At 71.1% G+C, this 50688-nt stretch carries 41 protein-coding genes, 1 tRNA gene and 1 pseudogene; 22 read left to right on the top strand and 21 right to left on the bottom strand.

All coding sequences use genetic code 11. The features are described from left to right. Positions 1 to 982 (top strand): ATP-dependent helicase C-terminal domain-containing protein (locus ACFWBT_RS13870; RefSeq protein WP_385699360.1); only part of this gene is annotated, 982 nt, incomplete at its 5' end. On the opposite strand, the gene ACFWBT_RS13865 is transcribed toward ACFWBT_RS13870, so the two are convergent. The 3 genes from ACFWBT_RS13865 to ACFWBT_RS13855 all read right to left on the bottom strand — a co-directional run bounded on the left by ACFWBT_RS13865 (position 972) and on the right by ACFWBT_RS13855 (position 4037). Next, positions 972 to 1964, bottom strand: a complete 993-nt coding sequence (locus ACFWBT_RS13865) for a DUF3068 domain-containing protein (protein ID WP_385699357.1) — start codon at positions 1962 to 1964, stop codon at positions 972 to 974. The genes ACFWBT_RS13870 and ACFWBT_RS13865 overlap by 11 nt on opposite strands. A gap of 25 nt (positions 1965 to 1989) precedes the next feature. Further along, a complete protein-coding gene (locus ACFWBT_RS13860) occupies positions 1990 to 2124 on the bottom strand; it encodes an SPW_0924 family protein (protein WP_266757582.1) in 135 nt (44 codons plus the stop codon). 191 nt (positions 2125 to 2315) lie between these two features. Further along, positions 2316 to 4037 (bottom strand): lytic transglycosylase domain-containing protein, encoded by a 1722-nt coding sequence (locus ACFWBT_RS13855; protein WP_385699354.1) that lies wholly within the window; start codon positions 4035 to 4037, stop codon positions 2316 to 2318. 247 nt (positions 4038 to 4284) lie between these two features. Between ACFWBT_RS13855 and ACFWBT_RS13850 the strand changes: the two genes are divergently transcribed. Further along, positions 4285 to 5139, top strand: coding sequence for a DUF4184 family protein (locus tag ACFWBT_RS13850; RefSeq protein ID WP_385699351.1), 855 nt, complete (start codon positions 4285 to 4287; stop codon positions 5137 to 5139). Positions 5140 to 5158: 19 nt separating this feature from the next. Here the strand turns inward: ACFWBT_RS13850 and ACFWBT_RS13845 are convergent, their stop codons facing one another. Continuing rightward, positions 5159 to 5677, bottom strand: a complete 519-nt coding sequence (locus tag ACFWBT_RS13845) for a hypothetical protein (protein WP_385699348.1) — start codon at positions 5675 to 5677, stop codon at positions 5159 to 5161. A 228-nt stretch (positions 5678 to 5905) separates the two neighbouring features. Further along, entirely contained in the window at positions 5906 to 8632 is a 2727-nt protein-coding gene (gene polA / locus ACFWBT_RS13840; RefSeq protein WP_385699345.1) for a DNA polymerase I, read from the bottom strand. 169 nt (positions 8633 to 8801) lie between these two features. On the opposite strand from polA, the gene ACFWBT_RS13835 reads away from it, so the two are divergent. The 8 genes from ACFWBT_RS13835 to ACFWBT_RS13800 all read left to right on the top strand — a co-directional run bounded on the left by ACFWBT_RS13835 (position 8802) and on the right by ACFWBT_RS13800 (position 18958). Then, complete coding sequence (locus ACFWBT_RS13835; RefSeq protein WP_385699342.1) at positions 8802 to 11081, top strand: FdhF/YdeP family oxidoreductase; 2280 nt, start codon at positions 8802 to 8804, stop codon at positions 11079 to 11081. Positions 11082 to 11142: 61 nt separating this feature from the next. After that, positions 11143 to 11604: a PaaI family thioesterase gene (locus tag ACFWBT_RS13830; RefSeq protein ID WP_385699340.1), complete on the top strand. Its 462-nt coding sequence runs from the start codon at positions 11143 to 11145 to the stop codon at positions 11602 to 11604. 764 nt (positions 11605 to 12368) lie between these two features. Beyond that, a complete protein-coding gene (locus ACFWBT_RS13825) occupies positions 12369 to 12608 on the top strand; it encodes a hypothetical protein (protein ID WP_385699337.1) in 240 nt (79 codons plus the stop codon). A gap of 412 nt (positions 12609 to 13020) precedes the next feature. Continuing rightward, a complete protein-coding gene (locus ACFWBT_RS13820) occupies positions 13021 to 14226 on the top strand; it encodes a branched-chain amino acid ABC transporter substrate-binding protein (protein WP_385699366.1) in 1206 nt (401 codons plus the stop codon). A 193-nt stretch (positions 14227 to 14419) separates the two neighbouring features. After that, positions 14420 to 15352 carry a branched-chain amino acid ABC transporter permease gene (locus tag ACFWBT_RS13815; protein ID WP_266757596.1) on the top strand — a complete coding sequence of 311 codons (933 nt, stop codon included), beginning with the start codon at positions 14420 to 14422 and terminating at the stop codon, positions 15350 to 15352. Positions 15353 to 15357: 5 nt separating this feature from the next. Continuing rightward, positions 15358 to 17136, top strand: a complete 1779-nt coding sequence (locus tag ACFWBT_RS13810) for a branched-chain amino acid ABC transporter permease (RefSeq protein WP_385699363.1) — start codon at positions 15358 to 15360, stop codon at positions 17134 to 17136. Between the two features lie 5 nt (positions 17137 to 17141). Next, positions 17142 to 18245, top strand: a complete 1104-nt coding sequence (locus ACFWBT_RS13805) for an ABC transporter ATP-binding protein (RefSeq protein WP_385699335.1) — start codon at positions 17142 to 17144, stop codon at positions 18243 to 18245. Further along, positions 18242 to 18958: an ABC transporter ATP-binding protein gene (locus ACFWBT_RS13800; RefSeq protein WP_266757602.1), complete on the top strand. Its 717-nt coding sequence runs from the start codon at positions 18242 to 18244 to the stop codon at positions 18956 to 18958. Before ACFWBT_RS13805 ends, ACFWBT_RS13800 begins: the two co-directional genes overlap by 4 nt. A 134-nt stretch (positions 18959 to 19092) precedes the next feature. On the opposite strand, the gene ACFWBT_RS13795 is transcribed toward ACFWBT_RS13800, so the two are convergent. Next, positions 19093 to 19749 carry an ANTAR domain-containing response regulator gene (locus tag ACFWBT_RS13795; RefSeq protein WP_266757604.1) on the bottom strand — a complete coding sequence of 219 codons (657 nt, stop codon included), beginning with the start codon at positions 19747 to 19749 and terminating at the stop codon, positions 19093 to 19095. A 101-nt stretch (positions 19750 to 19850) separates the two neighbouring features. Between ACFWBT_RS13795 and ACFWBT_RS13790 the strand changes: the two genes are divergently transcribed. Together ACFWBT_RS13790 and ACFWBT_RS13785 are read left to right on the top strand one after the other, a co-directional pair. Next, positions 19851 to 19923, top strand: a tRNA-Leu gene (locus ACFWBT_RS13790). A 106-nt stretch (positions 19924 to 20029) separates the two neighbouring features. After that, positions 20030 to 20794, top strand: coding sequence for a transcriptional regulator (locus ACFWBT_RS13785; RefSeq protein ID WP_385699331.1), 765 nt, complete (start codon positions 20030 to 20032; stop codon positions 20792 to 20794). A 28-nt stretch (positions 20795 to 20822) separates the two neighbouring features. On the opposite strand, the gene pyk is transcribed toward ACFWBT_RS13785, so the two are convergent. Beyond that, complete coding sequence (gene pyk, locus ACFWBT_RS13780; RefSeq protein WP_385699329.1) at positions 20823 to 22259, bottom strand: pyruvate kinase; 1437 nt, start codon at positions 22257 to 22259, stop codon at positions 20823 to 20825. Positions 22260 to 22502: 243 nt separating this feature from the next. Continuing rightward, positions 22503 to 23273 (bottom strand): SIMPL domain-containing protein, encoded by a 771-nt coding sequence (locus tag ACFWBT_RS13775; protein WP_385699326.1) that lies wholly within the window; start codon positions 23271 to 23273, stop codon positions 22503 to 22505. A 138-nt stretch (positions 23274 to 23411) separates the two neighbouring features. On the opposite strand from ACFWBT_RS13775, the gene ACFWBT_RS13770 reads away from it, so the two are divergent. After that, entirely contained in the window at positions 23412 to 25217 is a 1806-nt protein-coding gene (locus ACFWBT_RS13770) for a bifunctional metallophosphatase/5'-nucleotidase (protein ID WP_385699323.1), read from the top strand. Between the two features lie 85 nt (positions 25218 to 25302). On the opposite strand, the gene ACFWBT_RS13765 is transcribed toward ACFWBT_RS13770, so the two are convergent. The 5 genes from ACFWBT_RS13765 to ACFWBT_RS13745 all read right to left on the bottom strand — a co-directional run bounded on the left by ACFWBT_RS13765 (position 25303) and on the right by ACFWBT_RS13745 (position 32504). Beyond that, complete coding sequence (locus ACFWBT_RS13765; RefSeq protein ID WP_385699320.1) at positions 25303 to 26748, bottom strand: lysine N(6)-hydroxylase/L-ornithine N(5)-oxygenase family protein; 1446 nt, start codon at positions 26746 to 26748, stop codon at positions 25303 to 25305. Further along, entirely contained in the window at positions 26745 to 28106 is a 1362-nt protein-coding gene (locus ACFWBT_RS13760; RefSeq protein ID WP_385699318.1) for a pyridoxal phosphate-dependent decarboxylase family protein, read from the bottom strand. Before ACFWBT_RS13760 ends, ACFWBT_RS13765 begins: the two co-directional genes overlap by 4 nt. A 325-nt stretch (positions 28107 to 28431) precedes the next feature. Continuing rightward, the gene (gene pepN / locus ACFWBT_RS13755) at positions 28432 to 30942 is read right to left on the bottom strand and encodes an aminopeptidase N (RefSeq protein WP_385699315.1); all 2511 of its coding nucleotides are present in this window, start codon (positions 30940 to 30942) and stop codon (positions 28432 to 28434) included. Positions 30943 to 31254: 312 nt separating this feature from the next. After that, a complete protein-coding gene (locus tag ACFWBT_RS13750; protein WP_385699312.1) occupies positions 31255 to 31608 on the bottom strand; it encodes a chorismate mutase in 354 nt (117 codons plus the stop codon). Between the two features lie 11 nt (positions 31609 to 31619). After that, positions 31620 to 32504, bottom strand: coding sequence for a helix-turn-helix domain-containing protein (locus tag ACFWBT_RS13745; protein ID WP_385699309.1), 885 nt, complete (start codon positions 32502 to 32504; stop codon positions 31620 to 31622). A 96-nt stretch (positions 32505 to 32600) separates the two neighbouring features. Between ACFWBT_RS13745 and ACFWBT_RS13740 the strand changes: the two genes are divergently transcribed. Then, complete coding sequence (locus tag ACFWBT_RS13740) at positions 32601 to 34442, top strand: beta-galactosidase family protein (protein ID WP_385699306.1); 1842 nt, start codon at positions 32601 to 32603, stop codon at positions 34440 to 34442. Between the two features lie 109 nt (positions 34443 to 34551). Here ACFWBT_RS13740 and ACFWBT_RS13735 read toward each other — a convergent pair whose 3' ends face one another. Together ACFWBT_RS13735 and ACFWBT_RS13730 are read right to left on the bottom strand one after the other, a co-directional pair. Then, positions 34552 to 35007: a GNAT family N-acetyltransferase gene (locus ACFWBT_RS13735; protein ID WP_385699303.1), complete on the bottom strand. Its 456-nt coding sequence runs from the start codon at positions 35005 to 35007 to the stop codon at positions 34552 to 34554. 263 nt (positions 35008 to 35270) lie between these two features. Further along, positions 35271 to 36053 (bottom strand): S1 family peptidase, encoded by a 783-nt coding sequence (locus tag ACFWBT_RS13730; RefSeq protein WP_385699301.1) that lies wholly within the window; start codon positions 36051 to 36053, stop codon positions 35271 to 35273. Between the two features lie 220 nt (positions 36054 to 36273). On the opposite strand from ACFWBT_RS13730, the gene ACFWBT_RS13725 reads away from it, so the two are divergent. Together ACFWBT_RS13725 and ACFWBT_RS13720 are read left to right on the top strand one after the other, a co-directional pair. Continuing rightward, the gene (locus ACFWBT_RS13725) at positions 36274 to 37167 is read left to right on the top strand and encodes a hypothetical protein (RefSeq protein WP_385699298.1); all 894 of its coding nucleotides are present in this window, start codon (positions 36274 to 36276) and stop codon (positions 37165 to 37167) included. Between the two features lie 116 nt (positions 37168 to 37283). Further along, positions 37284 to 38030: an ankyrin repeat domain-containing protein gene (locus tag ACFWBT_RS13720; protein ID WP_385699295.1), complete on the top strand. Its 747-nt coding sequence runs from the start codon at positions 37284 to 37286 to the stop codon at positions 38028 to 38030. Positions 38031 to 38330: 300 nt separating this feature from the next. On the opposite strand, the gene ACFWBT_RS13715 is transcribed toward ACFWBT_RS13720, so the two are convergent. Together ACFWBT_RS13715 and ACFWBT_RS13710 are read right to left on the bottom strand one after the other, a co-directional pair. Next, positions 38331 to 39245: an SDR family oxidoreductase gene (locus tag ACFWBT_RS13715; RefSeq protein WP_385699293.1), complete on the bottom strand. Its 915-nt coding sequence runs from the start codon at positions 39243 to 39245 to the stop codon at positions 38331 to 38333. Further along, on the bottom strand, positions 39242 to 40018 hold the full coding sequence (locus ACFWBT_RS13710) for an SDR family oxidoreductase (RefSeq protein ID WP_385699290.1): 777 nt from the start codon (positions 40016 to 40018) through the stop codon (positions 39242 to 39244). Before ACFWBT_RS13710 ends, ACFWBT_RS13715 begins: the two co-directional genes overlap by 4 nt. 100 nt (positions 40019 to 40118) lie before the next feature. On the opposite strand from ACFWBT_RS13710, the gene ACFWBT_RS13705 reads away from it, so the two are divergent. The 4 genes and pseudogenes from ACFWBT_RS13705 to ACFWBT_RS13690 all read left to right on the top strand — a co-directional run bounded on the left by ACFWBT_RS13705 (position 40119) and on the right by ACFWBT_RS13690 (position 43787). After that, positions 40119 to 40871: an enoyl-CoA hydratase family protein gene (locus tag ACFWBT_RS13705; RefSeq protein ID WP_385699288.1), complete on the top strand. Its 753-nt coding sequence runs from the start codon at positions 40119 to 40121 to the stop codon at positions 40869 to 40871. Further along, positions 40868 to 41734, top strand: coding sequence for a CoA transferase subunit A (locus tag ACFWBT_RS13700; RefSeq protein WP_266757638.1), 867 nt, complete (start codon positions 40868 to 40870; stop codon positions 41732 to 41734). The genes ACFWBT_RS13705 and ACFWBT_RS13700 overlap by 4 nt, the downstream gene beginning before the upstream one ends. Then, positions 41731 to 42453, top strand: a pseudogene (locus ACFWBT_RS13695) (CoA-transferase subunit beta); the annotation flags it as partial. The gene ACFWBT_RS13700 and the pseudogene ACFWBT_RS13695, both read left to right, overlap by 4 nt. A 281-nt stretch (positions 42454 to 42734) precedes the next feature. Next, positions 42735 to 43787 carry an NAD(P)H-dependent flavin oxidoreductase gene (locus ACFWBT_RS13690; RefSeq protein ID WP_385699285.1) on the top strand — a complete coding sequence of 351 codons (1053 nt, stop codon included), beginning with the start codon at positions 42735 to 42737 and terminating at the stop codon, positions 43785 to 43787. A 130-nt stretch (positions 43788 to 43917) separates the two neighbouring features. On the opposite strand, the gene ACFWBT_RS13685 is transcribed toward ACFWBT_RS13690, so the two are convergent. The 3 genes from ACFWBT_RS13685 to ACFWBT_RS13675 are packed head-to-tail and all read right to left on the bottom strand — an operon-like array spanning position 43918 to position 46531. Continuing rightward, positions 43918 to 45075, bottom strand: a complete 1158-nt coding sequence (locus tag ACFWBT_RS13685) for an acetyl-CoA C-acetyltransferase (protein WP_385699282.1) — start codon at positions 45073 to 45075, stop codon at positions 43918 to 43920. Between the two features lie 31 nt (positions 45076 to 45106). Beyond that, positions 45107 to 45724 carry a TetR/AcrR family transcriptional regulator gene (locus ACFWBT_RS13680; RefSeq protein ID WP_385699280.1) on the bottom strand — a complete coding sequence of 206 codons (618 nt, stop codon included), beginning with the start codon at positions 45722 to 45724 and terminating at the stop codon, positions 45107 to 45109. A 15-nt stretch (positions 45725 to 45739) separates the two neighbouring features. Beyond that, positions 45740 to 46531, bottom strand: a complete 792-nt coding sequence (locus ACFWBT_RS13675) for an SDR family oxidoreductase (RefSeq protein ID WP_385699277.1) — start codon at positions 46529 to 46531, stop codon at positions 45740 to 45742. 113 nt (positions 46532 to 46644) lie between these two features. On the opposite strand from ACFWBT_RS13675, the gene ACFWBT_RS13670 reads away from it, so the two are divergent. Next, positions 46645 to 47790 carry an acyl-CoA dehydrogenase family protein gene (locus ACFWBT_RS13670; protein ID WP_385699274.1) on the top strand — a complete coding sequence of 382 codons (1146 nt, stop codon included), beginning with the start codon at positions 46645 to 46647 and terminating at the stop codon, positions 47788 to 47790. Continuing rightward, positions 47790 to 48788, top strand: a complete 999-nt coding sequence (locus ACFWBT_RS13665) for an acyl-CoA dehydrogenase family protein (RefSeq protein WP_385699271.1) — start codon at positions 47790 to 47792, stop codon at positions 48786 to 48788. The genes ACFWBT_RS13670 and ACFWBT_RS13665 overlap by 1 nt, the downstream gene beginning before the upstream one ends. Here ACFWBT_RS13665 and ACFWBT_RS13660 read toward each other — a convergent pair. After that, complete coding sequence (locus tag ACFWBT_RS13660) at positions 48763 to 50388, bottom strand: cytochrome bc complex cytochrome b subunit (protein ID WP_385699267.1); 1626 nt, start codon at positions 50386 to 50388, stop codon at positions 48763 to 48765. The two genes, ACFWBT_RS13665 and ACFWBT_RS13660, sit on opposite strands and share 26 nt — an antisense overlap. Between the last annotated feature and the right edge of the window lie 300 nt (positions 50389 to 50688).

Below are 50688 nucleotides of genomic sequence, written 5' to 3'. Positions count from 1 at the left end.
GGAGCCCGGGGACGACCGGGTGGTCGGGCTGGTCGCCGCGCTGGCGTTCCCCGAGCGCCTCGCCCATGTGCAGGGCGGCTCCCACCTCATGGTCAACGGAACCCGCGCCGACGTCGGTGAGGGTTCCGTCCTGCGCGGTGCTCCCTGGCTCGCGGTGGCCGTCGCGGACCGTCCCGTCGGCAGGGGGCACGCGCGCGTGCGGCTCGCGGCCGTGATCGACGAGCGGACGGCACGGCGGGCCGCCGACGGTCTGTACTCCGAGGGCGACGAGGTCCACTGGGCCGAGGGCGATGTCGTCGCACGGCGGGTGGAGCGGCTGGGGGCGGTGGAGCTGGCCGTGCGGCCGTTGCGGAACGCGGACCCCGGGCTCGTACGGGAGGCGCTGCTCGAAGGGTTGCGGGAGGAGGGCTTCGGTCTGCTGCGGTGGTCGCCGGACGCCGAGGTGCTGCGGCAGCGGCTCGCGTTCCTGCGCCGGCGTCTCGGTGACCCGTGGCCGGACGTCTCGGGCGAGGCGCTGCACGCGCGCGTGGAGGAGTGGCTGGAGCCGGAGCTGAGCCGTGCCCGGCGGCGGGCGGACCTGGGGCGGATCGACGCCGGGCAGGCGCTGGCCCGGCTGCTGCCCTGGGCGACGGGGGAGGCGGCCCGGCTCGACGAGCTCGCGCCCGAGCGGATCGAGGTGCCGAGCGGGTCGAGGATCCGCGTCGACTACGCCGACCCCGGGCAGCCGGTGCTCGCCGTGAAGCTGCAGGAGATGTTCGGGCTGCACGCGTCGCCCGCCGTGGCCGGCGTGCCCGTTCTCGTGCATCTCCTCTCCCCCGCGGGCCGGCCCGCCGCGGTCACCGCCGATCTCGCGTCCTTCTGGAAGGACGGCTACAAGGGCGTGCGGGCCGAGCTGCGCGGCCGGTACCCCAAGCATCCGTGGCCCGAGGACCCGGCGACGGCCGAGCCGACGCGGTTCACGAACGCCCGGCTCAGGCGCTGACGGGCTCGGGGTCGGCCGCCGGAGCGGGTGCCGCGTCACCGGGCCTGCGGCTCCGGGCCTCCAGGTACAGCGAGAGGGACAGCAGGGCGGCGCCCAGGAGCAGGAAGCCCCAGGGGAGGTAGGAGGTCATCATCAGGACCAGGGTGCGGTTCGACTTGACCAGGTCGACGGTGTGCCTGATGTAGTCCTCCCGCATCTTCACGTGCCCGGCGAAGGCGGTGACCTTGTCCCGGTCGCCCAGGAGTGTGCCGCCGCGGAGTTCCTCCTTGTGGATCTCCTCGCCGTAGACGGGCGCTCCGGTGACCGGTTCGACCCAGAACCGGCGGACGGTGGTGTACCAGCGGGTGGTGCCGGTCTTGGCGACGGACTCCGGGGTGATCCCCTGGACGGGCATGACCTTGGGGAACTTCACCTTCGTCCAGGGGATGGTCTGCTCGAAGTAGTAGACCTCGACGCCCCGGAACGTCCGGGTGTCCTTGTAGTGGATGGGTGCGGAGGTGCGGGTCTGCGCGTCGAAGTACTCGTAGTCCCGTTTCTCCGTCCGGAAGGGCCATTTGAACTCGATGCCCTGGCGGGTGACGGGGTCGCCGTCGACGGACTCGCCGGTGGCGTGGACGGGGTCCTGGCTGTGCGCGTCGAAGATGTAGCGCTCGGGGAGCTTGGAGACCATCTTCCCGTCGGGGCCCTGGACGTAGGAGAGGGAGTCCCAGACGACGACGTCCCGGCCCGCGGTCCGCTCGATCCTCTCGGAGGCCTCCACATTGCCCTTGAGGGTCTGCACGACCGTGACCTTGGAGACCTTGTTGGCCCGCATGGTGCCGTAGTCGAGGAGGGTGGCGTCCTTCGCCTCCAGAACCATGTCCTGGTACTGGTTCGCCGGGATCTTGGCCAGGCGCGGGAAGGCGTACCAGCGCAGCAGCGGGGACAGCGCCGCGAAGAACACGGCGAGCGCGAGCAGGATCAGGCTTGCCTTGCGGCGCATCTCGACGGCCCTCCCGGTGCGTGCGTCAGGGGTGCTTGGGGACGGTGGTGAGCATCGGCTTCGGCGAGGTGTGGCCGGCCGGTGAGCCCATGGCCGTGATGGTCAGGACCAGCGCGAGCGCCACGGCGAGACCGGTCGCGGCGGCGATGAGGGCACGCATGCGGGCCTCCCGTGGGCCAGGAGCTGATACATCGTCAGGTCCGGCACCGTAGCAACGGCGGGCCGAGATGAGAACACGTCGCACACACAACGGACCGGGATCGGAACCGGGAACGGTGCGGGGCGCCCCTCCGGCGTGAGCGGAGGGGCGCCCCGGGGGCGCGCACTAGCCGCGCGGGTGGCGGCGCGGGGCTACGAAGCGGCGGCGGCCACCGTCAGTTCGACGGTCAGGGTCGCTCCGCCGGTGGTGGTGATGCGGAGCAGGAAGGTGCCGGTGGTGTCGTCGGCGTACAGCTTCGGCAGTTCGAGCAGGCCGTCGGCGTCGGTGGTCAGGGTGGTGAGGGTGCGTACGGTCCTGCCGTCCGCGTCCTTGAAGTAGGGGCCCTTGTCGTTCTCGGTGGCGTCGTCGGCGGACGTGACGAGGGTCGCGGTGGCGGCGACCTTGCCCGCGGCGGCGCCCTTGTAGGTGGCCTTCACCTCGACCTGGTCGGCGAACTCGCCGCCCGGCACGCAGGTCAGCGCGGTGTCGCCGGTGCGGGCCAGGGTGTCGGCCTGGCGCGCGGTGACGGTCGCGGCGTAGTCGAGGCCGGACATGACGCGGCCCACGACGGTGACGCGGACGGTGAAGTCACCGGTCTTCTCCCCGGCCACGAGCGCGGGCGCGGTGGCGGTGCCGAGCTTGTCGGTGACGACGGTGGCGACGCTCTCCCCGCCGGTGAAGGCCGCGTCCGTGTCGCCGATGATCGTGAACCGCACGCGGACCTTCGCGACGGCCTTGTCGGCGTCGTCCTCGGTGCGCACGACGACCTTGTGCGCGAACGTGTCGCCCGCCGTCGCCGTGAGCTGCCCGGTGTCCGCGTCCGCCAGGTGGTCCACCGTCTGGGTGGGCGTCGGCGGGGTGGTGGGCGGGCTCGTCGGGGGCGGTGTGGCGGGCGGGGTCGGGGTGGAGGGCGGCGACGGGTTCGCGGGCGGGGTCGGCTTCGGGGCGGGGCTCTTCGGACCGCCGCCGCCCGGCGTGTGGCCGGCCGGCGGGGAGGGCACCGGCGGCGTGGGGCCGGGGCTCGGTGTGGTCGTGCCGTCGCTGTTGTGCGAGGGCAGCGTGCCCGTGCCGTCCGGCACCTCGTGCGTGCCCTTGCGGTAGTACTGCAGCCACGACAGGACGGTGTGGAGGTAGGCCGTCGAGTTGTTGTAGCTGAGGATCGAGGCGTTCATCTGCGACTGGACCGACATGTCGTGGTCGAAGCGGCACAGGTAGTGCCCGGCGGCGAGCGCCGCGTCGTAGATGTTGTTGGGGTCCTTCTTGCCGTCGCCGTTGCCGTCGCGGCCCGCCCACTCCCACGTGGAGGGGATGAACTGCATCGGGCCCACCGCGCGGTCGTACGTGCTGTCGCCGTCGTACGCGCCGTTGTCGGTGTCCTTGATGCTGGCGAAGCCGTTGCCGTTGAGGACCGGGCCGAGGATCGGCGACAGGGTGGTGCCGGCCGCGTCGACGCGGCCGCCGCGGGCCTGGCCCGACTCGACCTTGCCGATGGCGGCGAGGAGCTGCCAGGGCAGGTTGCAGGTGGGCTTGGACTCGCGCAGCGACGCCTCGGCCTGCTTGTAGGCGTCCAGCACGGTCGCGGGGATGCCCGCCTCGGCGGAGCCCGCGGCGGCGGGAGTGCCCTCCCCCGTGGTCGGCGCGGGGTTCGGGCTCTCCAGCGGCGGAAGATCGGTGAAGTAGCGCGAGTTGCCGGTCGCGGTTCCGTCGCCCGCGTCGCTCACGTCCTGGCCCGTGTCGGCACCGGCCGACTGTCTGCCGTGGTCGTCGACGGTCGCTCCCGGGGCCTGGGAGGCGGACAGAGCCGCGACCGCGGCCGCGGCCACAGCGGTGGTTGCCGCGCCCTTGCGCAGCCTCCTGCCGAATTGCGCCGCCATTGAGTGAACCCCTCCCACGGACGACCGGCCCAGCCCGCCGTCTCTCAGATCCCAGTGCGCTTCCGCCACTTTCTCGGCCGTGCTCCCCGGCACGGCGACCCAGGCGACCCTACGACAACTTCCTTCGCGCGGGGACCCGTTCGCGCCCGGTATTCACCAGTTGGCCATGAGCCGTCGTCCCGCATACTGGCCGCCAGTGATCAACGGGCCGGACATACCCGGCCAACAGCAGCCGCAGGGAGACGACTTGCCCTTCACTCTCAGTCACGCGGCGGCCGTACTGCCCGCCGTACGCGGGGACGGAACCGGTCGTGGCCGGCTGATTCCCGCCGTTCTCGTGGCCGGTTCCTTCGCTCCCGACCTGACCTACTACGCGGCGAGCGTGCTGCCCGGGGCGATGGAGTTCGGCAGCTTCACCCACGCGTTCACCGGAGTGTTCACTGTCGACGTACTCATCGCGTGGGCGCTGGTGGGTGCCTGGTTGGTGCTGCGCGAACCGCTGGTGGCGCTGATGCCCGTCGCACGGCAGGGGCGCACGGCGCGGCTACTGCGCTGTGGGGCCACGCGCGAGCCGGTAGGCGCGCCGATGGTTCTGCGGTGGTATGTCTCCGCGGCGGTCGGCGCGCTGACGCATGTGGTGTGGGACGCGTTCACGCATCACGACCGGTGGGGGACGCGGCTCCTCCCCGTCCTCGGGCGGGACCTCGCGGGCTCGCCGCTCTACTGGTACGTCCAGTACGGCAGTTCGGCGGTGGCGGCCGCCGTGATCGTGACGTTCGTGGTGCTGGCGCTGCGCCGCACGCCGCACGGGCCGGCCGTGGGTGTGCCCGTACTGTCGGCGGCCGACCGATGGCTGGCCGGTGCGGTGATCGGGTGCTGTGCGCTGGTGGCGGCGGTACAGCGGGCGCTGCGCTGGTGGGCGTACTGGGGGTCCGTCGCGAAGCCGTGGGAGCTGATTCCGACGCTGTGTTTCGGCGGCGGCGCGGGCCTGGTCCTCGGCCTCGGCCTGTACGCCGCCGCCGTCAGGGTGTGGCGTCCCGCCCCCGCCCGTCCCGGCCCCGCGGCGTCCCGACCGGAGCCGAGCCGTCCTGCTCCCCGCTGACCCGGGGCTGCCGTTCGGATCAGGCCCCGGACGCGGAGCCGGGGCCCAGGAGCAGACCACGCCCACGGCTGAAGCCGCGGTGCACGGCCCGGGCGATGCGTTCGATCGCGCGGATCCCGTGCGCCGCCGCCGGGCGGGCCGCCGCCGGATGTGCCGTCGCCGAGTTGTCGTACGACAGGACGACAATGCGATAGGTGCGGGCGGGACCGGTGAAGGCGCCGGTCCCGTGCACGCGCCGGCCGTGCGCGGCCCGGGGCTGCCCACCGTCCTCGATGCGCGCCTTCGGGCCGCGCAGCATGCCGGAGGGCACACCCAGACGAGCCGACAGCGCCGCCCTCAGGTCGCGGGACGTCCGGGCGGTGCGGTCCGGTTCATGGGGGGAACGGCCGACCGCGGGCAGCTGGGCCGTGCCCGCTTCCGCGGCGACCGCGGGTACCGGCGCGAACAGCACCGGGACGACGGCCGCGGTCACCGTCACGGTCGCGACCACGACGGTCGTGGCCATGGCCGTACGGCGGTGGAGCCTGCGTATACCCATGCCCGCATCCTTACGGGCCCCTTCCGCGTCCGGCCCCTTTGCGAGGGCCACGCGAGTGACGGTTCGCTCCGGAACCACGGAAAGCGCGGAAGGCGCGTGGGAGCGCGGAAACCGCCCCGGGGCGAATCCTCCGCGGCCGTGGCCGTGCGGGCACGCGGGCCCGGCACCTCGCGGTGCCAGGGCCCGCGCCCGTAGTCCGAAGGCGGCGGTGAGCCGCCCCCGCGGACGCTAGTGCGCCGCGGACTCCCAGTCCGGGCCCGAACCGACGGAGACGTCCAGCGGCGCCCGGAGCTGGACGGCGGACGCCATCTCGCGGCGCAGCAGCTCCTCGGTCCTCTCCCGCTCGCCGGGGGCGATCTCCAGGACGATTTCGTCATGGACCTGGAGGAGCATGCGGGAGGTGAGCTTCGCCTCGCGCAGCGCCCGGTCCACATGGAGCATCGCGATCTTGACGATGTCGGCGGCCGTGCCCTGGATGGGCGCGTTGAGCGCCATGCGCTCGGCCGCCTCGCGGCGCTGCCGGTTGTCGCTGTTGAGATCCGGCAGATAGCGGCGGCGCCCGAAGAGCGTCGCGGTGTAGCCCGTCGCGCGGGCCTCGTCGACCACCCGACGCAGATAGTCCCGCACGCCGCCGAAGCGCTCGAAGTACGTGTCCATCAGCGCACGGGCCTCGCCCGCCTCGATGTTCAGCTGCTGGGAGAGACCGAAGGCCGACAGCCCGTAGGCGAGGCCGTACGACATCGCCTTGATCTTGCGGCGCATCTCGGCGTCGACCGCGGACCGCTCCACGGAGAACACCTGGGAGGCCACGGTGGTGTGCAGGTCCTCGCCGGAGGCGAACGCCTCCAACAGGCCCTCGTCCTCGGACAGATGGGCCATCACCCGCAGCTCGATCTGGCTGTAGTCCGCGGTCATGAGGGACTCGAAGCCCTCACCGACCACGAAGCCGCGGCGGATCGCGCGGCCCTCGTCCGTGCGGACCGGGATGTTCTGCAGGTTCGGATCGGTCGACGACAGACGCCCGGTCGCCGCGACCGTCTGGTTGTAGGTGGTGTGGATGCGGCCGTCCGCGGCGATCGACTTGATCAGGCCCTCGACGGTGACCCGCAGCTTGGCCTGCTCCCGGTGACGGAGCATGATCACGGGCAGTTCGTTCTCGGTCTGCGCCGCGAGCCAGGCCAGGGCGTCCGCGTCCGTCGTGTAGCCCGTCTTGGTCTTCTTGGTCTTCGGCAGGGCCAGCTCGCCGAAGAGGACTTCCTGGAGCTGCTTGGGCGAGCCGAGGTTGAACTCGTGGCCCGCGGCCGCGTGCGCCTCCTTCACGGCCTGCTGCACGGCCCCGGCGAACATCTGCTCCATGGCCTCCAGATGCGCCCTGTCCGCCGCGATGCCGTGCCGCTCCAGGCGGGCCAGCAGGCTGGACGTGGGCAGCTCCATGTCGCGCAGCAGGTCGGCCGCGCCGACCTCCTGGAGCTTCTCCCCGAACGCCTCGCCCAGGTCGAGGATCGTGCGGGCCTGCGTCATCAGCGCGTCGGCCTCGGCCTGCTCGTCCGTGCCGAAGGCGAGCTGGCCGTCGGCCGCGGCGGCGGGGCCGAGCTCCCGCCCCAGGTACTCCAGGGACAACGCGTCCAGCGCGAAGGAGCGGCGGCCCGGCTTGACCAGATAGGCGGCCAGCGCGGTGTCCATGGTCACGCCCTCGATGGTCCAGCCGTGCTCGGCGAAGACCCGCATCGCGCCCTTGGCGCTGTGCATGACCTTGTGCTTCCCGGGGTCGGCGAGCCACGTCGCGAACGCGTTTTCGTCGGACTCGTCCAGCTGGGACGGGTCGAACCAGACGGCCGCGCCCGCACCGGCCGCCAGGGCCACCTCGGCGACGGCACCCGTGCCCAGCGCCCACGAGTCGACCGTGGACATGCCCAGAACCGCCGTGCCGTGCTCGGCGAGCCACGGCTTCAGCTCGCCCGCGCCCAGCACCGCGCCGTCGATCTCGACGCCCTCGGCCACGGGCCGTGTCTCCTCGGCCTCCGCGGCCCCGGGGTCCACCGCGAGCAGCCGCTCGCGCAGCGAGGGGTTACGGATCTCCAGGGTGTCCAGGACCATCGCGAGAGCCGTACGGTCGTACGCGGCCCGCTCCAGGTCGGCGACCGTCCGGGGCAGCTCGACGTCCTTGACCATCTCGGTGAGACGGCGGTTGAGCTTCACCGCCTCCAGGTGGTCGCGCAGGTTCTGCCCGGCCTTGCCCTTGACCTCGTCGACCCGCTCGACCAGCTCCGCGAACGAACCGAACTGGTTGATCCACTTCGCGGCCGTCTTCTCGCCGACCCCGGGGATGCCCGGCAGGTTGTCCGACGGGTCGCCGCGCAGCGCCGCGAAGTCGGGGTACTGCGCCGGCGTCAGCCCGTACTTCTCGAAGACCTTCTCCGGAGTGAACCGGGTCAGCTCGGAGACACCCTTCGTCGGGTACAGCACCGTCGTGTGCTCGGAGACCAGCTGGAAGGAGTCGCGGTCGCCGGTGACGATCAGCACGTCGAAACCCTCGGCCTCGGCCTGGGTGGCGAGCGTCGCGATGATGTCGTCGGCCTCGAAGCCGTCCACCGCGAACCGCTGCGCGTGCATCGCGTCCAGCACCTCGCCGATCAGCTCGACCTGCCCCTTGAACTCGTCCGGGGTCTTCGACCTGTTCGCCTTGTACTCGGTGAACTCCTGGGAGCGCCAGGTCTTGCGCGAGACGTCGAACGCCACCGCGAAGTGCGTGGGCGACTCGTCGCGCAGCGTGTTCGCCAGCATCGACGCGAAACCATAGATGGCGTTCGTCGGCTGGCCCGTCGCGGTGGTGAAGTTCTCGGCGGGCAGCGCGAAGAACGCGCGGTAGGCCAGCGAGTGCCCATCCATGAGCATCAGCCGCGGACGGCCCGTACCTGCGGTTTTCTCGGTCTTCTTCGATGCTGTTTCTGCCACGCCCCCGATCCTGCCACGCCCCACTGACATCGAGAGCCCTCCCGGCCCGGCACGCTCCCGCCCGGCCCGCGCTCCCACGGCCCCCCACCTTCGCTGTCGGCCGCGCGTGCGAGGATCGAAGGGGTACGAGGAGACGCACACCGAGGTGCGCACGCGAAGGGGTTCAGCGATGGCCAGCAAGCCGCCGAAAAGCGATCCGGTCCAGGACGCGCCGCAGATCGCCGAACCCAAGCACGCCGCGGCCGGGCTGCCCGCCATCGGACACACCCTGCGCATCGCCCAGCAGCAGATGGGCGTGCGCCGCACCGCGCTCACCCTCCTGCGCGTCAACCAGAAGGACGGCTTCGACTGCCCGGGCTGCGCCTGGCCCGAGCCGGAGCACCGGCACGCGGCGGAGTTCTGCGAGAACGGCGCCAAGGCCGTCGCCGAGGAGGCCACCCTGCGCCGGGTGACCCCGGACTTCTTCGCCGCGCACCCCGTCTCCGACCTCGCCGGCCGCAGCGGCTACTGGCTCGGCCAGCAGGGACGCCTCACGCACCCCATGTACCTCCCCGAGGGCGCCGACCACTACGAGCCCATCGGCTGGGAGCGCGCCTTCGACATCGTCGCCGAGGAACTCGCGGCGCTCGGCTCCCCCGACGAGACCCTCTTCTACACCTCGGGCCGCACCAGCAACGAGGCCGCCTTCCTCTACCAGCTGTTCGCCCGCGAACTCGGCACGAACAACCTGCCGGACTGCTCGAACATGTGCCACGAGTCGTCGGGCTCCGCCCTCTCCGAGACCATCGGCATCGGCAAGGGCAGCGTCCTGCTCGACGACCTCTACCGGGCGGACCTGATCATCGTCGCCGGGCAGAACCCGGGCACGAACCACCCGCGCATGCTCTCGGCCCTGGAGAAGGCCAAGGCCAACGGCGCCCGGATCATCACCGTCAACCCGCTCCCCGAAGCGGGCATGGAACGCTTCAAGAACCCGCAGACCCCCCAGGGCATGATCAAGGGCGCCGCGCTCACCGACCTCTTCCTGCAGATCCGCCTCGGCGGCGACCAGGCCCTCTTCCGCCTGCTGAACAAGCTGATCCTCGCCACCGAGGGCGCCGTCGACGAGACGTTCGTCGCCGAACACACCCACGGTTTCGAGGACTTCGCCCGGGCCGCGAGCGCCGCCGACTGGGACGAGACACTCACCGCGACCGGCCTCACCCGCGACGCGATCGACGAGGCCCTGACCATGGTCCTCGCCTCCGAGCGCACCATCGTGTGCTGGGCCATGGGCCTCACCCAGCACAAGCACGCCGTTCCGACGATCCGGGAAGTCGTCAACTTCCTCCTCCTGCGCGGCAACATCGGCCGCCCGGGAGCCGGCGTCTGCCCGGTGCGCGGTCACTCGAACGTGCAGGGCGACCGCACCATGGGCATCTTCGAGCGCCCCGCCCCGGCCTTCCTCGACGCCCTGGAGAAGGAGTTCGGCTTCGCCCCGCCCCGCGAACACGGCTACGACGTCGTACGGGCCATCCGCGCGCTGCGCGACGGCGAGGCCAAGGTCTTCTTCGCCATGGGCGGCAACTTCGTCTCCGCGTCCCCCGACACCGACGTCACCGAGGCGGCCATGCGACGCGCCCGGCTGACCGTCCACGTCTCCACCAAGCTGAACCGCTCGCACGCCGTCACGGGCGCGCGTGCCCTCATCCTGCCCACCCTCGGACGCACCGAGCGCGACCTCCAGGGCAGCGGCGAGCAGTTCGTGACCGTCGAGGACTCCATGGGCATGGTGCACGCCTCACGGGGCCGCCTGGAGCCCGCGAGCCCGCACCTGCTGTCCGAGCCCGCCATCGTGGCCCGCCTCGCCCGCAGGGTCCTCGGCGAACGCAGCCACACCCCCTGGGAGGAGTTCGAGAAGGACTACGCGAGCATCCGCGACCGCATCGCGCGCGTGATCCCCGGCTTCCAGGACTTCAACGCCCGCGTGGCCGACCCGGCCGGCTTCGCCCTCCCGCACGCCCCCCGCGACGAGCGCCGCTTCCCGACGGCCACCGGCAAGGCCAACTTCACCGCCGCGCCCGTCGAGTACCCCGAGCTCCCAGAGGGCCGCCTGCTGCTGCAGACCCTGCGCTCCCACGACCAGTACAACACCACCATCTACGGACTCGACGACCGATACCGGGGCATCAAGAACGGCCGCCGGGTCGTCCTCGTCAACCCCGAGGACGCCCGCCGGCTGAAGCTCGCGGACGGCTCGTACGTCGACCTGGTCGGCGAATGGAAGGACGGCGTGGAGCGGCGCGCGCCCGGCTTCCGCCTCGTGCACTACCCGACCGCCCGAGGCTGCGCGGCCGCCTACTACCCCGAGACCAACGTCCTGGTCCCCCTCGACGCGACCGCCGACACCAGCAACACCCCTGCCAGCAAGTCCGTGGTCGTCCGTCTGGAACAATCGACAGCCGACTGAGCGTTCGCTCAGCGAGGAGAAACCACGACGAAGTGGTCCACGACGAACGGAGCCCGGCCCCATGGGCGAGCAGCACACCGTGAAGTTCCCGCAAGAGGTCCTCGACGAGTACGCCGCGCTCGGCATCGATCTGCCCGCGCTGTTCTCCGCGGGCCACCTCGGCAACCGCATGGGCGTCCAGATCGTCGAAGCCTCCGCGGACCGCGTCGTGGGCACCATGCCCGTGGAGGGCAACACCCAGCCCTACGGCCTCCTGCACGGAGGAGCCTCCGCCGTCCTCGCCGAGACCATCGGCTCCGTCGGCGCCATGCTCCACGGCGGCATCACCAAGATCGCCGTCGGCGTCGACCTGAACTGCACCCACCACCGCGGCGTCCGCTCCGGCCTCGTCACCGGCGTCGCCACCCCCGTCCACCGCGGCCGCACCTCGGCGACGTACGAGATCGCCATCACCGACGAGGACGGCAAGCGCGTCTGCAGCGCGCGCCTCACCTGCATCCTCAAGGACGCACCCCAGAGCTGACACCCGGGGACCCGGCCGCACCCCTCCGGGGCGCCCCGGGGCCTCACCGGACCTCCGAGGGGCCCTCAAGGGCCGTCTGAGGGCCCCTCGGGCGGCGGGAACACACGGGGCCCGCCCAGGAGCGTCCGCCTCCCGGGCGCCCAGCTCCCGGACGACCAGCCGGGGAAGCCCGGCCCCGGCACATCCCAACCCCGGCAGCCCTCGACCTCGGGGCCCCCCTCGGGAGCCCGGCCTCGGGAGCCCGGCCTCGGGAGCCCGGCCTCAAGAGCCTGGCCCTAAGAACCCGGCCTCAGGCACCCAACTCCCCAGCCCGCGCCGACCATTGGCGGAGTCACGTCCTCCGGGCCGGCGTGAGACATGACCGGCTTCGGGCCCGTCGAGCCGCACCACCCCGACGAAGCCGACGGCCCCACCAGAACGCCCCGCCGACCCGCCGAGAGCGAACCCCGCACACCTCGACGCCCGTTGGTCCGCACTCCCGCGCTCGCACCGACGCCCCGCCCAGGCTCCGATCATCATCGCGACCGCAACGGCCGCCCACCTCACCCCGAGCCCCGCCCACCCGGGCCCTTGTCCGCGTCCCGCCGGTGCCACCGCCCTCGGCCACAAGGGCCGCGACCCCGGGCCCGCCTCCTTCCGCTTCGAGGTCGACGTCGCCCCGCGGCATCCCCGTGACGGCCCACCAAGTGGGCGCCTGACCAACCCAGTTGAGCGCCATCACCGCGCCCCGGCTGCCACTGACAGTAAGGGCCGGAAATCTCCGCATGATCACGGCACGTAGCTCCGTATACGAGTGCGCCGCCCCACCGCGCGCCATCGAGCTCCCCCGCCTCGACCTGCTCATCAGCAACAAGACAGCACAGCAACAGCAAAGCTTTCACTTCGGCGGCACCTGCCCACGCGACCCGTGGACCGACCTGCGCGCCCGCCGCTTCCCCAACCCGCCCTCTCCCACACCCACTTCACCCGGACAAGACACCCACGACCGCCTCACGCGGCGGTAACAGTCGGTTACCTCTGCTGTAACGAAGCAATGCCCACGCCGCGAGGGGCCCCGCACCACGCCCCCCGCGCCGCGCCTCCACGGCGCCGCACCCCCGGCTTCCGCTCTCCGCCACGAACCCGGATCAGGGCGTTCTCACCATGCGAACACACAACCGTCTGCGACCAGCACACCGAAATGCTCCGATCGTCCGCCCCACACGCCCGGGGGGCTCCCCCGCATAACAAGAGCGTCACAGCCTTCCCTACGCTCCTCCCCACTCCCCCTACCTGCGCTTATAGTCACGGCCAGTCACCGCGCCGCCGGGCGCGTCACTGCACGGCCCTGCTTCATCCAGTACGGCCCGGCGAGACACACGGCCCCCACCCTGGGGTGCCGCGCCAGGGAGAGGATTCAACGTGCGACAGCGTTCCATGGTCATACTCACCGCCGTGCTCACAACGGGAGCACTCACGCTGACCGCCTGCGGCTCGCGCGACGACAGCGGCGACAGCAAGGGCGACAAGAAGACCGAGATCATCATCGGCGTCGACGCCCCGCTGACCGGTCAGAACTCCGCCACCGGCCTCGGCATCCAGGGCGGCGTCCAGATCGCCGTGGACGACGCCAACAAGAACAACACCGTTCCCGGTGTGACCTTCAAGGTCAAGGCGCTCGACGACAAGGCCATCCCGGCCTCCGGCCAGGCGAACGCCACCCAGCTCGTCCAGAACGACAAGGTCCTCGGCGTCGTCGGCCCGCTGAACTCCGGCGTCGCCACCCAGATGCAGCAGGTCTTCGACACCGCCGGCCTGGTCGAGATCTCGCCGTCCAACACGGCCCCCGAGCTCACCCAGGGCAAGAACTGGCAGACCGAGAAGACCCGCCCGTTCAAGACCTACTTCCGCACCGCCACCACCGACGCCCTCCAGGGCGGCTTCGCGGCCGACTACGCCTACAACACGCTGAAGAAGCGCAAGGTGTACGTGGTCGACGACAAGCAGACCTACGGCGCCGGCCTCGCCAAGCTCTTCAAGGCCGGCTTCACCAAGGCCGGCGGCAAGGTCGCGGGCGAGGACCACGTCAACACCGGCGACACGGACTTCTCGTCCCTCGTCACCAAGATCAAGAACGCCAAGGCCGACCTCGTCTACTACGGTGGCCAGTACGACGAGTCGGAGAAGCTCACCAAGCAGCTCAAGGACGGCGGAGTCAAGGTCCCGCTGTTCGGCGGTGACGGCATGTTCACCCCGACCTACATCGAGACCGCCGGCAAGACCTCCGAGGGCGACCTCGTCACCTCGGTCGGCCAGCCCGTCGACTCCCTGCCCTCGGCCGCCGACTTCATCAAGAAGTACAAGGCCTCCGGCCTCAAGGGCGACTACGGCACCTACGGTGGCTACTCCTACGACGCCGCCACGGCCATCATCAAGGCCATCGGCAACGTCGTGAAGGACGGCAAGATCCCGGACGGCGCCCGCGCCAAGATCGTCGCCGAGGTCCAGAAGACCAAGTTCGACGGCATCGCCGGCCCCGTCTCCTTCGACGAGTACGGCGACACCAACAACAAGCAGCTCACCGTCTACCAGGTCGTCGACGGCAAGTGGAAGGCCGTCAAGAGCGGCACGGCCAAGGGCTGATCCGCACCACCCGGGCCACTCCGGCGGACAGGTCCGAATCCAGGCACGGCGCCCCAGCGGCACCGCACGCCCGGACCGTCCGCCGGACAGGCCCTCAGCACAACCTCAGGGCCGCGCGGCCACGACCACACGTCACCGCGCGGCCCGCTTCATACGCCCTGCTCAATTCTCCCCACCACATGGAGGCCATGCGGTGAACACCCTGCCGCAGCAGCTGGCCAACGGGCTGTTCCTCGGCTCGATGTACGGGCTGATCGCCATCGGCTACACGATGGTGTACGGCATCGTCCAGCTCATCAACTTCGCCCACGGCGAGATCTTCATGACCGGCGGCTTCGGCGCACTCACGGTCTACCTCTACGTTCTGCCAAACGGCACATCCATGTGGATAGCCCTCCCAGCGATGCTGATAGGCGGCGGAATCGTCTCCGTCCTCATCGCCGTCGGGGCCGAACGCTTCGCCTACCGACCACTGCGCGGTGCGCCACGCCTCGCTCCCCTCATCACCGCCATCGGCCTGTCCCTCGCCCTGCAGCAGGTCGTCTTCAACGGGTACCCGGACGCCAAGACCGACATCACGTTCCCGCAGCTCCCCTTCGGGCCCCTGCACATCGGCTCCGTCAGCATCCAGAGCGGCAGCGTCTTCGTCATCATCGCCGCCCCCCTCTGCATGGCGGCCCTCGCCCTGTTCGTCAGCCTCTCCCGCACCGGCCGCGCCATGCAGGCCACCGCGCAGGACCCTGACACCGCACAGCTCATGGGCATCGACACCAACCGCATCATCGTCATCGCCTTCGCCATCGGCGGCTTCTTCGCCGCCGTCGCCGCCGTCGCCTACGGCCTGCGCTACGGCACGGTGAAGTACGACATGGGCTTCCAGATGGGCCTCAAGGCCTTCACCGCGGCCGTCCTCGGCGGCATCGGCAACATCTACGGCGCCATGATCGGCGGCCTCGTCCTCGGCCTCGCCGAGACCATGGCCACCAGCTACATCGACGGCATCCCGGGCATGCAGCAGCTCGGCGGCGGCGGCTGGTCCTCCGTCTGGGCCTTCGTACTCCTCATCCTCGTACTGCTGTTCAGGCCACAAGGCCTAGTCGGCGAACGCGTCGCGGACAGGGCGTGAGCACCATGGCAACCACCGAGACCACCACCGAGCGCGGCCTGATCGCACTCCCCGAGAGCGCCGCCCGCGCCCTCATCGCCTTCGGCGCCATCGCCACCATCGCCAGCACGTTCATGTCCTGGACCTACACGTCCGAATTCCCCGGGGACCTCACCTACTACGGCTCCCCGGCCGGACTCCAGATCCTCGCCCTCGTCGCCGGCGCCCTCACCCTCCTCTACGCCCTGACCCTCTGGAACGTCCGCGGACTCAACTGGCTCAACCCGGCGGGCGCCACCCAGCCCGTCGTCCTCGCCGCCACCTCCGCGTTCGCCGTCAGCTGGTTCAGCGCGATCGCCATCGCCGTCGACCTCAAGGGCCTCGTCGCACTCGACCCCGGCGCCTACGTCGCCGCCGTCGGCTCCCTGATCGCCCTCCTCGGCACCCTGGCACTCCCCAAGCCCGGTGACACCTTCAAGGACTACGTCACCAAGCCCGACCTCATCCCCCCGGCCGCCAAAATGGCCGGCTGGGGCGAGCGCCTCGTCATCACCGGCGCCACCGCCTTCGCGCTGATCGTCTTCACCTACGGCATCGGTGTCGACCCCGACGCAAGCGAAACGTTCCTGGGCTATCTGCTCCTCGTCGTCTTCGGCACCTGGGCCCTGCTCACCGCCGGACTCTTCGACCGCTTCGCCCAACTGAACGCCCGCCACAAGGGATTCGCCACCACCATGGCGTTCCTCGCCGCGGCGGTCTTCCCCTTCGTCGAGAGCAACGAGCACAACGCCAACCTCGGCGTGAACATCCTCGTCGTCGGAACCGTCGCCCTCGGCCTCAACATCGTCGTCGGCCTCACCGGACTCCTCGACCTCGGATACGTCGCCTTCCTCGGCGTCGGCGCCTACGCCGCAGCCCTCGTATCCGGCTCCGAGTTCTCCCGCTTCGCCGGCGTCCAGTTCCCCTTCTGGGCCGCCATGCTCACCGGCATGGCCGCGTCGCTCGTCTTCGGCGTCCTCATCGGCGCCCCCACCCTGCGACTGCGCGGCGACTACCTCGCCATCGTGACCCTGGGCTTCGGAGAGATCTTCCGCATCGCCGTCAACAACATGGACGGCGTCTCCGGACCCAACATCACCAACGGCCCCAACGGCATCTCCATGATCCCCGACCTCGACATCCTCGGGTTCAACTTCGGTGCCGCACACGCCATCGGTGGCATCACCCTCGGCCGCTTCGCGAACTACTTCCTGCTGATGCTGCTCATCACCGGACTCGTCGTCGTCGTGTTCAACCGCGCCGCCGACTCCCGGATCGGCCGCTCCTGGATCGCCATCCGCGAGGACGAGACCGCCGCCACCGCCATGGGCATCAACGGCTTCCGCGTGAAGCTCATCGCCTTCGCCCTCGGCGCCTCCCTCGCCGGCCTCGCCGGCACGGTCAGCGCCCACGTCGGCTACAGCGTCAACCCGGCCCCGTACCAGTTCGCCGGCTCCGTGCCCCCGAACTCCGCGTTCCTCCTCGCCGCGGTCGTCCTCGGCGGCATGGGTACCGTCAACGGACCCATCCTCGGCGCCACCCTGCTCTACCTCCTCCCCGAGAAGCTCAGCTTCCTCAAGGAGTACGAGCTCCTCGCCTTCGGCATCGCGCTCGTCATCCTGATGCGCTTCCGCCCCGAAGGCATCATCGCCAACCGTCGCAACCAGCTCGAGTTCCACGAGAGCGACGACAGCGACAAGACCGTCCACATCCCCGAACAAGGCCTGCCCGACTCCACCGTCGGCGTCACCAAGGCAGGGGCGTAACCAACATGACCACCACCACAGCCCCCAGCCCCGTCCTCGAAGCCACCGGCGTCACCATGCGCTTCGGCGGCCTCACCGCCGTACGCAACGTCGACCTCACCGTCAACGCCGGAGAGATCGTCGGCCTCATCGGCCCCAACGGCGCGGGCAAGACCACCTTCTTCAACTGCCTCACCGGTCTCTACGTCCCCACCGAGGGCAAGGTCGCCTACAAGGGCACGGTGCTGCCCCCGAAGCCGCACCTGGTCACCAGCGCCGGCATCGCCCGCACCTTCCAGAACATCCGGCTCTTCGCCAACATGACCGTCCTGGAAAACGTGCTCGTCGGACGCCACACCCGCACCAAGGAAGGCCTTTGGTCCGCCCTCCTCCGCGGCCCCGGCTTCCGCAAGGCGGAGGCGGCCTCCCGCGAACGCGCCATGGAACTGCTGGAGTTCATCGGCCTCGCCCACAAGGCCGACCACCTCTCCCGCAACCTCCCCTACGGCGAACAGCGCAAGCTGGAGATCGCGCGAGCCATGGCGAGCGAGCCGGGCCTCCTCCTCCTGGACGAGCCCACCGCCGGCATGAACCCCCAGGAAACCCGCGCGACCGAAGAACTCGTCTTCGCCATCCGCGACCGGGGCATCGCCGTCCTCGTCATCGAGCACGACATGCGCTTCATCTTCAACCTGTCCGACCGCGTGGCCTGCCTCGTCCAGGGCGAAAAGCTCGTCGAGGGAACGTCCGACGTCGTCCAGGGCGACGAGCGCGTCATCGCCGCCTACCTCGGCACCCCCTTCGAGGGCGCCCCCGGCGAAGAAGAACTCGCCGAGGTCGAAGCCGCCGAAGCCGCGGGAGCGGCCAAAGCCACCGAGACCCCCGTCGCGGTGACCACGGACACCGAGGAAGCCGCCGACGCCGAGGACACGGCGGAAGCCACCCCGGCCGAGGAAGCCGAAGAGACCCCGGAAACCGCGGAAACCGAGGAAGCCCCCGAGGACGCAGGAACAGCCGACGCCCCCGAGGCCGACGACTCCGCCGCCCCCGAAGCCTCCACGACACCCGCCGCGTCCGACGACTCCGACGCACAGGGCAGCAGCACCAGCAAGGAAGGAAACGCCCAGTGACCGCACTGCTCGAGGTCGAAGACCTCAAGGTCGCCTACGGCAAGATCGAAGCCGTCAAGGGCATCTCCTTCACCGTCGAAGCCGGCCAGATCGTCACCCTCATCGGCACCAACGGCGCCGGCAAGACGACGACCCTGCGCACCCTCTCCGGGCTCCTCAAGCCCAGCGGAGGCCGCATCCTCTTCGACGGCCAGCCCCTGGCCAACGTCCCCGCCCACAAGATCGTCGCCCTCGGACTCGCGCACTCCCCCGAGGGACGCCACATCTTCCCCCGCCTCACCATCACGGAGAACCTCCAGCTCGGAGCGTTCCTCCGCACCGACAAGGCGGGCATCGAGAAGGACATCCAGCGCGCCTACGACCTCTTCCCCATCCTGGGAGAACGCCGTAAGCAGGCCGCAGGCACCCTCTCCGGCGGCGAACAGCAGATGCTCGCCATGGGACGCGCCCTCATGTCCCAGCCCAAACTGCTCATGCTCGACGAACCCTCCATGGGCCTCTCGCCGATCATGATGCAGAAGATCCTCGCCACCATCGCCGAACTCAAGGCGTCCGGCACGACCATCCTGCTCGTCGAGCAGAACGCCCAGGCGGCGCTCTCCCTCGCCGACCAGGCACACGTCATGGAGGTCGGCAGCATCGTCCTCTCCGGCACCGGCCAGGACCTGCTCCACGACGAGTCCGTCCGCAAGGCGTACCTCGGCGAGGACTGACACTCCCCCGCGACCCCACCCGTCGCACGAAAAGGCCCGCACCTCCGTCAGGGGTGCGGGCCTCTTCCGTCCTCTCATCCGCGGACACGACGCGGATGAGAGCTCTTCGACACTCTCTTCGACAGGGCGCGGAACTAGCCCTTCGACGCCTTCTTCTCCTCGGCGTCCTCGATGACCGCCTCCGCGACCTGCTGCATCGACATACGACGGTCCATCGACGTCTTCTGGATCCACCGGAACGCCGCCGGCTCCGTCAGGCCGTACTCCGTCTGCAGAACCGACTTCGCACGGTCCACCAGCTTGCGCGTCTCCAGACGCTGCGTGAGATCCGCGATCTCACCCTCCAGCGCCTTCAGCTCCGCGAACCGGGACACCGCCATCTCGATCGCCGGCACCACGTCGCTCTTGCTGAACGGCTTCACCAGGTACGCCATCGCGCCCGCGTCACGGGCCCGCTCGACCAGGTCGCGCTGCGAGAACGCGGTCAGCATCAGCACCGGGGCGATCGACTCCTCGGCGATCTTCTCCGCCGCCGAGATGCCGTCCAGCTTCGGCATCTTCACATCGAGGATCACCAGGTCCGGCTTGTGCTCCCGGGCCAGCTCGACGGCCTGCTCACCGTCACCCGCCTCACCTACGACGGTGTAGCCCTCTTCCTCGAGCATCTCTTTGAGGTCGAGGCGGATCAGCGCCTCGTCCTCGGCGATGACGACACGGGTCGTCAGCGGAGGCACGTGCGACTTGTCGTCGTCGGGCGCGTCTACGGGCTGGGGCGACTCGGGGGCGGTCACGGGGGCTCCTCGTTCAGGGCGGGGTACTGCTCCCAAGAGCCTACCTAGCTGCGGTAAGGTGAGGGCACGGCGGGTGATCGCTACTCTCTGTTTCAGAGGAAGCCCCGGTAGCCCAGCGGTAGAGGCAATGGATTCAAAACCCATACAGCGTCGGTTCGAATCCGACTCGGGGTACTTTTCCTTGGATGCCAAGGTTGCTAGATGAAAGCGGATGTTCCCATTCTGGTGAACATCCGCTTTTTGCTGCGTGTCGCACCCGAACTGTCCACAGAGTGGCCATATGTACGACATGGGCACACGCAAGCGAGCACTGGCACTCGTTGCACAGGGGCGCAGTCTCAACTCGGTGAGCAAGGAGACCGGCGCCTCCCGAGCCGCGATCCGTTCCTGGCAGTCACGTATCGAGCCTCTGAGCGGAAACCGCTCACGACCATGCCCCAGGTGTCGCGTCACCCCTGAATCACCGGATGATCCTGCCGCGTACGCCTATCTACTGGGGCTCTACTTAGGAGACGGCTGCATCAGCGCCTCGCGGCGAGGTGTCCATTTCCTGCGCATCGCGTGTGCCGACGCGTGGCCCGGGCTCATCGAGGCCTGCGCGTCGGCGATGCAACTCATACGCCCCGACAACAAAATCCTCCGCGTCCGGAGCCAGGGCTGCCAGTACGTCACCTGCTCCAGCAAGCACTGGCCCTGCCTGTTCCCTCAGCACGGCCCCGGCAAGAAGCACGACCGCAAGATCGCTCTCGAACCCTGGCAACGGCGAATCGTCGATGCCCACCCTTGGGAATTCATCCGGGGGCTCATCCACTCGGACGGCTGCCGCATCACCAACTGGACGACGCGCCTCGTCGCCGGGGAAACGAAGCGCTACGAGTACCCCCGGTACTTCTTCACCAACAAGTCGTCCGACATCATGCGCCTCTTCACCGACACCCTCGACGCGGTCGGCGTCGACTGGAAACAGCCGAACTCCCGCAACATCTCCATCGCCCGCAAAGCCTCAGTAGCCCTCATGGACGCCCACGTGGGCCCCAAGTACTGACCGGCGACGGAGGAGGCACCTCCACCTGCTACTTGGGGCTGTCGTCCTCGCCGATGTGGTGGACGCGGACCAGGTTCGTGGAGCCGGTGACTCCGGGCGGGGAGCCGGCGGTGATCACGACGATGTCGCCCTTGGCGCAGCGGCCGTATTTGAGGAGGAGTTCGTCGACCTGGTCGACCATGGCGTCGGTGGAGTCGACGTGGGGGCCGAGGAAGGTTTCGACGCCCCAGGTGAGGTTGAGTTGGGAGCGGGTGGCGGGGGTGGGGGTGAAGGCGAGGAGGGGGATCGGGGAGCGATAGCGGGAGAGGCGGCGGACGGTGTCGCCGGACTGGGTGAAGGCGACGAGGAATTTGGCGCCGAGGAAGTCGCCCATTTCGGCTGCGGCGCGGGCGACGGCTCCGCCCTGGGTGCGGGGCTTGTTGCGTTCGGTCAGGGGCGGGAGGCCCTTGGCGAGGATGTCTTCTTCCGCCGCTTCGACGATGCGGGACATCGTCCTGACGGTTTCGATGGGGTATTTGCCGACGCTGGTTTCGCCGGAGAGCATGACGGCGTCGGTGCCGTCGATGACGGCGTTGGCGACGTCGGAGGCTTCGGCGCGGGTGGGGCGGGAGTTGTCGATCATCGAGTCGAGCATCTGGGTGGCGACGATGACCGGCTTGGCGTTGCGCTTGGCGAGTTTGATGGCGCGCTTCTGGACGATCGGGACCTGTTCCAGAGGCATTTCGACGCCGAGGTCGCCGCGGGCGACCATGATGCCGTCGAAGGCGGCGACGATGTCGTCGATGTTGTCGACGGCCTGGGGCTTTTCGACTTTGGCGATGACGGGGAGGCGGCGGCCTTCTTCGTCCATGATGCGGTGGACCGCGTCGATGTCCTTGCCGCTTCTGACGAAGGAGAGGGCGATGACGTCGAAGCCGGTGCGCAGGGCCCAGCGGAGGTCTTCTTCGTCCTTTTCGGAGAGGGCGGGGACGGAGACGGCGACGCCGGGGAGGTTGAGGCCTTTGTGGTCGGAGACCATGCCGCCTTCGATGACGGTGGTGTGGACGCGGGGTCCGTCGACGGTGGTGACTTCGAGGCAGACTTTGCCGTCGTCGACGAGGATGCGTTCACCGGGAGTGACGTCCGTTGCCAGTCCGTCGTAGGTGGTTCCGCAGGTCTGGCGGTCGCCTTCGGCGCCTTCTTCGACGGTGATGGTGAAGGTGTCTCCGCGTTCAAGGAGTACGGGGCCTTCGGTGAAGTGGCCGAGTCGGATCTTCGGGCCTTGAAGGTCGGCGAGGATGCCGACGCTGTGGCCGGTCTCGTCGGAGGCCTTTCGTACGTGCCGGTAGCGCTCCTCGTGTTCGGCGTGGGTGCCGTGGCTGAGGTTGAAGCGGGCTACGTCCATTCCGGCTTCGACCAGGGCTTTGATCTGGTCGTACGAGTCGGTGGCGGGGCCCAAGGTACAGACGATCTTTGCTCGGCGCATGGTTCGAGCCTAGGCCTTACCGGTCGGTAGAGAATTGGTCGCGCATGACTACTCAACAACCTTTGCGTGAAGGGTTATTGACAACTGTTGAATTGTGCGCCGGGGTGCTCTGATGAGCGGGGGGCGGCTCCCCGGGGCGCTTGGGTGCGTTCATCTGTCCGGTTTCTGTCCAGTATCCGTCGGTAGTGCGGTGGGTGCGTGGCAGAGCCGGCCGGTGACTTTCCGTGATTCTTCCGTGCGTGGCTAGAGCCGGGGTGGGGCCATGGTGAAGCGGGCGTTGACCTGGGCGTGGACGTGCTGGCGTTGGGGTTCGAGGTCGAGGGGGGCGGGTTCGTCCTCGGTGGGGCCGCCGCCGTAGGCGGATCTGCGCGTGGAGCGGGTGGACTGGGCGGCGAGGGCGTAGGGGTGGGTGTCCTCGGCGCCGATGTCGGCGAGTTCGACGAGGGCGGTGAGGGTGGTGTCGAGGGCTTCGGCGTATTCGCGGGCGCGTTGGACGGCTTCGCGGACGGCTTGCCGGCGGGCGTCGCGGTGGGCGGGTGAGTCGGGGCGGAGGGCCCACCAGGGGCCGTCGACCTGGGTGAGGTCGAGGTCGGCGAGGGCGGTGGTGAGTTCGCCGAGTGCGGTGAAGTCGGTGAGTTCGGCGTTGATGTGGACGTGTCCGTGGTAGGTGCGGACGCGTTCGCCGCGGCCGTGCCGGCCGAGTTCGGGGCTGATGGTGAAGGCGCCGGTTTCGAGGCGTTCGACGGCGTCGCCGTAGGTTTTGACGAGGTCGAGGGCGAGGGTGTTGCGGCGGGTGAGGTCGGCGAGGGCTTCGCGGCGGTCCTTGCCGCGGGCGCTGATGGAGATGCCGATGCGGGCGATCTCGGGGTCGACTTCGAGGTGGGCCTCGCCGCGGACGGCGATGCGGGGGGTGTCGGGGGTGCCGTAGGGGACGGCGGGTGGGGTCTGTTGCGTGGCTGGTTCGGGTCGGGTGTCGGGGGTGGGGGTGAAATCGGGATCCGAGTTGGGGGTCATACGTCCCACTCTGTCACTGGGCGGGGTGTGTGTGGTGCCGTCAGGTCATCAAATGGAAACCTCCTGGGCCTGTTGCGGGGGCCGGTGTTGGGGTCAGAATCTACGCGCGTCATTGACCTTTCCCGAGGAGTTCCAGACATGCCGTTGAACCGCCGCAAGTTCCTGAAGAAGTCCGCCGTGACGGGTGCGGGGGTGGCGCTCGCGGGTGCGGGCGCGGCTCCGGCGGCGCACGCCGCGGAGGCGAAGGGTGGTGCCAAGCCGGTGAAGCGGTACTCGTTGACGGTGCTGGGCACGACCGACCTGCACGGGCATGTCTTCAACTGGGACTACTTCAAGGACGCGGAGTACTCGGACAAGGCGGGCAACGCGCAGGGTCTGGCGCGGATCTCGACGCTGGTGAACAAGATCCGTGAGGAGAAGGGGCGTTGCAACACGCTGCTGCTCGACGCGGGTGACACGATCCAGGGCACGCCGCTGACGTACTACTACGCGAAGGTGGATCCGATCACCGCGAAGGGTGGTCCGGTGCACCCGATGGCGCAGGCGATGAACGCGATCGGCTACGACGCGGTGGCGCTCGGGAACCACGAGTTCAACTACGGCATCGAGACGCTGCGGAAGTTCGAGTCGCAGTGTCGTTTCCCGCTGTTGGGTGCGAACGCGCTGGACGCGAAGACGCTGAAGCCGGCGTTCCCTCCGTACTTCATCAAGAAGTTCCATGTCCATGGTGCGCCGCCGGTGAAGGTGGCGGTGCTGGGTCTGACGAACCCGGGTATCGCGATCTGGGACAAGGCGTATGTGCAGGGCAAGTTGACGTTCCCGGGGCTGGAGGAGCAGGCGGCGAAGTGGGTGCCGAAGCTGCGGTCGATGGGTGCGGACGTGGTGGTCGTGTCGGCGCATTCCGGTTCGTCGGGGACGTCGTCGTACGGTGACCAGTTGCCGTATGTGGAGAACTCGGCGGCGCTGGTGGCGCAGCAGGTGCCGGGGATCGACGCGATCCTGGTGGGTCACGCGCATCTGGAGATCCCGGAGCTGAAGGTCACGAACACGGCGTCGGGGAAGACGGTCGTGCTGTCGGAGCCGCTGGCGTACGCGGAGCGGTTGTCGGTGTTCGACTTCCAGTTGGTCTTCGAGAAGGGGCGCTGGACGGTCGAGTCGGTGGCTGCGTCGGTGCGTAACACGAACTCGGTGGCGGACGACCCGAAGATCACGCGGCTGCTGAAGGACGAGCACGACGTGGTGGTGGCGTACGTCAACCAGGTGGTCGGTACGGCGACGGAGACGTTGACGACGGTGGAGGCGCGTTACAAGGACGCTCCGATCATCGATCTGATCACCAAGGTGCAGGAGGACGTGGTCAAGGCTGCGCTGGTGGGGACGCAGTACGCGTCGCTGCCGGTGATCGCGCAGGCGTCGCCGTTCTCGCGGACGTCGGAGATCCCGGCGGGGGATGTGACGATCCGGGATCTGTCGAGCCTGTACGTGTACGACAACACGCTGGTGGCGAAGGTGATGACGGGTGCGCAGGTGCGGGCGTACCTGGAGTACTCGGCGAACTACTTCGTGCGGACGGCCGCGGGTGCGGTGATCGACACGGAGAAGCTGACGAACGCGAACAATCGTCCGGACTACAACTACGACTATGTATCGGGGCTGCGGTACGACATCGACATCGCGCAGGCCGAGGGTTCGCGGATCAAGAATCTGTCGTACAACGGTGTCGCGCTGGACGATGCGCAGCAGTTCGTGTTCGCGGTGAACAACTACCGTGCCAACGGTGGCGGTGCGTTCCCGCATGTGGCTTCGGCGACCGAGGTGTGGTCGGAGTCGACGGAGATCCGGACGCGGATCGCGGAGTGGGTGACGGCGAAGGGTTCGCTGGACCCGAAGGAGTTCGCGTCGGTGGACTGGAAGCTGACGCGTGACGGTACGCCCGTGTTCTAGGGCGGGCGGGGTTGGGTTGACGGCGTCGGCGCGGGTTTCTCGCGTCGGCGCCGTCGGCGTTGGGGCCCGCGTTGTGCTGCCGCTGTCACCTGCCCTCGACGAGGGGGATGAGGGGGACGAGGGGGGTGAGTGTCCGGGTTTCCTGGCCCTGGCGGGCGGAGGGGATGCGGGGGGTCAGTTCCAGGCCGAAGGTGGTGAAGGCCGTTCGGCCGGGGAGGGGGTAGGGGTCTTTGCCGGTGAGGGAGTTGAGGATGGTGGCGCTGCGCCAGGCGGCGAGGCCGAGGTCGGGGGCGCCGACGCCGTGGGTGTGGAGTTCGGCGTTCTGGACGTAGACGCGGCCGGTGACGGAGGGGTCGAGCATCAGGCGGAACTGATCGTCGATGCTGGGGCGTTGGGCCTGGTCGCGGCGGAGGTAGGGGTCGAGTCCGGTGAGGAGCGGGGCGATGGGGCGTTCACGGTAGCCGGTGGCGAGGACGACGGCGTCGGTGGTGAGGCGGGTGCGGGTGCCCTGTTGGCCGTGTTCGAGGTGGAGTTCGACTTTGGTGGTGGCGACGCGTCCGGCGGTGCGGACGGTGACGGCGGGGGTGAGGACGGCGTCGGGCCAGCCGCCGTGCAGGGTGCGGCGGTAGAGCTCGTCGTGGATGGCGGCGATGGTGTCGGCGTCGATGCCTTTGTGGAGTTGCCATTGGGCGGCGACGAGCCGGTCGCGGACGGGTTCGGTGAGGGCGTGGAAGTAGCGGGTGTAGTCGGGGGTGAAGTGTTCGAGGCCGAGTTTGGAGTACTCCATCGGGGCGAACGCTTCGGTGCGGGCGAGCCAGTGGATGTTCTCGTGTCCGGTGGGGCGGTTGCGCAGGAGGTCGAGGAAGACTTCGGCGCCTGACTGTCCGGCGCCGATGACGGTGATGTGTTCGGCGGTGAGGAACTGCTCGCGGTGTTTGAGGTAGTCGGCGGCGTGGATGACGGGTACGCCGGGGGCTTCGACGAGGGGTTTGAGTGGTTCGGGGATGTGGGGGGCGGTGCCGACGCCGAGGACGATGTTGCGGGTGTAGGTGCGGCCGAGGGCCTGGGCTTCGCCGTCGGTGTCGAGTTCGGTGAAGTCGACTTCGAAGAGCTGGTGTTCGGGGTTCCAGCGGACGGCGTCGGCCTGGTGTCCGAAGCGGAGTCCGGGGAGGTTGTCGGCGACCCAGCGGCAGTAGGCGTCGTATTCGGTGCGCTGGATGTGGAAGCGCTCGGCGAAGTAGAACGGGAAGAGGCGGTCGCGGTCCTTGAGGTAGTTGAGGAAGGACCAGGGGCTCTTGGGGTCGGCGAGGGTCACCAGGTCGGCGAGGAAGGGGACTTGGAGGGTGGCGCCGTCGATGAGGAGGCCGGGGTGCCAGTCGAAGCCGGGGCGTTGTTCGTAGAAGACGGTGTCGAGTTCGGTGAGGGGCTGGGCGAGGGCGGCGAGGGAGAGGTTGAAGGGGCCGATGCCGATGCCCACCAGGTCGCGGGGTGTTTCGGCGGCGGGGCGCTGGGGGTGGGGCGTCGGGCTCATCGGGGGGTGTGTCCTTCCACCAGTTTCAGGAGCGTGGCCAGGTCGCCGGGCCGGGTGTGGGGGTTGAGGAGGGTGGCTTTGAGCCAGCGGCGGCCGTCGACGGTGGCGCGGCCGAGGACGGCGCGGCCTTCGTTCAGGAGGGTGCGGCGTACGGCGGCGACGGTGTCGTCGGTGGCGTCGGTGGGCCGGAACAGGACGGTGCTGATGACCGGCCGGTCGTAGAGCTCGAAGCCGGGGTGGGCGGCGGTGAGGTCGGCGAGTTCGTGGGCGTGGGCGCAGACCTGGTCGACGAGGGCGCCGATGCCGTGCCGTCCGAGGGTTTTGAGGGTGACGGCGATCTTGAGGATGTCGGGGCGTCGGGTGGTGCGCAGGGAGCGGCCGAGCAGGTCGGGCAGGCCGGCTTCGGTGTCGTCGTCGGCGTTGAGGTAGTCGGCTCGGTGTCCGAGGGTGGTGAGGTCGGCGGGGTCGCGGACGGCGAGGAGTCCGGCGGCGACGGGCTGCCAGCCGAGTTTGTGCAGGTCGAGGGTGACGGTGTCGGCGCGGGCGAGTCCGTCGAGTTTGGTGCGGTGCCGGTCGCTGAAGAGGAGGCCTCCGCCGTAGGCGGCGTCGATGTGGAGGCGGGCGCCGTGGGTGGCGCAGAGGTCGGCGATGTCGGGCAGGGGGTCGATGAGTCCGGCGTCGGTGGTGCCGGCGGTGGCGGCGACGAGGAGGGGGCCGTGGAGGTGGGTGAGGGCGCTGTCGAGGGCGGCGGGGTCGAGGGTGCCGGCGGGGGCGGGGACGACGACGGGTTCGGGGAGGCCGAGGAGCCAGGCGGCGCGGTGGAGGGAGTGGTGGGCGTTGGCTCCGTGGACGAGTTGGACGGTGCCGTGTTTCTCGCGGGCGAGGAGGAGGGCGAGTTGGTTGGACTCGGTGCCGCCGGTGGTGACGAGGGCGTCGCTGTCGGTGCCGTGGACCTCGTGGGCGAGGGTCCGGGTGAGGAGTGCTTCGAGTTCGGAGGCGGCGGGGGCCTGGTCCCAGGAGTCGAGGGAGGGGTTGAGGGCGGAGGCGGCGAGGTCGGCGGCGGTGGCGACGGCGAGGGGTGGGCAGTGCAGGTGGGCGGCGCACAGGGGGTCGGCGGGGTCGGCTGCGCCTTCGGCGAGGGCGCGTACGAGGGTGTGCAGGGCGTCGTCGCTGCCGTGCTGGGGCAGGAGGTCGCCGGCGGCGTCGCGGAGGCGCCGGGCGACCTGTTCGGGCCCTCCGGCGGGGAGGGGTCCGCCGCGTGCGGCGGTGCCTTGGGTGAGCGCGTCGAGGACGGTGTCGAGCAGGGGCCGCAGTGCGTGGGGGCCTTGGGGGCCTGAGGCGAGGGGCGGCGTGCTCATGGGTGTCCTCCGGTGGACGCGCGGCGGGGTACGTCCCCGGCGTCTACGCGTTTTGGGCAGGTGTGCCCGCCAAGGACAACGATTCGGCCCCCTGTGGGGGTACTGCCGTACGGAGGAATTGTGGGGACGGGCGGGTGTGCCGGGCCCTGTCGCAGGGGGCGTTCGGGCTGGTCGGGCCTGAACGCCCGTGTACGCGAACGCCGGAGGGGCTGGGGTCAGCCTCTCCGGCGTTCGAGGAGCGGGGTTCGGGGCAGAACCGGGGACCCCTGGGGTCAGACCTCCCCTGAGGTCAGGCCTCCCCCTCGGGTCAGGCCTCCCCCTCGGGTCAGGCCTCCCCTGGGGTCTGGGCCTCCCTCACCCGCAAGGCCCGTGCGAGGTCGTCGAGTTGGTCGGCGAGTTTGCGGCGCAGGGCCGGGATGGGGTTGGCGTCGCTGAGGCAGGCCTCGCCGAGGGCGAGGGTCTCGGGGGAGACGGCGTGGGCGGGGAAGGCCCAGCGGCCGGCGGCTTCGGCGATGGCGGGTCCGCGCCGTCCGGCGACGGCGACGGCTTCGGGCCAGTAGCGCTCGACGTACGCGCGGACGAGGTCGGTCTGTTCGGGCTGCCAGAAGCCCTGGGCGGTGGCGGTGAACAGGTAGTTGGAGAGGTCGTCGGTGGCGAACATCGCGTCCCAGGCGGCGCGCTTGGCCTGCGGGTCGGGCAGTGCGGCACGGCAGCGGGCGGCGCCTTCCTGGCCGGTGGCGCTGGGGTCCTGGACGAGTTCGGCGTCGATCACGGCGTCGTCGACGGCGCCGAGGACGGAGAGCCGACCGAGGATGCGCCAGCGCAGCTCGGGGTCGAGCTCGGGGCCGCCGGGGACGGTGCCCTCGGAGAACCAGGCGCTGATGGTGTCGGGGTGGGCGGCGACGTCGATGAAGTGGCGTACGGCGGTGAGGCGCAGGCCGGGGTGGGAGCCGTCCTCGGTGCGGCGGATGAGGTCGCGGCACAGGGCGGTGAGGGTGGCGAGGGCGGTGGGGCGTTCCTCGGGGCGCAGGAACCGGTCGGCGACGTGGAGGGTCGCGAAGGACAGGACGCCTTGGACGAGGGCGAGGTCGGTCTCGTGCGGCAGGTGGGTACGGGCGGCTTCGATGTAGGCCATGGCGGGGAGTTCGCCGTCGCGTACGGCGTCGCGCAGGGCGTTCCAGACGACGGCCCGGGTGAGGGGGTCGGGGAGGCCGGAGAGGGCGGCTCGTACGGTCTGGAAGGACCTGGTGTCGAAGCGGACCTTGGCGTAGGAGAGGTCGCCGTCGTTGAGGAGGAGCAGGTCGGGGCGGCGGCCGGGGCGGGGATCCGCGGGGTCGGCCTGGGGGACGTCGAGTTCGAAGCGGTCGCGCAGGACCAGGCGGTCGCTCTCGCCGGGGACGGTGTCGTACGCGCCGGCGGCGATGCGGTGGGGGCGGCTGCCCTCGTGGTCGAAGGTGAGCTGCCATTGGCCGTCGGCTTCGGTGATCGCGGGCCTGAGGGTGTCGACGCCGGTGGTGCGCAGCCAGGCGTCGGCCCAGGCGTGTACGTCGCGTTCGGTGGCGGAGGCGAGGTTGTCGATGAAGTCGGCGAGGGTGGCGTTGCCGAACTTGTGGCGGGCGAAGTGGGTGTTGATGCCGGCGAGGAAGTCCTTCTCGCCGAGCCAGGCGACGAGTTGGCGCAGGGCGGAGGCGCCCTTGGCGTAGGAGATGCCGTCGAAGTTGAGCATGGCGGACGCGGTGTCGGGGACCGAGTCGGGGTCGGGGGCGACGGGGTGGGTGGAGGGGCGCTGGTCGGCGTCGTAGCCCCAGGACTTGCGGGCGACGCCGAAGTCGACCCAGGTGTCCGTGAAGCGGGTGGCTTCGGTGAGGGTCTGGTAGCCCATGTACTCGGCGAAGGACTCGTTGAGCCAGATGTCGTCCCACCAGCGCAGGGTGACGAGGTCGCCGAACCACATGTGGGCCATTTCGTGGGCGATGACCATGGCGCGGGTCTGGCGTTCGGTGTCGGTGACGGCGGAGCGGTAGATGAACTCGTCGCGGAAGGTGACGAGTCCGGGGTTCTCCATGGCGCCGGCGTTGAATTCGGGGACGAACGCCTGGTCGTAGGAGTCGAAGGGGTAGGGCTCGTCGAACTTCTCGTGGTAGCGGTCGTAGCAGGCGCGGGTGACGTCGAGGATCTCGTCGGCGTCGGCGTCGAGGTACGGGGCGAGGGAGCGGCGGCAGTGGAGGCCGAAGGGGAGGCCGCGGTGCTCGGTGCGTACGGAGTGCCAGGGGCCGGCGGCGACGGCGACGAGGTAGGTGGAGATGAGGGGGGTCGGCGCGGCCTTCCAGTGGCCGTGTCCGAGGTGTTCGGTGACGCCGTTGGCGAGGACGGTCCAGCCTTCGGGTGCGGTGACGGTCAGCTCGAAGACGGACTTGAGGTCGGGCTGGTCGAAGGCGGCGAAGACGCGCTGGACGTCTTCCATGAAGAGCTGGGTGTAGAGGTAGGTCTCGCCGTCGGTGGGGTCGGTGAAGCGGTGCATGCCCTCCCCGGTGCGGGAGTAGCGCATGCGCGCGTCGACGCGCAGCTCGTGCTCGCCGGCGGTGAGGCCCTTGAGGGGCAGCCGGTTCTCGTCGAGGGTCTCGGGGTCGAGGGGCCGGCCGTCGAGGGTGACGGAGCGCAGTTCGACGGGCTTCAGTTCGACGAAGGTGTCCGCGGCGGCGCGGGTGGTGAACCGGATGACGGTGAGGGAGTCGAAGGTCTCGTCCCCTCCGGTCACGTCGAGTTCGATCCCGTAGTGGTGGACATCGAGGAGCTTGGCACGGGTCTGCGCTTCGTCGCGCGTCAGTACGGACATGAGCACATGCTGCCCGATGCGGCAGACGGGACACAGTGGTGGCCCGGTATGCGCGCTTTGTCGCTTCCTGGTCACAGGCTGCGGTCACGGCGTGCGGCCCTGTTCCATCCGGTCGCGGTCCCGCGGTGGGCGCGGGTCCTGTGGGGGCGGGTCCTGTGGGGGCCGGCGGCGGCCGGGGATGTGCGCGTGCGTCGGAGGTGCTTCCCGGCGAGGACGGGAGTGGCGTGCTCGGCGGCGTCCACGGGCGCGGTGTGTTCGGCAGGAACCGCGCGGGAGGGCGCTGTGCGGGATGCCCGCCGCGGCCCGCCGGTGTCACTCCCCCGTGCCGGCCGTGTCGGCCGTGTCGCCGCCCGCGTCGTCGGCGATGCGCTCGTGGTGCCGGATGACCTCGGCGATGATGAACGTGAGCAGCTTTTCGGCGAAGGCCGGATCGAGCTTGGCGTTCTCGGCGAGGCGGCGCAGCCGGGCGATCTGGTGGGCCTCGCGGGAGGGGTCTGCGGGCGGCAGCTGGTGGGCTGCTTTGAGGTGGCCGACCTGCTGGGTGCATTTGAAGCGTTCCGCGAGCATGTGGACGACGGCGGCGTCGATGTTGTCGATGCTGTCGCGCAGCCGGGCGAGTTCCGTGCTGACGGCGGGATCGACTTCCTGGGGCTTGCTGGTGGTCATGAAAGTCAACCCTACGTGGCCCGTGGGGGTTCGATCATGGGCGGATCGTCGGGGTCCGGGACGCGGTCGTTCCGGTCGCCGGGGGCGGTGCGGCGCTGTTGTTCGCGGAAGCGGGCGGGGGGTGTGCCGACGCGGCGGGTGAAGAGGCGGGAGAAGTAGGCGGGGTCGTCGTAGCCGACGCGGCGGGCGACGGCGGCGACGGGAAGTTGGGTGGCGGCGAGGAGTTCCTTGGCGTGGGCGAGGCGGATGCCGAGGAGGTAGTCCTTGGGGCCGCGTCCGGCGCCGCGGCGGACGGCGGTGCGCAGTTCGGCGGGGGTCATGCCGTGCCGGGCCGCGTGGTCGGCGACGGACATCGGCTTGAACGCGTCGCGGGCGAGGGCCTGGAGGACTTCGTCGCCGTCGGGGGCGAGGTCGGCGCGGGCGCGGCGCAGGGCGACGAGGAGTTCGTGGACGGCGGCGCCGGTCTCGACGTCGAGGAGGGGGTTGTCGCGGCGGGCGGCGCGGGCGATGCGGGCGACGACGGTGCGGGCGCCGGCCGCGTCGGAGAGGGGGACGACGGGCCGGCCGGGTTCGATGTAGCCGAGTTCGGTGTACGTCGTGGTGGCGGGCCCGGTGAAGTCGACGAAGCACTCGTCCCAGGCGGGGTCGGGCCCGTAGTGGTGGGGGGTGCCGGGGGTGAGCCAGATCAGGGCGGGCGCGGTGACCGGGTGGTGTCGTCCGTCGGGGGTGCGGTACCAGCCGCTGCCCTCGCTGATCAGGACGGCGACGTGGTGGTCGAGGGTGCGGGGGCCGACGGCGGGCAGTTCGCCGTGCTGAAGGCCGACGCCGAGGCAGCCGAGGCCGAGGCGGAGGTGGACGGGGCCGGGGGTGAGGTAGCGCGTCCAGGTCTGGTACATCCGTGTTCGTCCCGCCCGGTCGGTCTCTTCGTTCCGTCCAATCAGCGACGATCTTTGTCCATGGACGCGCCCGCCGCCAGGGGTGATGGTGTGGCCATGAGCGAGTTCGCGGTGGGGGACACCGACTTTCTGCTGGACGGGCGCCCGGTGCGGCTGCTGTCCGGCGCGCTGCACTACTTCCGGGTGCACGAGGAGCAGTGGGCGCACCGGCTGGGGATGCTGCGGGCGCTGGGGCTGAACTGTGTGGAGACGTACGTTCCGTGGAATCTGCACGAGCCGCGTCCCGGCGAGGTGCGGGATGTGGCCGCGCTGGGCCGTTTCCTGGACGCGGCGCGCGCGGCGGGGCTGTGGGCGATCGTGCGGCCGGGTCCGTACATCTGCGCGGAGTGGGACAACGGCGGGCTGCCGTACTGGCTGACGGGGCGGCCGCGGACCCGGGACGCGGAGTACCGGGGGCAGGTGGAGCGCTGGTTCCGTGTGCTGCTGCCGGAGATCGTGTCGCGGCAGGTCGACCGCGGCGGTCCGGTGCTGATGGTGCAGGTGGAGAACGAGTACGGCAGTTACGGCTCGGACGGGGTGTATCTGGGGTGGCTGGCGGAGCTGTTGCGCGCCGAGGGTGTGCGCGTTCCGCTGTTCACGTCGGACGGCCCCGAGGATCACATGCTGACGGGCGGCTCGGTGCCCGGTGTCCTGGTGACGGCGAACTTCGGTTCGGGTGCGCGCGAGGCGTTCGCGGTGGTGCGGCGGCATCGGCCCGTGGGGCCGCTGATGTGCATGGAGTTCTGGTGCGGCTGGTTCGACCACTGGGGCGCCGGTCATGTCGTCCGTGATCCGGCGGACGCGGCGCGTGAGTTGCGGGAGATCCTGGAGTGCGGGGCGTCGGTCAATCTGTACATGGCGCACGGCGGGACCAACTTCGCGGGCTGGGCGGGTGCCACCCGGGGTGGCGGCGCGCTGCACGACGGTCCGCTGGAGCCGGACGTCACGTCCTACGACTACGACGCCCCGATCGACGAACTCGGGCGCCCGACCGAGAAGTTCTGGCGTTTCCGGGAGGTTCTCGCCGCGTACGCGGAGGGCCCCCTGCCCGATCCGCCGCCGGCGCCGGCCCGGCTGGGCGTGTCCGCGACGGTCGGTCTTCGCGGGTGGGCCTCGGCGGACGCCGTGCTGGAGGCGGTGGGGGGTGTCGGGGCGGAGTACGCCGTGCCGCCGACGTTCGAGGAACTGGGCGTGGACCGGGGGCTGGTCAAGTACGAGGTGAGCGTGCCGGGACCCAGGCAGCCGTACCCGCTGTCGGTGCGGGGGCTGCGGGATCTGGCGGTCGTGTACGTGGACGGGGTGCGGGCCGGGGTGCTCACGGAGGACGAGCCGGTGGCGGGGCACGCGCGGGTGGAGCTGTGGGTGGAGTCACTCGGGCGGGTCAACTACGGGCCGCGGTCGGGCGAGTCGAAGGGCATCACCGGGGGTGTGCTGCACGAGCGGCAGTATCTGCACGGGGTGCGGGCGCGGGGGCTGCGGCTGGACGCGCTGGACGGGGAGGTCGGGCGGGTGCCGTTCGGGGAGGTGCCGGGGGACGGCTCCCCCGGGCTGTACCGCGGCACGGTCGAGGTGAGCGGCGCCGGGGACGCCTTCCTCGAACTCCCGGGCTGGACGCGGGGGTTCGTGTGGATCAACGGGTTCAATCTGGGCCGCTACTGGTCCGTGGGGCCGCAGCGTTCGCTGTACGTGCCCGGTCCGGTCCTGCGTGAGGGCGTCAACGACGTGTGGGTGCTGGAGTTCGAGACGGCCGGCCGGGCGGTCCCGGACGCCGCGAACGCTTCGGGTGCGCCGGGCGAGCGGGGCGAGATGTCGGCGGTGCTGTCGCCGCCGGTCCTGCGCAGGCCCGACCCGGCCTCTCCGGCGCCGCGGGCCGCGCGGACGCGTGAGGTGAACTCGTAGGACCGGCCGGCCTGTTCGGCAGGCATGCGGGTGGTCCGACGGGTCTCCGGCGGACCTCCGCCTGGCGTCCGGCGAACCTCCGCCTGGCGTCCGGTGGCCGGGAACGCCGCTACGGCTGTCCGCCGGTGAGCGTCTTGTGGAAGTGCACGTCCTGGTGCCCGCCCGGGATGCCGTCCGTGCGGCCGGTCTCCCGGTAGCCGTGCCCGCGGTAGAAGTCGGGGGCCTGGAAGGTGAACGAGGAGACGATCATCTCGGCGCAGCCTCGCCGGACGCTCTCCTCCTCGGCCGCCCGGAGCAGTCTGCTGCCCCAGCCCGCGTGCCGCTGGTCGGCCCGTACCCACAGCATGTCGACGGCGCAGCAGCTGCCCCATACCCAGGCGGTGAGCCCGCCGACGAGTTCTCCGTCGGCGTCGGTCACCCGGACCGAGAGCGGCTCGGGTTCACCGGCACCCGTCGCCGTCGCGTTGAAGGCGGTGAGTTCGTCGTCTAGGCGCTGCTGCAGGGCCGCGTCCTCGGCGCCGATCAGCAACGACGCGGGGACGGGCTGGTGGTGTCGGCTGGTCATGGCGGCGAGTATGCCAACGCCGGGGCCGGCCGCCGGACCCATTCTCCCGCCCGCCCGTTCCCCGCGGGCGTCCACGGCTCCCGGGACGACACCGCGCGGCGGTCGCCCGCGACCGGGATCGCGGGCGCCGCGCGTACTGGCACCGGTGCCGGTGGTGCTGGTGGCACCGGGTCCGGTGGTGCCGGTGGTGCCGGTGGTGCCGGTGGCACGGTGTTGGTGCTGTTGGTGCTGTGCCGGTGGTACCGGTGGAACGTCCGGCGGTGTCAGAGCCCGGCGGCGGCCCTGGCTATGTCGGCCGCGAAGGTCGAGACCTCGCTGTACACGCCGGGGTATCCGGGCCGCGCGCAGCCCTCGCCCCAGCTGACGATCCCGACCTGGATGTAGGCGCCCGTGTCGTCCTTGCGGAACATGGGTCCGCCGGAGTCGCCCTGACAGGTGTCGACGCCGCCCTGGGCGACGAATCCGGCGCAGATCTCGTCACCGGGGACGAGATCGCTGCCGTACGCCTGCTTACAGGTGGCGTCGTCGACGAAGGGGACGGTGGCCTTGAGCAGGTAGCGCTGCTGTCCGCCGCCCTCGCGGGCGGCGCCCCAGCCGGCCACGGTGAAGTCGCCGTTGTTGAAGGCGGTGCTGGTGGCGATCTTCAGGGTGGGCTGCTCGACGGGCTTGGCGAGTTTGATGAGGGCCCAGTCCTTGCCCTTGCCGTTGTAGCCGGGGGCCTGGAGCACCTTCGTCGACTTGACCTTGACAGCGCTGCTGCTCTGCAGGTCCACGACGCCGGTGGTGGCGGTGATGGAGGTGTTGGTGCCCGAGCCGTTCACGCAGTGCGCGGCGGTCAGGACGATGCTCTTGGTGTAGAGGGCTCCGCCGCAGCCCATGGAGAGGCGGACCATGAACGGGAACTCGCCCTGCGCGGCGCGCGTGCCGCCGACGACGGGAGCGGGTGCCGCGTGTGCGGTCAGCGGCTGGAGGGACACGGCGGCGAGGGCGACCGCGCCGACGGTGAGCAGTCTTCTGATGACGCCGTACTTCTTGAGAGACTTCAACGCGCTTCCTTTCGTGGGGGGTTGTCCGCACGGCAGACGCACAGAAACGCTTGATGGCATGCTCCTGCCAAGCTGGTGGGGATTATGAGGACCGGCCGCCGGAGCGGGCAAGAGACGCAATCCGGCCAGACACCGCCCCGCCCGGGCCCGCGGCGCCCGCCGCCGGCAGGAACCCCGCTTACAGTGGAGAGGAGTTCCGGCGTCTTCTGGGGGTGCGGACGTGGCGAACGGTGGACCCGTCGAGCACGGCTACCCGCATCTGGACACGGTGCGGGCGTCGATCACGGCCCTCTACAAGCGGCTCTCGTACGACACCATCCACACCTTCGCGACCAGCGTGGCCCCCGCCGACGTGGCCTTCGCCGACATCGACGACCTGCATCTGGGCGCCCAGCGGGTGGCCCGCGAGATGGTGCGGCACTACCGGCTGCCGGACGCCCGGATGATCGTCGGCTTCCGCGAGATGACCCACGCGGCGCACGTCGAACTCGCCGCGGGACCCGAGTACTTCATCGAGCTGAACGACCGCTTCCGCACCCACCGCAGGGACATCGGCGCCGCCCTCGCCCACGAGGTGATGCACGTGTATCTGCACCGCCTCGACCTCTCGTTCCCCGGTACCCGCGACACCGAGATCCTCACCGACACGGCCGCGGCCTACCTCGGCGCCGGCTGGCTCCTGCTCGACGCGTACCGCGAGGACGCCGCGTCCTCGCAGAAGCTCGGCTATCTGACACCCGAGGAGTACGGATACGTCCTCGCCAAGCGCGCCCTGGTCTTCGGCGAGGACCCCTCGGTGTGGTTCACCAGCCCGCAGGCGTACACCGCGTACGCCAAGGGCATGGCGCGGGCCCGCCGGGACGAGCAGCAGCCCCCGCTGACCGCCGCGGGCTGGGCGGGCCGCCGCCGCTACGCCAGGGACCGCCGCCACGCGCAGGACCACGGCACCCCCGACCACTCCGGAGTCCCCTACGCCTTCGCGCCCGACGACCGCGGCCCGCTGCGCGTCTCCTTCCCGTGCCCGACCTGCCACCAGCGCATCAGGGTGCCGGTGCGCGGCCGGGTACGAGCACGGTGCGCGCTGTGCCGGACGGTGCTGGAGTGCGACACGTGACGGACGAGCCTCCTGCGGCCCGAGGGGAGGAAGGACACCCGAGGGGTGGGCGGAGGTGAGGCGGAACACCCCAAAAGCCTTTGCCTCGCGTGTCCCTGGTGAGCGAGGGTCGAAGGATGAGCACGAACGACCCCGCCGCACGACTCTTCCCCGCCCTGTACGAGGGGGACGAGGACGCGGTCGTACGGCTGCTGCGCGCCGGGGTGAGCGCCGAGGCGGTCGACGAGGACGGCCAGAGCGCTCTGTACCTGGCGGCGGTGAGCGACCAGCCCGGCATGGTACGGCTGCTGCTGGCCGCCGGCGCCGACCCCGACCGCCTCAGCCTGGGCACGGACGCCCCGCTGTGCGGCGCGGCCTGCGGCGGCCACACGGAGGTGGTCCACGCCCTGCTCGCGGCCGGGGCCGGCCCGAACACCGTGGAGGAGTTCGGTTTAACCGCCCTGACCTGGGCCTTGCGTGGGGGCCACACCGCGGTGGCGAAGGCGCTCCTCGACGCGGGCGCGGACCCGGACCGGCCCGGACCGGCGGGCGAGCCTCCGCTCGTGACGGCCGCACACCGGGGCTCCGTCGGCTGCGTTCGGGCCCTGCTCGCGCACGGGGCGGGCGCGCGGGCCGAGGCACTGGCGGAAGCCCGCCGGCTGCTCGGCGTCGACCTCGAAGCCGAACTCCTGGCGGGCCTGACCCGCACGCACGGCCCCGGCCACCCCTCGGTCACCCACCGCCACCCGTCCCCCGAGGGCATCACCGTCGAGGTCCAGTTCCTCGACGCCGAGGGCCGCCCCTTCGCCGGCGACGACCTCCAGACCGGCCACGCGGAGATCGCCGCTCTGCTGGAGGCGGGCGCGGCCCGTCCCGGGCGCTGAACCTCCGGGCGTCCAGGGGGCGGCACGGTGTCGCGCGCACCGACCCCAGGACGGGAGTCACCGAGTCCGCACCGCGTGCCGTCGACCGAGCCGGAACACCCGCCCGCGTCTCCGAGGCACCGTCGTACCGCCCCGAACCCACCACCTCCGTCCCCGCAAAAACGCCGCCCCGGAGTCCCGCCTCCGTCCCCGCGGAAACGCCGCCCCGAAGTCCCGCCTCCCCTCCCCCTCACCCTCCCTCTCCCGCTCTTCTCTCTGGCGGGGTGCCGTACACCCCGAAATCCCCGCCTCTCCCGGTCCCTACCCGGCTCCGTACACCGCCCCGGGAGTCTCCGCCTCCGTCAGGAGCTTGCGGACCGTTTCGCCGGCCTCCGCCGGGCTCCAGCGGGACCCCTTGTCGGCGCTCGGGCCCGGCCGCCAGCCCTCCATCACGGTGATCCGGCCGCCCTCGGTCTCGAAGACGCGGCCGGTGACCCCGGCGCTCGCGGCCGATCCGAGCCAGACGACCAGCGGCGAGACATTGCCGGGGGCCATGGCGTCGAAGCCGCTGCCGGGGGCGGTCATGGTGTCGGCGAAGGTCCGCTCGGTCATCCGGGTGCGGGCGGCCGGGGCGATGGCGTTGACCTGGACGCCGTAGCGCCCCATCTCGGCCGCCGCGACCAGCGTCAGCCCGACGATGCCGGCCTTGGCGGCACTGTAGTTGCCCTGCCCGACCGACCCCAGCAGGCCCGCTCCGCTGCTGGTGTTGACGACCCTGGCGTCGGGTGCGCGGCCCGCCTTCGCCTCCGCCCGCCAGTGCGCCGCCGCGTGCTTGAGGGGCAGGAAGTGCCCCTTCAGATGGACCCGCGTCACCGCGTCCCAGTCGTCCTCGTCGAGGTTGACCAGCATCCGGTCGCGCAGAAACCCGGCGTTGTTGACCAGCGTGTCGAGCCGCCCGTACGTCTCCAGGGCGGTGCGGACGAGGGACGCGGCGCCCTCGGTCGTGGCGATGTCACCGCCGTGGGTCACCGCTTCGCCGCCCGCCGCGCGGATCTCCTCGGCCACCTGCCGGGCCGGGCTGTCCGGTCCGGGGGTGCCGTCGAGGCCGACGCCGAGGTCGTTCACGACGAGCAGGGCGCCCTCGGCGGCGTATGCCAGCGCGTGCGCCCTGCCGAGCCCGCGGCCCGCGCCCGTGACGATCACGACCCGCCCCTCACACAGCAATCGTGCGCTCATCCCACGTCTCCCTGCTGGTCCTTGTTGGCGGTGGCGGCGTCCAGGAAGGCGGGCCGCTCGCCGCCTCCGTGGACGAGGATCGAGGCACCGCTGATGTACGCGGCGGCGTCCGAGGCGAGGAAGACGGCGGCCCCGCCGACGTCGGACGGCTGGGCGAGGCGGCCCAGCGGGACGGTACGGGCGACGGCGGCGACGCCGTCCTCGCCGCCGTAGTGCAGATGGGCCAGTTCGGTGCGGACCATGCCGACGACCAGGGTGTTGACGCGGATCTCCGGGGCCCATTCGACGGCCATGGAGCGGGCCAGGTTCTCCAGTCCCGCCTTGGCCGCGCCGTAGGCCGCCGAGCCGGGCGAGGGGCGCGACCCGCTCACGCTGCCGATCATCACGATCGAACCCCGGGCCCGTCTGAGGTGCTCGTACGCGGCGATCGACGCGGTGAGCGGGACGGTGAGGTTGAGCTCGATCACGCGGGCGTGCCGCTCGGCGTCCGCCTCGGCGAGGGGCCGGTAGGGGGCGCCGCCCGCGTTGTTGACCAGGACGTCGAGCCGGGGCAGGGCGTCGAAGAAGGCTCGCACGGCGGCCGGGTCGCGCAGGTCGACGGGGACGAAGTCGACCTTTTCCAGGGGGACTTCGGGCGGTCGGCGGGCACAGACCACGACCTGCGCGCCCGCCCGTACGAAGGCCCGCGCGATACCGGCCCCGACCCCCCGGGTGCCGCCGGTGACGACGACGGTCCGGCCGCCTAGGTCCACGGCCGCACCTCGGCGATCCATGGTGTCCACGTTGTCCACAGGGCCTCCCGCGCGGCTGCGATCGCTGCTAGTTTCGCATCACACCTAACAAACGTTTGGTGGAAAGGTAGCTGATGTGCCCATGGGTGTCTCCACCTCGTCCCCGGAAAAGGGGATTTCCGTCGTCACGGTCGACTACCCGCCGGTGAACGCGCTGCCGGTGCGGGGCTGGTTCGACCTCGCCGACGCCGTGCGCGCGGCGGGCCGCGACCCCGGGACCCGCTGTGTCGTCCTGACCGCCGAGGGGCGCGGTTTCAACGCGGGCGTCGACATCAAGGAGATGCAGCGCGACACCACCGGTCACGGCGCGCTGATCGGCGCCAACCGAGGCTGCTCCGAGGCCTTCGCCGCGGTGTACGAGTGCGAGGTCCCCGTCGTCGCGGCGGTGCACGGCTTCTGCCTGGGCGGCGGCATAGGACTCGTGGGGAACGCGGACGCGATCGTGGCGAGCGAGGACGCCACCTTCGGCCTGCCCGAGCTGGACCGGGGCGCGCTCGGCGCCGCCACGCATCTGGCCCGTCTCGTCCCGCAGCACCTGATGCGCGCCCTGTACTACACCTCTCGCACGGCGACCGCGGCCGAGCTGCACACCCACGGCTCGGTGTGGCGGGTCGTACCGCTCGGGGAACTGCGCCCGGCCGCGCTGGAACTGGCGCGCGAGATAGCCACCAAGGACGGACAGCTCATCCGGCTGGCCAAGGCCGCCATCAACGGCATCGATCCCGTCGACGTGCGCCGCAGCTACCGCTTCGAGCAGGGCTTCACCTTCGAGGCCAATCTCAGCGGGATCGCCGACCGCGTCCGCGACACCTTCGGCAAGGAGGCCCACCGGTGAGCGACAAGACCATGTCGGTGCGGGACGTCGTGGGCCGGCTGGAGAGCGGGATGACCCTCGGCATCGGCGGCTGGGGCTCGCGCCGCAAACCGATGGCCCTGGTCAGAGCACTGCTCCGCACCGGGATCACCGATCTCACCGTCGTCGCGTACGGCGGCCCGGACGTCGGCCTGCTCGCCGCCGCCGGACGGATCCGCACCCTGGTCACCGCCTTCGCGACCCTCGACTCCATCCCGCTCGAACCGCACTACCGCGCGGCCCGTGAGCGCGGCGCGTTCGAGCTGACGGAGGTCGACGAGGCGATGTTCATGTGGGGGCTGCACGCCGCGGCGAACCGGCTGCCGTTCCTCCCGGTGCGCGCGGGGCTCGGCTCGGACGTGATGCGGGTCAACCCTGAGCTGAGGACGGTCACTTCGCCCTATCCCGACGCGGCCACCGGGATACGGGAGGAGCTGGTCGCCATGCCCGCGCTGCGCCTGGACGCGGCTCTGGTCCACATGAACCGGGCGGACCGGCTCGGCAACGGCCAGTACCTGGGCCCGGACCCGTACTTCGACGACCTGTTCTGCGAGGCCGCGGACACGGCGTACGTCTCCTGCGAGCGGATCGTCGACACGGCGGAGCTGACCAAGGAGGCCGCGCCGCAGACCCTGCTGCTCCGGCGGTCGGCCGTCACGGGCGTGGTGGAGACGCCGAACGGCGCGCACTTCACCTCGTGCGTCCCGGACTACGGGCGGGACGAGGCCTTCCAGAAGCTGTACGCGACCACGCCGTACACCGAGTTCGCCGAGCGCTTCCTCGGCGGCGACGAACACGCCTATCAGAGGGCCGTCCAGGCCTGGCGGAAGGAGCGGGACCAGTGAGCGTCGGTCGAGCCGAGTACTGCGTGATCGCCTGTGCCGAGGCCTGGCGGGACAACGGCGAGGTGCTCGCCAGTCCCATGGGCCTGATCCCGTCCATCGGCGCCCGGCTGGCCCGGCGCACCTTCTCGCCCGATCTGCTGCTGACCGACGGCGAGGCGCTGCTCGTCGGCCCCGACGGCACCACCGAGGGCTGGCTGCCGTACCGCGGGCATCTCACGGCGGTGACCGGCGGGCGGCGGCACGTGATGATGGGCGCGAGCCAGATCGACCGCTTCGGCAACCAGAACATCTCCTGCGTCGGCGACTGGTCCCGGCCCCGGCGCCAGCTGCTGGGTGTGCGCGGGGCACCGGTCAACACCCTGAACAACCCGACCAGTTACTGGATCCCGAAGCACTCTCCGCGCGTCTTCGTGGAGCGGGTCGACATGGTGTGCGGGGTGGGGTACGACCGGGCCGCCGCCGCGGGGCCGAGTGCCACCCGCTTCCATCGCCTCCCCCGGGTGGTGACCGACCTCGCCGTCCTCGACTTCGCGACGCCCGACCACTCGATGCGGCTGGCCTCCGTCCACCCGGGCGTCACCCCCGAGCAGGTCCGGGAGGCAACGGGGTTCGAGCTGACGATCCCGGACGAGGTTCCGTTCACCCGCGAACCGACCGCGGAGGAGCTGGAGTTGATCCGCGCGGTGCTCGACCCGAAGGGCCTGCGAGATCGGGAGGTACCCGACCCGGCAAGCGGCGCGGGGGGCAGGGAGACCCCTGGCGGGACCAAACCCGGACGAGACCGGGAGACGCCTGGCGGGACCGGCGGCGCACAGGACCGAATACCGTCCGGCGGGACCAGCGGCGCGCAGGACCGGAGGGCATCCGGCGGGACCGGCGGCGCACTGGACCGGGAGGGGGCCGGCGGGAGCAGCGGCGCACGGGACCGGGAGGGGGCCGGCGGAGACAGCCGCACTCGGGGCCGGGGCCTCCCCGGCGGTCCGGGCGGGGGCGGGCGCTGATGGAGACCGCGCTGACCGGGCTCGTCGGGGTCACGCATCCCATCGTGCAGACCGGCATGGGCTGGGTGGCGGGGCCCCGCCTGGTCTCGGCGACGGCGAACGCGGGCGCGCTGGGCATCCTGGCCTCCGCGACGATGACCCTCGACCGGCTCCGCGACGCCGTGAAGGAGGTCAAGTCCCGTACGGACCGGCCGTTCGGCGTGAATCTGCGCGCCGACGCCGGGGACGCCGGGGACCGGGTGCGGATCATCGTCGACGAGGGCGTGCGGGTCGCGTCGTTCGCGCTCGCCCCCTCCCCCGAGCTGATCGCCGAGCTGAAGGAGGCGGGCGTGATCGTGGTGCCGTCCGTCGGCGCCCGGCGGCACGCCGAGAAGGTGGCCGCCTGGGGCGCCGACGCGGTGATCGTGCAGGGCGGCGAGGGCGGCGGCCACACCGGGGAGGTGGCGACGAGCGTGCTGCTGCCGCAGGTGGTGGACGCCGTGGACATCCCGGTGGTGGCGGCCGGCGGCTTCCACGACGGGCGGGGGCTGGTGGCGGCGCTGGCCTACGGGGCGGCGGGCATCGCGATGGGCACGCGTTTCCTGCTGACCTCCGACTCGACCGTCCCCGACGCGGTGAAGGCGCGGTATCTGGCGGCGACGGTCAAGGACGTCACGCTGACGACGGCCGTCGACGGGCTGCCGCACCGCATGCTGCGCAGTGAGCTCGTCGACGCGATGGAGCGGGCGGGCCGCACGCGGGCCCTCGTCCGGGCCGTGCGCCGCGCGGCCGGGTTCCGGCGGATCTCCGGCCTCTCCTGGTCCCGGATGATCCGCGACGGCCTCGCCATGAGACACGGCAGGGACCTGTCGTGGAGTCAGGTCCTGCTCGCCGCCAACACGCCGATGCTCCTGAGGTCGTCGATGGTGGACGGCCGGACGGATCTCGGGGTGATGGCGTCCGGCCAGGTTGCCGGGGTGATCGACGATCTGCCGTCGTGCGCGGAGCTGATCGACCGGGTGATGGCACAGGCCCACGCGACCCTCACAGCCCTTCCCGGCCCGGACAACTGAACACCGGCACCGCAGGGGACGCCGACCCCGGCCTCCGGCCCCCGTCTACGGACGGCCACAGGCCGGGACAGCGACAGGCCGGGACGGTCACGTCTTCGACGCCGTCCGGTCCGGCCCGGACGTCAGCTCCTCAGAGCCGTTCGATGATCGTCACGTTCGCCTGTCCGCCGCCCTCGCACATCGTCTGGAGTCCGAACCGGCCGCCCGTGCGCTCCAGTTCGTGCAGCAGGGTCGTCATCAGCCGCACGCCGGTGGCGCCGAGGGGGTGACCGAGGGCGATCGCGCCGCCGTTGACGTTGACCTTCTCCGGGTCGGCGCCGGTCTCCTTGAGCCAGGCGAGGACGACCGGGGCGAACGCCTCGTTGATCTCGACGAGATCGATGTCGCCGATGGACATGCCGGTCTTCTTCAGGGCGTACGCCGTGGCCGGGATGGGTGCGGAGAGCATCCGGACGGGGTCCTCGCCGCGCACCGAGAGGTGGTGCACGCGGGCGCGGGGGGTCAGACCGTGTTCGCGGACCGCCCGCTCGGAGGCGAGCAGCATCGCGGCGGCGCCGTCGGAGACCTGGGAGGAGCAGGCGGCGGTGATGGTGCCGCCCTCGACGACCGGGTTCAGTGCCGCCATCTTCTCCAGCGAGGTGTCCCGGCGCGGGCCCTCGTCGGCCCTGACCTCGCCGTGGGCGACCGTCTCGCGCGCGAAGCGACCCTCGTCGAAGGCGCGGATCGCCCGCCGGTGGGAGCGGAGGGCGAACTCCTCCTGGTCGCGGCGGCTGATGCCCCACTTGGCGGCGATCAGCTCGGCGCCGTGGAACTGGTTGACGGGCCGGTCGCCGTAGCGTGCCCGCCAGCCCTCGCTGCCCGCGAAGGGCCCCTCGGTGAGGCCGAGCGGTTCGGCGGCCTGGCGGGAGGCGAAGGCGATGGGGATCTGGCTCATGTTCTGCACGCCGCCGGCGACGACCAGGTCCTGGGTGCCGGACAGGACACCCTGGGCGGCGAAGTGCACGGCCTGCTGGGAGGACCCGCACTGCCGGTCGACGGTCACCCCCGGCACCTCCTCGGGCAGTCCGGCCGCGAGCCAGCTGGTGCGGGCGATGTCCCCGGCCTGCGGCCCGACGGTGTCCAGACAGCCGAAGACGACGTCCTCGACGGCCGCCGGGTCCACGCCGGACCGCTCGACCAGCGCCGTGAGGACGTGCGCGCCGAGGTCGGCCGGGTGGACTCCGCTCAGTCCTCCCCTGCGCCGCCCGACGGGCGTGCGGACCGCTTCGACGATGTAGGCCTCGGCCATGACGACTCCCTCGCGGACGTGAGTGGTGCGCTTACGGCTCCTCGCGGACGGAGATGCCGTCGAGCACCATCGACAGGTACTGCCGGGCGATCTCCTCCGGGCTGTGCTGACCGCCGGGCCGGTACCAGGAGGCGGCGACCCACACGGTGTCGCGCACGAACCGGTAGGTGAGGCGGATGTCGAGGTCGGCCCGGAAGACCTCGGCGTCGACACCGCGTTCCAGTGTGCTCAGCCACGCCTTCTCGAAGTTGCGCTGCGAGTCGGCGAGGAAGGCGAAGCGCTGCTGTGCGGCGAGGTGCCGGGCTTCCTTCTGGTAGATCGCGACGGCCGCGCGGTGCCGGTCGATCTCCCGGAAGGATTCGGTGACCAGGGCCTCCAGGGTTTCCCGGGGGCCGAGTTCGGCGTCCAGGACGGTGTCGTAGCCGTCCCAGAGCTCGTCGAGGAAGGTCCGCAGGATCTCCTCCAGCATCGATTCCTTGGAGTCGAAGTGGTAGTAGAGACTGCCCGCGAGCATCCCGGCCTCGTCCGCGATCTTGCGTACGGTGGTGGCGTTGTAGCCCTGTTCGGCGAACACCTCGGCGGCGGTGCCGAGCAGTTCGCGGCGGCGCTCCGGGGTGGCGGTCACCTGGGGCTTCTTCTTGGTAGGCACACGGTCATTGTCGTCCTATGCGTGCTGGCTGCTCACGGACACGACCTCGCCGGTGAGGTACGAGGAGTAGCCGGAGGCGAGGAACACGATCACGTTGGCGACCTCCCAGGGCTCGGCGTACCGGCCGAAGGCCTCGCGGGCGGTCAGTTCCTCCAGCAGTTCGGGGGTGGTCACCTTCACCAGGTGCGGGTGCATGGCGAGGCTGGGCGAGACGGCGTTGACCCGCACCCCGTAGGCGGCGGCCTCGATCGCGGCGCACCGGGTGAGGGCCATGACCCCGGCCTTCGCGGCGGCGTAGTGGGCCTGTCCGGACTGGGCCCGCCAGCCGACCACGGAGGCGTTGTTGACGACGACTCCGCCGTCGCCGCGCTCCTTGAGGCGTCGCAGCGCGGCCCGGGTGCACCGGAAGGTGCCGGTCAGTGTGACGTCGATGACCTTCGACCACTGCTCGTCGGTCATGTCGACGAGGGGTGAGGTGCCGCCGAGGCCGGCGTTGTTGACGACGATGTCGAGTCGGCCGTGGAGCTCCGCGGCGGTGTCGAAGAGGGCCTGGACCTGGTCCTCCTCGGTGACGTCGCAGGGCAGGGCGGCGACCGCCTCGGCGCCGAACTCCCCGGCGAGGGTCCCGGCGGTCTCCTTGAGCCGGCGTGCGTGCGCGTCGCTGATCAGCACGCGCGCGCCCTCCTCCAGGAACCGGCGGGCCGTGGCCCCGCCGATGCCGGCGCCGGCGGCGGCGGTGATGACGGCGGTGCGGCCCTTCAGCAGCCCGTGCCCGGGTATGTACGCCGGACTCTCGACGTCGCTCATGACCCCAAGCTAACCTACCAAACACTTGTTAGGGAAGGTTGCCGTCACTCCCGGAGCCCACCGCCGTCCAACACCCACCGCCGTCCGGAGCCCGCCGCCGAAAGGTGCCGTCGATGGATCTCACCCGTTCCCCCGCCGACGAGGCGTTCCGCGCCGAGGCCCGCGCCTGGCTGGACGCCCATGTCCCGGCGGTGCCGCTGCCCTCCCTGGAGACCGCGGAGGGCTTCGCCGCGCACCGCGTGTGGGAGGCCGAACTGGCGGCGGACCGCTGGTCGGTGGTGTCGTGGCCGTCGGCGTACGGCGGCCGGGACGCGGACCTCGTGCGCTGGCTGGACTTCGAGGAGGAGTACCACGCGGCGGGCGCGCCCGGCCGGGTCGGGCAGAACGGCGTCAGCCTGCTCGCGCCGACCCTCTTCGACCACGGCACCCCGGAGCAACGGGAGCGTGTGCTGCCGCCGATGGCCACGGGCGAGGTGGTCTGGGCGCAGGCGTGGTCCGAGCCGGAGGCGGGTTCGGACCTGGCCTCGCTGACCTCGCGGGCCGTGCGCGCGGACGGCGGCTGGCGCTTGAGCGGACAGAAGACCTGGTCGTCGCGGGCCGCGTTCGCCGACCGTGCCTTCGGCCTGTTCCGCAGCGGGCCGGGCCTGCCGAAACCCCATCAGGGCCTGACGTATCTGATGTTCGACCTGCGCGCGCCGGGCGTGACGGTCCGCCCCATCGGCCGGCTGGACGGCAGACCGGCCTTCGCCGAACTGTTCCTGGACGACGTGTTCGTGCCGGACGAGGACGTGATCGGCGAGCCGGGGCAGGGCTGGCGGGTGGCCATGTCGACGGCGGGCAACGAACGGGGGCTGACGCTGCGCTCCCCGGGTCGTTTCCTGGCCGCCGCCGACCGGCTGGCCGCGTTGTGGCACACCCACGGCGACCCGTCCGACTCGGCCCTGCGCGACCGGGTGGCCGACGCGGTGATCGGCGCCCGCGCCTACCAGCTGTTCACCTACGCCAACGCCTCCCGGTTCCTCGAAGGCGAGAGCCTCGGGCCCGAGTCCAGCCTGAACAAGGTGTTCTGGTCGGAGCTCGACATCGCGCTGCACGAGACGGCGCTCGATCTGCTCGGTCCCGAGGGCGAGTTGGCGGACACCGAATGGTCCGAGGGGCATGTCTTCTCGCTCGCGGGCCCGATCTACGCGGGCACCAACGAGATCCAGCGCGACATCATCGCCGAGCGGCTGCTCGGCCTCCCGAAGGGCCGCCGCTGATGCGTTTCCTCCTCGACGCCGAGCAGCGCGCCTTCGCCACCTCCCTGGACGCGATGCTGGCGTCGGCGGACACACCGTCGGCCGTGCGGGCGTGGGCCACCGGCGACCACGCGCCAGGCCGGGCCCTGTGGTCGCGGCTCGCCGAGGCGGGCGTCTTCGCGCTGGCCGTCCCGGAGGCGTACGAGGGTGTGGGACTCCTGCCCGTCGAACTGGCCGTCGCCCTCGTGGAGTTGGGTCGTCACGCGGTGCCGGGCCCGGTGGTGGAGACGGTCGCCGCGGCCGTCCTGCTGAGCGAGTTGGGCGAGCTCGGCGAGCCGGGCCCGGCCGAGCGGCTGCTGCCGGGCCTGGCCTCGGGCAAGAGCGTCGCGACGTTCGCCCCGGCCGGCGCGTACGCGCTCGACGCGGACGCGGCGGCGGCGCTGCTCGTCGTGGAGGGCGAGACCCTGCGCCGCGCGCCCGGCCACGGTCCGGTGCGCGCGTCCGTGGACCCCTCCCGGCGGCTCGCCCTGCCCGAGGCCGGCGGGGATCTCCTCGCCACCGGCCCGCACGTCGCCCGCGCCGCCCGCCGGGCCCTGACCTGGGCCCGGCTCGCCACCGCCGCCCAAGCCCTCGGCGTCGGTCTCGCGCTCCTCGACCGGACCGTCGCCTACGTCGGGCAGCGCACCCAGTTCGGGGTTCCCGTCGGCTCGTTCCAGGCGGTCAAGCACCGGCTCGCGGACGCGACGATCGCCCTGGAGTTCGCGCGCCCGCTGCTGTTCGGGGCCGCCCTGTCGATGGCCCCGGCCGAGGTGGCCGCCGCGAAGGTCACAGCCTGCGAGGCCGCGTACACCACGGCCCGGACGGCGTTGCAGCTGCACGGGGCGATCGGATACACGGCCGAGTACGACCTGTCCCTCTGGTTCACCAGGGCCCGCGCCCTGCGGACGGCCTGGGGCACCCCGGCCGAGTGCAGGGCCGAGGCACTGGCCGGTCTCAGTGGTGGTGGTCCTCGCTCGTGATCTCCCGGTATTCCTCTGCCGTCGGCTTCGGGATCCGGGTGCCGGGCCCGTACAGGGCGCGCGCCAGCCGGGCGCGCAGCCTTTGGGCCGGGCCGACCCGGCGGACCACGCCGTTCGCGTCGACCAGCGGACCCACCTCGTACGGCGGCGCCTGTTCGTGCTGGGTGAGGGTGAACCGCTGGGCCGGGGTGAGCGGTTCGTGGACCTCGACGTACTCGCCGTGCGGCAGACGCCTGATGGTGCCGGACTCGCGTCCGTGCAACACCTTGTCGCGGTCGCCGCGTTGCAGCCCGAGACAGATCCTCTTCGTGACGACGTAGGCGAGCGCGGGTCCGGCGAAGACGGCGACGCGGACGAACCAGGTGATCGCGTTGATCGACAGATGGAAGTGGGTGGCCCACAGGTCGTTGCCGCCGCCGACCAGCAGAACGGCGTACAGCGTGAGCCAGGCGACGCCGAGCGCGGTGCGCGTGGGCACGTTGCGCGGCCGGTCCAGGATGTGGTGCTCGCGCCGGTCGCCGGTGACCCAGGCCTCGATGAACGGGTAGACGGCGATGGCGGCCATGATGAGCGGGAAGAGCGAGAAGGGGATGAAGACGCCCAACTGGAGTGTGTGGCCGAAGGCGTTGATCTCCCATCCCGGCATCACCCGGATCAGTCCCTCGGAGAAGCCGAGGTACCAGTCGGGCTGGGCGCCGGTGGTCACCAGGTCGGGGCGGTAGGGCCCGAAGGCCCACACGGGGTTGATGGTCGCGATCGCGCCCATGATCGACAGGACACCGAAGACCAGGAAGAAGAAGCCGCCTGCCTTGGCCATGTAGACCGGCATGAACGGCATGCCGACGACCGACTTCTGGTCCCGTCCGGGCCCCGGGTACTGCGTGTGCTTGTGGTAGAAGACCAGGATCAGATGGGCGGCCACCAGGCCCAGCATGATGCCCGGCAGCAGCAGGACGTGGATGGGGAAGAACCGCGGGATGATGTCGTGCCCCGGGAACTCGCCGCCGAAGAGGAAGAACGAGATGTACGTCCCCACGACCGGGATCGACAGGATGGCGCCCTGCGCGAAGCGGACGCCGGTTCCGGAGAGCAGGTCGTCGGGGAGCGAGTAGCCGGTCAGGCCGGTGATGAGGCCGAGCATCAACAGGGTCCAGCCGAAAAGCCAGTTGACCTCGCGCGGCTTGCGGAACGCGCCGGTGAAGAACACCCGCATCATGTGCACGAGCATCCCGGCGAGGAAGACGAGCGCCGCCCAGTGGTGGATCTGCCGGATCAGCAGTCCGCCGCGCACGTCGAAGCTGATGTCGAGGGTGGACTCGTACGCCCGCGTCATGACGATGCCGTTCAGCGGCCCGTACGAGCCGTGGTAGACGACCTCGACGCCGCTGGGCTCGAAGAACAGGGTGAGGTAGACACCGGTGATGATCAGGACGAGGAAGCTGTAGAGGCAGACCTCGCCCAGCATGAACGACCAGTGGTCCGGGAAGACCTTGCGCATATTGGCCTTGGCCAGCGTGTAGAGGCCCAGCCGGCCGTCGGCCCAGTCGGCGAGCCGCTCACCCTTGGCCGTCTCGGCCCGCCGCCGCTCACTCAAACTCATACGCCCGCCCCCTCGGCCCCCAGGGTGGCACGCCCCTCGCTGGAAGCCAACGGTGCGACGGAGAAGGGGAGTTGTCTCGCCCCCTCCGCCCCTACCCGTCCCGTACCCGGGGGCTGCGCCCCCAGACCCCCGCTTCGGCCTGACGGCCGTGTCCTCAATCGCCGGACGGGCTAGGACTTTCGAGCGCCGGACACGAACAGTTCAGCCCCTCCGGCGTTTGAGGAGCGGGGGGTCCGGGGGCAGCGCCCCCGGGTACGGGACGGGTAGGGGCGGTGGGGGCGAAACCAAACCCGCCAATGG

The sequence above is a fragment of the Streptomyces sp. NPDC060027 genome, assembly GCF_042737005.1.
GTDB lineage: Bacteria > Actinomycetota > Actinomycetes > Streptomycetales > Streptomycetaceae > Streptomyces.
Note: the sequence above shows the minus strand (reverse complement) of the source record. Positions and strands in the feature narration are given on the sequence as shown.

Bases quoted from the DNA above. Each gene is read 5' to 3' on its own strand.
- ACFWBT_RS13865 (WP_385699357.1), bottom strand. From the start codon at position 1,964: ATGCGCCGCAAGGCAAGCCTGATCCTGCTCGCGCTCGCCGTGTTCTTC.
- ACFWBT_RS13860 (WP_266757582.1), bottom strand. From the start codon at position 2,124: ATGCGTGCCCTCATCGCCGCCGCGACCGGTCTCGCCGTGGCGCTCGCG.
- ACFWBT_RS13855 (WP_385699354.1), bottom strand. From the start codon at position 4,037: ATGGCGGCGCAATTCGGCAGGAGGCTGCGCAAGGGCGCGGCAACCACC.
- ACFWBT_RS13845 (WP_385699348.1), bottom strand. From the start codon at position 5,677: ATGGGTATACGCAGGCTCCACCGCCGTACGGCCATGGCCACGACCGTC.
- ACFWBT_RS13835 (WP_385699342.1), top strand. From the start codon at position 8,802: ATGGCCAGCAAGCCGCCGAAAAGCGATCCGGTCCAGGACGCGCCGCAG.
- ACFWBT_RS13830 (WP_385699340.1), top strand. From the start codon at position 11,143: ATGGGCGAGCAGCACACCGTGAAGTTCCCGCAAGAGGTCCTCGACGAG.
- ACFWBT_RS13825 (WP_385699337.1), top strand. From the start codon at position 12,369: ATGATCACGGCACGTAGCTCCGTATACGAGTGCGCCGCCCCACCGCGC.
- ACFWBT_RS13820 (WP_385699366.1), top strand. From the start codon at position 13,021: ATGGTCATACTCACCGCCGTGCTCACAACGGGAGCACTCACGCTGACC.
- ACFWBT_RS13810 (WP_385699363.1), top strand. From the start codon at position 15,358: ATGGCAACCACCGAGACCACCACCGAGCGCGGCCTGATCGCACTCCCC.
- ACFWBT_RS13805 (WP_385699335.1), top strand. From the start codon at position 17,142: ATGACCACCACCACAGCCCCCAGCCCCGTCCTCGAAGCCACCGGCGTC.
- ACFWBT_RS13785 (WP_385699331.1), top strand. From the start codon at position 20,030: ATGTACGACATGGGCACACGCAAGCGAGCACTGGCACTCGTTGCACAG.
- pyk (WP_385699329.1), bottom strand. From the start codon at position 22,259: ATGCGCCGAGCAAAGATCGTCTGTACCTTGGGCCCCGCCACCGACTCG.
- ACFWBT_RS13775 (WP_385699326.1), bottom strand. From the start codon at position 23,273: ATGACCCCCAACTCGGATCCCGATTTCACCCCCACCCCCGACACCCGA.
- ACFWBT_RS13770 (WP_385699323.1), top strand. From the start codon at position 23,412: ATGCCGTTGAACCGCCGCAAGTTCCTGAAGAAGTCCGCCGTGACGGGT.
- ACFWBT_RS13765 (WP_385699320.1), bottom strand. From the start codon at position 26,748: ATGAGCCCGACGCCCCACCCCCAGCGCCCCGCCGCCGAAACACCCCGC.
- ACFWBT_RS13760 (WP_385699318.1), bottom strand. From the start codon at position 28,106: ATGAGCACGCCGCCCCTCGCCTCAGGCCCCCAAGGCCCCCACGCACTG.
- pepN (WP_385699315.1), bottom strand. From the start codon at position 30,942: ATGTCCGTACTGACGCGCGACGAAGCGCAGACCCGTGCCAAGCTCCTC.
- ACFWBT_RS13750 (WP_385699312.1), bottom strand. From the start codon at position 31,608: ATGACCACCAGCAAGCCCCAGGAAGTCGATCCCGCCGTCAGCACGGAA.
- ACFWBT_RS13745 (WP_385699309.1), bottom strand. From the start codon at position 32,504: ATGTACCAGACCTGGACGCGCTACCTCACCCCCGGCCCCGTCCACCTC.
- ACFWBT_RS13740 (WP_385699306.1), top strand. From the start codon at position 32,601: ATGAGCGAGTTCGCGGTGGGGGACACCGACTTTCTGCTGGACGGGCGC.
- ACFWBT_RS13735 (WP_385699303.1), bottom strand. From the start codon at position 35,007: ATGACCAGCCGACACCACCAGCCCGTCCCCGCGTCGTTGCTGATCGGC.
- ACFWBT_RS13720 (WP_385699295.1), top strand. From the start codon at position 37,284: ATGAGCACGAACGACCCCGCCGCACGACTCTTCCCCGCCCTGTACGAG.
- ACFWBT_RS13715 (WP_385699293.1), bottom strand. From the start codon at position 39,245: ATGAGCGCACGATTGCTGTGTGAGGGGCGGGTCGTGATCGTCACGGGC.
- ACFWBT_RS13710 (WP_385699290.1), bottom strand. From the start codon at position 40,018: ATGGATCGCCGAGGTGCGGCCGTGGACCTAGGCGGCCGGACCGTCGTC.
- ACFWBT_RS13705 (WP_385699288.1), top strand. From the start codon at position 40,119: ATGGGTGTCTCCACCTCGTCCCCGGAAAAGGGGATTTCCGTCGTCACG.
- ACFWBT_RS13690 (WP_385699285.1), top strand. From the start codon at position 42,735: ATGGAGACCGCGCTGACCGGGCTCGTCGGGGTCACGCATCCCATCGTG.
- ACFWBT_RS13685 (WP_385699282.1), bottom strand. From the start codon at position 45,075: ATGGCCGAGGCCTACATCGTCGAAGCGGTCCGCACGCCCGTCGGGCGG.
- ACFWBT_RS13675 (WP_385699277.1), bottom strand. From the start codon at position 46,531: ATGAGCGACGTCGAGAGTCCGGCGTACATACCCGGGCACGGGCTGCTG.
- ACFWBT_RS13670 (WP_385699274.1), top strand. From the start codon at position 46,645: ATGGATCTCACCCGTTCCCCCGCCGACGAGGCGTTCCGCGCCGAGGCC.
- ACFWBT_RS13665 (WP_385699271.1), top strand. From the start codon at position 47,790: ATGCGTTTCCTCCTCGACGCCGAGCAGCGCGCCTTCGCCACCTCCCTG.
- ACFWBT_RS13660 (WP_385699267.1), bottom strand. From the start codon at position 50,388: ATGAGTTTGAGTGAGCGGCGGCGGGCCGAGACGGCCAAGGGTGAGCGG.